Source organism: Novosphingobium sp. 9, assembly GCF_025340265.1.
GTDB lineage: Bacteria > Pseudomonadota > Alphaproteobacteria > Sphingomonadales > Sphingomonadaceae > Novosphingobium.
The window spans coordinates 2,498,231-2,555,080 of sequence record NZ_CP022707.1 but is presented as its reverse complement, the minus strand read 5'-3'; the positions used below and the strand labels follow the sequence as shown (position 1 = coordinate 2,555,080).

At 63.7% G+C, this 56,850-nt stretch carries 50 protein-coding genes, 5 pseudogenes and 1 other annotated feature (3 of these 56 cut by a window edge); of the genes and pseudogenes, 27 read left to right on the top strand and 28 right to left on the bottom strand.

From position 1 onward, the window contains the following. Nucleotides 1–607, bottom strand: partial view of a tryptophan synthase subunit beta gene (gene trpB / locus CI805_RS12505; protein ID WP_260927968.1) — the 5' end (the start) only. The gene continues 635 nt to the left of window position 1, outside the view; 607 of the gene's 1,242 nt are visible here — the first part of the coding sequence; its start codon is at nt 605–607; its stop codon lies off the left edge, out of view. A gap of 251 nt (nt 608–858) precedes the next feature. Between trpB and CI805_RS12500 the strand changes: the two genes are divergently transcribed. Beyond that, nucleotides 859–1,329 (top strand): outer membrane protein, encoded by a 471-nt coding sequence (locus CI805_RS12500; RefSeq protein WP_260923779.1) that lies wholly within the window; start codon nt 859–861, stop codon nt 1,327–1,329. Nucleotides 1,330–1,459: 130 nt separating this feature from the next. Here CI805_RS12500 and CI805_RS12495 read toward each other — a convergent pair whose 3' ends face one another. Further along, nucleotides 1,460–2,104, bottom strand: a complete 645-nt coding sequence (locus CI805_RS12495; RefSeq protein WP_260923778.1) for a phosphoribosylanthranilate isomerase — start codon at nt 2,102–2,104, stop codon at nt 1,460–1,462. Nucleotides 2,105–2,181: 77 nt separating this feature from the next. Between CI805_RS12495 and CI805_RS12490 the strand changes: the two genes are divergently transcribed. Next, nucleotides 2,182–2,658: a DUF4019 domain-containing protein gene (locus CI805_RS12490; protein ID WP_260923774.1), complete on the top strand. Its 477-nt coding sequence runs from the start codon at nt 2,182–2,184 to the stop codon at nt 2,656–2,658. Between the two features lie 83 nt (nt 2,659–2,741). Here CI805_RS12490 and CI805_RS12485 read toward each other — a convergent pair whose 3' ends face one another. The 5 genes from CI805_RS12485 to CI805_RS12465 form a co-directional block, all read right to left on the bottom strand. Continuing rightward, the gene (locus CI805_RS12485; RefSeq protein WP_260923772.1) at nt 2,742–3,518 is read right to left on the bottom strand and encodes an SIMPL domain-containing protein; all 777 of its coding nucleotides are present in this window, start codon (nt 3,516–3,518) and stop codon (nt 2,742–2,744) included. A gap of 151 nt (nt 3,519–3,669) precedes the next feature. Continuing rightward, complete coding sequence (gene pyrF / locus CI805_RS12480) at nt 3,670–4,359, bottom strand: orotidine-5'-phosphate decarboxylase (protein ID WP_260923771.1); 690 nt, start codon at nt 4,357–4,359, stop codon at nt 3,670–3,672. Then, entirely contained in the window at nt 4,356–4,739 is a 384-nt protein-coding gene (locus CI805_RS12475) for a LapA family protein (protein WP_260923769.1), read from the bottom strand. The genes pyrF and CI805_RS12475 overlap by 4 nt, the downstream gene beginning before the upstream one ends. A 170-nt stretch (nt 4,740–4,909) precedes the next feature. After that, nucleotides 4,910–6,223 carry an adenylosuccinate lyase gene (gene purB / locus CI805_RS12470; RefSeq protein WP_260923767.1) on the bottom strand — a complete coding sequence of 438 codons (1,314 nt, stop codon included), beginning with the start codon at nt 6,221–6,223 and terminating at the stop codon, nt 4,910–4,912. Nucleotides 6,224–6,473: 250 nt separating this feature from the next. Next, the gene (locus CI805_RS12465) at nt 6,474–6,944 is read right to left on the bottom strand and encodes an Lrp/AsnC family transcriptional regulator (RefSeq protein ID WP_260923765.1); all 471 of its coding nucleotides are present in this window, start codon (nt 6,942–6,944) and stop codon (nt 6,474–6,476) included. 100 nt (nt 6,945–7,044) lie between these two features. Between CI805_RS12465 and putA the strand changes: the two genes are divergently transcribed. From putA to paoC, 4 genes are all read left to right on the top strand, one after another. Further along, nucleotides 7,045–10,653, top strand: coding sequence for a trifunctional transcriptional regulator/proline dehydrogenase/L-glutamate gamma-semialdehyde dehydrogenase (putA, locus tag CI805_RS12460; RefSeq protein WP_260923763.1), 3,609 nt, complete (start codon nt 7,045–7,047; stop codon nt 10,651–10,653). A 228-nt stretch (nt 10,654–10,881) separates the two neighbouring features. Further along, the gene (gene paoA, locus CI805_RS12455; protein WP_409934895.1) at nt 10,882–11,499 is read left to right on the top strand and encodes an aldehyde dehydrogenase iron-sulfur subunit PaoA; all 618 of its coding nucleotides are present in this window, start codon (nt 10,882–10,884) and stop codon (nt 11,497–11,499) included. Continuing rightward, nucleotides 11,496–12,461 carry an FAD binding domain-containing protein gene (locus tag CI805_RS12450; RefSeq protein WP_260923754.1) on the top strand — a complete coding sequence of 322 codons (966 nt, stop codon included), beginning with the start codon at nt 11,496–11,498 and terminating at the stop codon, nt 12,459–12,461. The genes paoA and CI805_RS12450 overlap by 4 nt, the downstream gene beginning before the upstream one ends. Beyond that, nucleotides 12,458–14,653, top strand: coding sequence for an aldehyde oxidoreductase molybdenum-binding subunit PaoC (gene paoC / locus CI805_RS12445; RefSeq protein ID WP_260923752.1), 2,196 nt, complete (start codon nt 12,458–12,460; stop codon nt 14,651–14,653). Before CI805_RS12450 ends, paoC begins: the two co-directional genes overlap by 4 nt. 93 nt (nt 14,654–14,746) lie before the next feature. On the opposite strand, the pseudogene CI805_RS12440 reads toward paoC, so the two are convergent. The 6 genes and pseudogenes from CI805_RS12440 to cobA form a co-directional block, all read right to left on the bottom strand. Then, nucleotides 14,747–15,957 (bottom strand): annotated as a pseudogene (locus tag CI805_RS12440) (MFS transporter). Nucleotides 15,958–16,152: 195 nt separating this feature from the next. Then, nucleotides 16,153–17,064 (bottom strand): phosphoadenylyl-sulfate reductase, encoded by a 912-nt coding sequence (locus CI805_RS12435; protein WP_260923750.1) that lies wholly within the window; start codon nt 17,062–17,064, stop codon nt 16,153–16,155. A gap of 61 nt (nt 17,065–17,125) precedes the next feature. Continuing rightward, nucleotides 17,126–17,557 (bottom strand): DUF934 domain-containing protein, encoded by a 432-nt coding sequence (locus CI805_RS12430; protein WP_260923748.1) that lies wholly within the window; start codon nt 17,555–17,557, stop codon nt 17,126–17,128. Continuing rightward, the gene (locus CI805_RS12425) at nt 17,550–19,184 is read right to left on the bottom strand and encodes a nitrite/sulfite reductase (protein ID WP_260923746.1); all 1,635 of its coding nucleotides are present in this window, start codon (nt 19,182–19,184) and stop codon (nt 17,550–17,552) included. The genes CI805_RS12430 and CI805_RS12425 overlap by 8 nt, the downstream gene beginning before the upstream one ends. Continuing rightward, nucleotides 19,184–19,480, bottom strand: coding sequence for a DUF2849 domain-containing protein (locus CI805_RS12420; RefSeq protein WP_260923744.1), 297 nt, complete (start codon nt 19,478–19,480; stop codon nt 19,184–19,186). The genes CI805_RS12425 and CI805_RS12420 overlap by 1 nt, the downstream gene beginning before the upstream one ends. Continuing rightward, nucleotides 19,477–20,262 (bottom strand): uroporphyrinogen-III C-methyltransferase, encoded by a 786-nt coding sequence (gene cobA, locus CI805_RS12415; protein WP_260923742.1) that lies wholly within the window; start codon nt 20,260–20,262, stop codon nt 19,477–19,479. The genes CI805_RS12420 and cobA overlap by 4 nt, the downstream gene beginning before the upstream one ends. A gap of 146 nt (nt 20,263–20,408) precedes the next feature. Between cobA and CI805_RS12410 the strand changes: the two genes are divergently transcribed. Beyond that, entirely contained in the window at nt 20,409–21,302 is an 894-nt protein-coding gene (locus CI805_RS12410) for a bestrophin family protein (protein ID WP_260923740.1), read from the top strand. Nucleotides 21,303–21,324: 22 nt separating this feature from the next. Here CI805_RS12410 and CI805_RS12405 read toward each other — a convergent pair whose 3' ends face one another. Next, a complete protein-coding gene (locus tag CI805_RS12405; RefSeq protein WP_260923738.1) occupies nt 21,325–24,141 on the bottom strand; it encodes an EAL domain-containing protein in 2,817 nt (938 codons plus the stop codon). Nucleotides 24,142–24,343: 202 nt separating this feature from the next. Here CI805_RS12405 and CI805_RS12400 point away from each other — a divergent pair, with 202 nt between their 5' ends. The 3 genes and pseudogenes from CI805_RS12400 to CI805_RS12390 all read left to right on the top strand — a co-directional run bounded on the left by CI805_RS12400 (nt 24,344) and on the right by CI805_RS12390 (nt 26,029). After that, a complete protein-coding gene (locus tag CI805_RS12400) occupies nt 24,344–25,000 on the top strand; it encodes a helix-turn-helix domain-containing protein (RefSeq protein WP_260923736.1) in 657 nt (218 codons plus the stop codon). 130 nt (nt 25,001–25,130) lie between these two features. Continuing rightward, nucleotides 25,131–25,466, top strand: a pseudogene (locus tag CI805_RS21120) (PAS domain-containing protein); the annotation flags it as partial. A gap of 123 nt (nt 25,467–25,589) precedes the next feature. Beyond that, nucleotides 25,590–26,029, top strand: a pseudogene (locus CI805_RS12390) (GGDEF domain-containing protein). A 6-nt stretch (nt 26,030–26,035) separates the two neighbouring features. Here CI805_RS12390 and CI805_RS12385 read toward each other — a convergent pair. From CI805_RS12385 to CI805_RS12370, 4 genes are read right to left on the bottom strand one after another with little or no spacing between them, the layout of a single operon-like run. Continuing rightward, nucleotides 26,036–26,416, bottom strand: a complete 381-nt coding sequence (locus CI805_RS12385) for a VOC family protein (protein ID WP_260923730.1) — start codon at nt 26,414–26,416, stop codon at nt 26,036–26,038. Continuing rightward, the gene (locus CI805_RS12380; RefSeq protein ID WP_260923728.1) at nt 26,413–27,459 is read right to left on the bottom strand and encodes a mechanosensitive ion channel family protein; all 1,047 of its coding nucleotides are present in this window, start codon (nt 27,457–27,459) and stop codon (nt 26,413–26,415) included. Before CI805_RS12380 ends, CI805_RS12385 begins: the two co-directional genes overlap by 4 nt. A gap of 26 nt (nt 27,460–27,485) precedes the next feature. Then, entirely contained in the window at nt 27,486–28,712 is a 1,227-nt protein-coding gene (gene metC, locus CI805_RS12375) for a cystathionine beta-lyase (protein WP_260923726.1), read from the bottom strand. A 26-nt stretch (nt 28,713–28,738) separates the two neighbouring features. Beyond that, complete coding sequence (locus CI805_RS12370; protein ID WP_260923724.1) at nt 28,739–29,515, bottom strand: hypothetical protein; 777 nt, start codon at nt 29,513–29,515, stop codon at nt 28,739–28,741. A 150-nt stretch (nt 29,516–29,665) separates the two neighbouring features. Here CI805_RS12370 and CI805_RS12365 point away from each other — a divergent pair, with 150 nt between their 5' ends. Both CI805_RS12365 and queF read left to right on the top strand, forming a co-directional pair. Further along, nucleotides 29,666–30,124, top strand: a complete 459-nt coding sequence (locus CI805_RS12365) for a hypothetical protein (protein ID WP_260923723.1) — start codon at nt 29,666–29,668, stop codon at nt 30,122–30,124. A 106-nt stretch (nt 30,125–30,230) separates the two neighbouring features. Next, on the top strand, nt 30,231–30,719 hold the full coding sequence (gene queF, locus CI805_RS12360; RefSeq protein ID WP_260923721.1) for a preQ(1) synthase: 489 nt from the start codon (nt 30,231–30,233) through the stop codon (nt 30,717–30,719). 6 nt (nt 30,720–30,725) lie between these two features. Here the strand turns inward: queF and CI805_RS12355 are convergent, their stop codons facing one another. Continuing rightward, nucleotides 30,726–30,995 carry a hypothetical protein gene (locus CI805_RS12355; RefSeq protein ID WP_260923716.1) on the bottom strand — a complete coding sequence of 90 codons (270 nt, stop codon included), beginning with the start codon at nt 30,993–30,995 and terminating at the stop codon, nt 30,726–30,728. A 152-nt stretch (nt 30,996–31,147) separates the two neighbouring features. Between CI805_RS12355 and CI805_RS12350 the strand changes: the two genes are divergently transcribed. Both CI805_RS12350 and CI805_RS12345 read left to right on the top strand, forming a co-directional pair. Beyond that, nucleotides 31,148–32,743 carry a carbon-nitrogen hydrolase family protein gene (locus CI805_RS12350; protein ID WP_260923715.1) on the top strand — a complete coding sequence of 532 codons (1,596 nt, stop codon included), beginning with the start codon at nt 31,148–31,150 and terminating at the stop codon, nt 32,741–32,743. Nucleotides 32,744–32,819: 76 nt separating this feature from the next. Next, nucleotides 32,820–33,980: an acyl-CoA dehydrogenase family protein gene (locus tag CI805_RS12345; RefSeq protein WP_260923714.1), complete on the top strand. Its 1,161-nt coding sequence runs from the start codon at nt 32,820–32,822 to the stop codon at nt 33,978–33,980. 7 nt (nt 33,981–33,987) lie between these two features. Here the strand turns inward: CI805_RS12345 and CI805_RS12340 are convergent, their stop codons facing one another. Then, the gene (locus tag CI805_RS12340) at nt 33,988–35,643 is read right to left on the bottom strand and encodes an alpha-amylase family glycosyl hydrolase (protein WP_260923713.1); all 1,656 of its coding nucleotides are present in this window, start codon (nt 35,641–35,643) and stop codon (nt 33,988–33,990) included. A 215-nt stretch (nt 35,644–35,858) separates the two neighbouring features. Here CI805_RS12340 and CI805_RS12335 point away from each other — a divergent pair. The 5 genes and pseudogenes from CI805_RS12335 (at nt 35,859) to glgX (ending at nt 45,098) form a co-directional block, all read left to right on the top strand. Further along, nucleotides 35,859–38,298, top strand: a pseudogene (locus CI805_RS12335) (glycogen/starch/alpha-glucan phosphorylase). Continuing rightward, a complete protein-coding gene (gene glgB, locus CI805_RS12330; RefSeq protein ID WP_260923711.1) occupies nt 38,295–40,469 on the top strand; it encodes a 1,4-alpha-glucan branching protein GlgB in 2,175 nt (724 codons plus the stop codon). Before CI805_RS12335 ends, glgB begins: the two are co-directional and overlap by 4 nt. A 17-nt stretch (nt 40,470–40,486) precedes the next feature. Then, nucleotides 40,487–41,749: a glucose-1-phosphate adenylyltransferase gene (gene glgC, locus CI805_RS12325; RefSeq protein WP_260923709.1), complete on the top strand. Its 1,263-nt coding sequence runs from the start codon at nt 40,487–40,489 to the stop codon at nt 41,747–41,749. 29 nt (nt 41,750–41,778) lie between these two features. After that, nucleotides 41,779–43,263: a glycogen synthase GlgA gene (glgA, locus tag CI805_RS12320; protein ID WP_260923707.1), complete on the top strand. Its 1,485-nt coding sequence runs from the start codon at nt 41,779–41,781 to the stop codon at nt 43,261–43,263. Then, nucleotides 43,260–45,098, top strand: coding sequence for a glycogen debranching protein GlgX (gene glgX, locus CI805_RS12315; RefSeq protein ID WP_409934894.1), 1,839 nt, complete (start codon nt 43,260–43,262; stop codon nt 45,096–45,098). Before glgA ends, glgX begins: the two co-directional genes overlap by 4 nt. A 14-nt stretch (nt 45,099–45,112) precedes the next feature. Here glgX and CI805_RS12310 read toward each other — a convergent pair whose 3' ends face one another. From CI805_RS12310 to CI805_RS12300, 3 genes are all read right to left on the bottom strand, one after another. Beyond that, nucleotides 45,113–45,841: a hypothetical protein gene (locus CI805_RS12310; protein ID WP_260923705.1), complete on the bottom strand. Its 729-nt coding sequence runs from the start codon at nt 45,839–45,841 to the stop codon at nt 45,113–45,115. Nucleotides 45,842–45,936: 95 nt separating this feature from the next. After that, a complete protein-coding gene (locus CI805_RS12305; RefSeq protein ID WP_260923703.1) occupies nt 45,937–46,455 on the bottom strand; it encodes a YceD family protein in 519 nt (172 codons plus the stop codon). Further along, nucleotides 46,452–46,967 (bottom strand): ubiquinol-cytochrome C chaperone family protein, encoded by a 516-nt coding sequence (locus CI805_RS12300; RefSeq protein WP_260923702.1) that lies wholly within the window; start codon nt 46,965–46,967, stop codon nt 46,452–46,454. The genes CI805_RS12305 and CI805_RS12300 overlap by 4 nt, the downstream gene beginning before the upstream one ends. A 172-nt stretch (nt 46,968–47,139) precedes the next feature. Here CI805_RS12300 and CI805_RS12295 point away from each other — a divergent pair, with 172 nt between their 5' ends. The 5 genes and pseudogenes from CI805_RS12295 to CI805_RS12275 all read left to right on the top strand — a co-directional run bounded on the left by CI805_RS12295 (nt 47,140) and on the right by CI805_RS12275 (nt 50,527). Continuing rightward, nucleotides 47,140–47,658, top strand: a complete 519-nt coding sequence (locus CI805_RS12295) for an outer membrane protein assembly factor BamE (protein WP_260923700.1) — start codon at nt 47,140–47,142, stop codon at nt 47,656–47,658. A 68-nt stretch (nt 47,659–47,726) separates the two neighbouring features. Beyond that, nucleotides 47,727–48,299: an ATP-dependent protease subunit HslV gene (gene hslV, locus CI805_RS12290; RefSeq protein WP_313958498.1), complete on the top strand. Its 573-nt coding sequence runs from the start codon at nt 47,727–47,729 to the stop codon at nt 48,297–48,299. 14 nt (nt 48,300–48,313) lie between these two features. Beyond that, nucleotides 48,314–49,614 (top strand): annotated as a pseudogene (gene hslU / locus CI805_RS12285) (ATP-dependent protease ATPase subunit HslU). Beyond that, complete coding sequence (locus CI805_RS12280) at nt 49,611–50,306, top strand: phytanoyl-CoA dioxygenase family protein (protein ID WP_260923691.1); 696 nt, start codon at nt 49,611–49,613, stop codon at nt 50,304–50,306. The pseudogene hslU and the gene CI805_RS12280 overlap by 4 nt, the downstream one beginning before the upstream one ends. Before the next feature lie 20 nt (nt 50,307–50,326). Beyond that, nucleotides 50,327–50,527: a DUF1737 domain-containing protein gene (locus CI805_RS12275; protein WP_260923684.1), complete on the top strand. Its 201-nt coding sequence runs from the start codon at nt 50,327–50,329 to the stop codon at nt 50,525–50,527. A gap of 29 nt (nt 50,528–50,556) precedes the next feature. On the opposite strand, the gene CI805_RS12270 is transcribed toward CI805_RS12275, so the two are convergent. Then, nucleotides 50,557–52,041, bottom strand: coding sequence for a SulP family inorganic anion transporter (locus CI805_RS12270; RefSeq protein WP_260923682.1), 1,485 nt, complete (start codon nt 52,039–52,041; stop codon nt 50,557–50,559). A gap of 76 nt (nt 52,042–52,117) precedes the next feature. Then, nucleotides 52,118–52,173 (bottom strand) — a sequence feature (sul1 is cis-regulatory element that is thought to sense ions involved in sulfur or methionine metabolism; They are found in Alphaproteobacteria). 195 nt (nt 52,174–52,368) lie between these two features. Between CI805_RS12270 and CI805_RS12265 the strand changes: the two genes are divergently transcribed. The 3 genes from CI805_RS12265 to CI805_RS12255 are packed head-to-tail and all read left to right on the top strand — an operon-like array spanning nt 52,369 to nt 54,736. Beyond that, on the top strand, nt 52,369–53,481 hold the full coding sequence (locus CI805_RS12265) for an S-(hydroxymethyl)glutathione dehydrogenase/class III alcohol dehydrogenase (RefSeq protein ID WP_260923681.1): 1,113 nt from the start codon (nt 52,369–52,371) through the stop codon (nt 53,479–53,481). Then, nucleotides 53,481–54,314 carry an S-formylglutathione hydrolase gene (gene fghA, locus CI805_RS12260; RefSeq protein ID WP_260923679.1) on the top strand — a complete coding sequence of 278 codons (834 nt, stop codon included), beginning with the start codon at nt 53,481–53,483 and terminating at the stop codon, nt 54,312–54,314. The genes CI805_RS12265 and fghA overlap by 1 nt, the downstream gene beginning before the upstream one ends. Before the next feature lie 8 nt (nt 54,315–54,322). Next, nucleotides 54,323–54,736: a ketosteroid isomerase-related protein gene (locus CI805_RS12255; protein WP_260923672.1), complete on the top strand. Its 414-nt coding sequence runs from the start codon at nt 54,323–54,325 to the stop codon at nt 54,734–54,736. Between the two features lie 160 nt (nt 54,737–54,896). Here CI805_RS12255 and CI805_RS12250 read toward each other — a convergent pair whose 3' ends face one another. Beyond that, nucleotides 54,897–55,412, bottom strand: a complete 516-nt coding sequence (locus CI805_RS12250) for a GNAT family N-acetyltransferase (RefSeq protein WP_260923670.1) — start codon at nt 55,410–55,412, stop codon at nt 54,897–54,899. A gap of 63 nt (nt 55,413–55,475) precedes the next feature. After that, on the bottom strand, nt 55,476–56,039 hold the full coding sequence (locus CI805_RS12245; RefSeq protein ID WP_260923669.1) for a helix-turn-helix domain-containing protein: 564 nt from the start codon (nt 56,037–56,039) through the stop codon (nt 55,476–55,478). A 198-nt stretch (nt 56,040–56,237) separates the two neighbouring features. After that, nucleotides 56,238–56,850 carry the 3' portion of an ATP-binding cassette domain-containing protein gene (locus CI805_RS12240; protein ID WP_260923668.1) on the bottom strand. The gene runs 8 nt beyond the window's last position, so only the last 613 of its 621 coding nucleotides appear in the window; the start codon falls outside the window, past its right edge; its stop codon occupies nt 56,238–56,240. Continuing rightward, nucleotides 56,848–56,850, bottom strand: partial view of a molybdate ABC transporter permease subunit gene (gene modB / locus CI805_RS12235; RefSeq protein ID WP_260923667.1) — the end only. It continues 726 nt past the right edge of the window; the window shows 3 of its 729 coding nt (coding positions 727–729); the start codon falls outside the window, past its right edge; it ends in the stop codon at nt 56,848–56,850. The genes CI805_RS12240 and modB overlap by 11 nt, the downstream gene beginning before the upstream one ends.

Genomic DNA, 56,850 nt, shown 5'->3' with positions numbered 1-56,850 from the left:
TGTCATGCACGTTCGCGACCCAGTAGCGCAGCGCGTCGTTCATCGAGTCCTTGAGCGACTGAGAGCCGCTTTCGCAGCTGATCACTTCGGCGCCGAGCAGCTTCATGCGGAAGACGTTGGGCTTCTGGCGCTCGATATCCTTGGCGCCCATGAAGATCTTGCAGGGCAGGCCGAAGCGCGCGGCGACGGTGGCCGTGGCGACGCCGTGCTGGCCGGCGCCGGTTTCGGCGATGATCTTCGTCTTGCCCATGCGGATCGCCAGCAGGATCTGGCCGATGCAGTTGTTGATCTTGTGCGCGCCGGTGTGGTTCAGCTCTTCGCGCTTGAAGTAGATTTTCGGGCCTTTTCCGGCCGGTGCCTGCGCGCGGAAATGGTCCGTCATGCGCGGGGCGTAATAGAGCGGGCTCGGGCGGCCGACGAAGTCCTTCATCAGCGCATCGAATTCCGCCCAGAACGCCGGGTCTGCCTGTGCCTTGCGGTATTCCTTTTCGAGATCGAGGATCAGCGGCATCAGCGTTTCGGCGACGTAGCGCCCGCCGAACTGGCCGAAGTGGCCATGCTCGTCAGGCTGGTTGCGGAAACTGTTCACAGGCGTTTGCGCGGTCATGAAGGGCGATTGGCAGAGCATCGCGGGCAAGTCCAGCGCCTTCACGCGGTGGGGCGGCCTAGCCTCTTTCAAGTGCGCAAAACGCAACCGCAGTGCAGGACATGACAACATAGTGTCTGTAAGCGGCAGTTTTGTGACGGTTTGCGGTACTATCCGAAAAGGCTGTTCATTTTCGCGAAAGGTGAGGGGGAGCAACGGGCCCTTCCCCGGTGAGGGCCGGGGGAAAAACAATAATTCTCAGGAGTTACCCCATGCGTATTGCACTCGTTTCGCTCGCTGCCGTGGCAGCTGTTGCCGCCGCCACCCCCGCTTTCGCTGACGAAGCCCGCATCGGCGCCACCACCGGCGTGATCTGGGACGCGCACAACAGCGACGCGACCGCAGGTGTCGAAGCCGGCTACGACTACGACCTCGGCAACACCGGCGCGTTCATCGGCGTCGAAGGCAGCGCGACCAAGGTTCTCGCCAGCAACAACCGCGTTTCGTGGGGCGCCGGCGGCCGTATCGGTTTCAAGGTTCTGCCGCAGAGCAAGCTCTACGCCATGAGCGAGTGGCAGTCGAAGAACTGCAAGTACTGCAACAGCGCGGTTGCCGTGGGCGCCGGCTGGCAGCAGAACTTCACCAACCGCTACTACGGCAAGGTTGAGTACCAGCACCTGCTGATCGGCGACAACACCCCCGACGCAGACGTCGGCCTGGTTGGCGTTGGCGTTAAGTTCTGATTTTCGGAACCGAGTACCTGAGGGGCTTTCGAGCCTCTCAGGCTGAAGGGGCGGCCTGCAAGGGCTGCCCCTTTTGCGTTGGGGGTTCTGGCAAGACCGAAGACAAGCTCACACCCGCCCCCGACCAATCTCACCCCGCGCTGCGTACTGCGTGGCAGAAGGCCGCGATCTTGCCTTCGTCTTTCACGCCCGGTGCGCTTTCGACGCCGGAGGAGGTATCCACCAGCGGCGTGCCGGTCAGCCGGATCGCCTCGGCGACGTTTTCCGGCGCAAGGCCACCGGCGAGCCCCCAGGCGACCGGGCCCTTCCAGTGGGCGACGAGGCTCCAGTCGAAGCTGAGGCCCATGCCGCCCGGCAGCGTGCCCTTGGGCGTCTTGGCATCGAACAGCACCAGATCGACCGCACCGGCATAAGCGGCGGCACGCGCGACGTCTTCGGAGCCCGCAACGCTCAGTGCCTTCCACACCGGCACGCCGAAGCGGGCGCGAAGCTGGCCCGCACGCTCGGGCGTTTCGCTGCCATGGAGTTGCAGGGCATCCAGCCGCGCAGCGGCGAGCGCTTCGGCAATCGCCTCGTCGCTGGCATCGACGAACAGGCCGACGCGACCGATCCGTCCCTCGGCGCGGGCAGAGAGAGCGGCAGCCTCGGCAGGCGTCACGTGGCGCGGGCTTTTCGGGAAGAACACGAAGCCTGCATGGTCCGCCCTTGCGCGAATCGCGGCATCGAGCGCGGCGCCCTCGCGAATTCCACAGATCTTGATCGCGGCAGTAGGCATCACACGGGCGTCCCGGCTATGACCGGTGCAAGGCGGGCACGAGCCTGCCGACCGGTCGAGGAAAAGGGATACGGCTCATGAACCGTCTGGCGCGCTATGTACTGCCGATTACGGCGCTCGCAATGGCTGGCGCAACACTGAGCGGCTGCAACGTCAAGCAGTCGATCGCCAGCGCCGACAGCGAAGTGGCGCAGTTCCATCGCCAGTTGGATGCCGGACAATGGCAGGCGATCTGGGCCGGAGGTGGCCCTAAACTGCATTCGGGCACCAGCGAGGCGGCTTTCGGCAAGCTGCTGACGGCGGTGCATACCAAGCTGGGCGCGGTGAAGAGCACGAAGCAGGTCGGCTGGAACGTCAATGCCGGAACCGGCGGCTCGACCGTGACGGTGACGATGCAGACCAGCTTCGCGAAGGGCACCGGAACCGAGCAGTTCGTGTTTGCCAAGGTCGATGGCGCCAAGAGCGATTCGCCCGAACAGGGTGGAAAGGGCGGTCAGGACAAGCTGGTGCTGGCCAGCTACGGCATCGAATCGCAGGACATGATGTTGAACTGAGAGCCGTCGCAGATTGTCGGCATGAAAAAGGGCGCGCCTCGGGTTATCCGAAGCGCGCCCTTTTCGGTCAGGTCAGGCCCGGATCACGGGGCCAGTTCGTACTGCACGGTCACGTTGACGCGCGTTTCCAGCTCGCCTGCCGCTACCGGCGTGGAAGGCGCCGCATCCATCGCCGCCTTGCGCACGAACATCATCGGCGCCACCGGGCTGCCGCCACCGCTTTCCGAGATCGAGATGACCCGCACGACATGCAGCCCTGCTGCACCGGCATAGAGCTTGGCGCGCGCTGCCGCCGCCTTCATCGCGTCGAGACGCGCCTCGTCCTGCGCCGCGTCGGGCTCGGACAGCTGGAAATTCGGGCCGTCGATCTGGTTCGCGCCCGCCGTGACCAGCGCGTCGATCACCTTGCCCATCGCGGCAAGGTCACGCTGGCGCACCGAGACGGTATTGGTCGCCTCGTAGCCCACGATGGTCCGCTCGTTCGCCTGATAGCTGCCATCGGCATTGCGCGCAGGCTGCGAGTAGACCGGGCTGAGGTTGAGATTGCTGGTCTGCACGTCGCGGTCGGCGACACCGGCCCGCTTGAGCGCCGCGATTACCTGCGACATCTTGCGGGCGTTGGCGGTGAGCGCTTCCGAAGCGGTCTTGCCCTGCGTGGTCACGCCGGACGAGAAGCTCGCCATGTCGGGTGTGCGCGTGCTTGATCCTTCGGCATTGATGGTCAGCATGGTGTGCCCGGCGGCGATGGTGGAGCCATCGGTCGCGCTTTGCGCCTGCGCGGCGAAGGGCAGGGCCGCCGCCAGCAGCCCGGCGCTCGCCAGCGCAAATGTCTTGATGCGGGCTGTGGTCGATAGATTCATGGGTCGCACTCCATCCTCTCTCTCTTGGATATCGGGCCAACGATCTGGCCGAGAGGAGGTTGCGACGGGCTGAACCGTGATCGTGGCTCAGGTTCAGTTTAGGAAGGGGATTTGGAAAGGGCGGCCCATTGGGCCGCCCTTTCGATAAATCCTAAAGCGTCGCCTCGATCGCGCGGGCGGCGGCGAGGGGGTCTTCGGCGCGGCTGATCGGGCGACCGATGACCAGCACGCTGGCACCGGCATCGCGGGCCTCGCGCGGGGTCATCGTGCGCTTCTGGTCGCCATGGCTGGCGTTGGTGCCGGGAAGGGCCGGGCGCAGGCCGGGGACGACGTGATAGCCGTCCTTCCACTGGCGATGTACCGCGCCGACCTCATGACCCGAGCAGACGATGCCGTCGAGGCCCGCCGAGTGCGCCAGTTCGGCAAGGCGCAGCGCCTGATCGGTGGCGGCACACGAGATACCGGTGGCGGTCAGGTCGTTGGCATCGAGGCTGGTCAGCACGGTGACGGCCACGACCTTGCAGTTGTCTCCCGCCGCGGCCTTGGCATCCTCCATCATCGCGCGTCCGCCTGCGGCATGGACGGTGACGATTGCAGGCTCCAGCACGTGGATCGACTGCATGGCCGAGGCGACGGTGTTGGGGATGTCGTGCAGCTTGAGATCGAGGAAGATCGGCAGGCCCAGCTTGTGGATCTCGTGTACGCCGTGATGGCCGTGGGCATAGAAGAACTCCATGCCCAGCTTGATCCCGCCGACATGGCCGGCAACCTTGCGCGCCAGCGCCTCGGCCGCATCGAGGCGCGGCAGGTCGAGGGCGAGATAGACGGGGTTGTTGCTCATGGCTGGGTGTCCGGTCGGGTTTCGAAGCCGGGCGCAATCGGCTCGGCAGGGGTGGTGAGGGGCGCGGGCTCGGCGGCGACCTGTGCCGTAGCGACCGGCGCAGCGGCGACGGGTTCGGAGGGCGTCAGCGCGCGCACGGTGTTTTCGAGGCTGGCGATACGGCGGGTGAGCTTCCACTTCATCCCGCGATAGTACAGCCACATGGGCACGAACCCCACGGCGACGAACAGGATGATGAAATAGCCCATCCGCGAGACGACGTTGACGTAGCCGTTCCCCAGTGGCCAGAGATTGATGACCACCTTGGTCCAGTTCATGGCGACGAAGGCCACCAGAATGATGGTCAGCACGATCCAGGCGATGGTGCGGATGATCTGCATGGTTTCTCCTGCCCTTGGTGCCGTTCGGCATTAGCCTGTGCGGCGTAAGCCTGCGACCCGTTACGCTACGGGCCTTATGCTAGGCGCGATTGAGCGGTGTGAAAAGCCCGGCGCCGGGGGCGGTTCCCTCAAGGATCGAGAGAAGCCCTCCGGCGACAGGATAGAAGCGATCAGTCGGCGAAGACGCGCGCGAAGATCGTGTCGACGTGCTTGAAGTGATAGTCGAGGTTGAACTTGTCCTCGATCTCCTGCGCGCTGAGGGCGGCAGTCACTTCCTCGTCGGCCTTGAGCAGTTCGAGCAGCGAGAGCTGGCCGTCCGATTCCCACACCTTCATCGCATTGCGCTGGACCAGACGGTACGACTGGTCGCGCGACAGGCCTGCCTGCGTCAGCGCCAGCAGCACGCGCTGCGAGTGGACGAGGCCACCCATGCGGTCGAGGTTCTTCTGCATGCGCTCGGGGTAGATCAGCAACTTGTCGATCACGCCGGTCAGGCGCGCCAGCGCGAAGTCGAGGGTGATCGTCGCGTCGGGACCGATGAAGCGCTCGACCGAGGAGTGCGAGATATCGCGCTCATGCCACAGCGCCACGTTCTCCATCGCCGGGGTGACGGAGGAGCGGACCACGCGGGCAAGGCCGGTGAGGTTTTCGGTCAGCACCGGGTTGCGCTTGTGCGGCATGGCCGACGAGCCTTTCTGGCCGGGCGAGAAATATTCTTCGGCTTCCAGAACTTCGGTGCGCTGGAGGTGGCGAACCTCGATGGCGAGGCGCTCGATCGAGCTGGCGATGACGCCCAGCACGGCGAAGAACATCGCGTGGCGGTCACGCGGGATGACCTGCGTGGAAACCGGCTCGATTTCGAGGCCGAGCTTTTCGGCGACGTAGAGTTCGACCGCCGGATCGGTGTTGGCGAAGGTGCCCACGGCGCCCGAGATCGCACAGGTGGCGACTTCCTCGCGCGCGGCGATGAGGCGCTTCTTGCAGCGGCTGAACTCGGCATAGGCTTCGGCGAGCTTGAGGCCGAAGGTCACCGGCTCGGCGTGGATGCCGTGGCTGCGACCGATGGTGGGGGTGTACTTGTGCTCCTCGGCGCGGCGCTTGATCGCGGCGAGCAGGGCGTCGAGGTCGACCCGCAGGATGTCGGCGGCCTTGACCAGCTGCACGTTCAGCGTGGTGTCGAGCACGTCCGAGCTGGTCATGCCCTGATGCATGAAGCGCGCCTCGGGGCCGACCTGCTGCGCTACCCAGTCGAGGAACGCGATGACGTCATGCTTGGTGACGGCCTCGATCGCGTCGATCGCGGCGACGTCGATGGTCGGGTTGGTCGCCCACCAGTCCCACAGGGCCTTGCCGGCAGAGGCAGGCACGGTGCCCATCTCGCCCATCTTGACGGCGGCGTGGGCCTCGATCTCGAACCAGATGCGGTAGCGGGCTTCGGGCTCCCAGATCGCGGTCATCGCGGGGCGGGAATAGCGTGGGACCATGAACGTATCTCCTGTGGCGAACGCGAGGAGCCGCTACGGGCAGGGAGGCCGAAAGGCAAGGGGGCAAGGGTAGGCAGCCTTTGAGAATCGCGCGGTGGCGACACGCAAACAGGCCTGAAGCAGTGAGACGCTATGGGCAGGGTCGAAGAGGATCCTGCCGCGTTTACAGGTGACTGGGGGGATTTTGCTGCGCAGGCACCAAGATTGCCATGCTCGAAAATGGTGACAGATAAAGTCCATGGTCAGGACTCTACCGCACCAGATCCTTCACCGTTTCCATTGCCACCAGTGTCGAGGTGCTGGCGACGTGGGGGAGGGTGGAGATCTTCTCGCCCAGCACTTCACGGTAGCGGTGGATGCTGGCGGTGCGCACTTTCAGCAGATAGTCGAAGGCGCTGGCGAGCATATGGCATTCCTCCACTTCGGGAATGCGGCGCACCGCCTTGTTGAATTCTCCCAGCGCGGCCTCGCGGGTGTCGGACAGCTTGACCTCGACGAAGGCGATCTGCGCGATGCCGAGGCGGGCAGGGTCCACCACCGCGCGAAAGCCCTGGATCACGCCGGAATCGAGCAGGCGCTTCAAACGGACCTGACAGGGCGTTTTCGACATGCCGACCTGACGCGCGAGTTCGGTCACGCTCATGCGGCCATCTTCGCGCAGTGCCGCGACGATCTTGCGGTCGAGGATATCCAGATCGACCGGAGTGACGGGTTTTGCCATGCAGTATGGCTAAAACAGGCCGCTAAATAAGTCAATTTGGCCTGTCAGTTGCCGATAATCGGTGCAGATCGCCGAAAGGCCTCTCGCTATTATCGCGGCCATGACCAAGCCCGCACCCTTCGCCGCTTTCGCCCCCGCCATCGCGCCTGCCACGCCGCTGCGCGCGGCGATCACTGCCGCCTATCGCCGCGACGAGGCCGAATGCCTCGCGCCGCTGCTCGATGCGGCGACGCTGGATGCGGACACGAAGGCGCGTGTTGCGGAGACTGCCGCGTCGCTCGTCACGCGGCTGCGCGCCAAGCACAAGGGAACCGGCGTCGAAGGGCTGGTACAGGAGTATTCGCTCTCCAGTCAGGAAGGCGTTGCGCTGATGTGCCTGGCCGAAGCGCTGCTGCGGATCCCCGACAACGCCACCCGCGATGCGCTGATCCGCGACAAGATCTCGGACGGTGACTGGAGCGGGCATCTGGGCGGCGGCAAGTCGCTGTTCGTCAACGCGGCCACGTGGGGCCTTGTCGTCACCGGCAAGCTGGTCGGCTCGGTCGATGACAAGGGGCTTTCCGCCGCGCTGACCCGTCTGGTCGCGCGCGCCGGGGAACCGGTGATCCGCAAGGGCGTGGACCTTGCCATGCGCATGATGGGCGAGCAGTTCGTCACCGGCGAGACCATCGACGAGGCGGTGAAGCGCGCCCGCGAGCTGGAAGCCAAAGGCTTCCGCTACAGCTACGACATGCTGGGCGAGGCGGCGACCACGGCGGCTGACGCGGTGCGCTATTATCGTGACTACGAAGTGGCGATCCACGCCATCGGCAAGGCTTCGAACGGCAAGGGTGTCTATGAAGGCCCCGGCATCTCGATCAAGCTTTCGGCGCTGCACCCGCGCTATGTCCGCGCGCAGAGCGCCCGCGTCATGGACGAACTGCTGGACAGCGTGCGCCGTCTGGCGCTGATCGCCAAGAGCTATGACATCGGCCTGAACATCGACGCCGAAGAGGCGGACCGGCTGGAGCTGTCGCTCGACCTGCTCGAAGCGCTGGCGCTCGATCCGCAACTGGCGGGCTGGGACGGCCTTGGCTTCGTGGTGCAGGGCTATGGCAAGCGCTGCCCCTTCGTGATCGACTGGATCGTCGATCTGGCGCGCCGCTCGGGCCGCCGGATGATGGTGCGTCTGGTCAAGGGCGCCTACTGGGACGCCGAGATCAAGCGCGCGCAGGTGGACGGGCTGGCCGACTTCCCGGTCTATACCCGCAAGGTCCACACCGATGTCGCTTACGTGGCCTGTGCGAAGAAGCTGCTGGCCGCGCCCGACGCCGTGTTCCCGCAGTTCGCGACGCACAACGCACAGACGCTGGCGACGATCTACGAACTGGCAGGCCCCGATTTCGCGACCGGTCGCTACGAGTTCCAGTGCCTGCACGGCATGGGCGAGGCGCTCTATTCCGAGGTCGTTGGCAAGGACAACCTCGACCGTCCGTGCCGCATCTATGCGCCGGTCGGCACGCACGAGACGCTGCTGGCCTATCTGGTCCGCCGCCTGCTGGAAAACGGCGCGAACTCCTCGTTCGTGAACCGCATTGCCGATCCGGCGGTGGCGATTGCCGATCTCGTGGCCGATCCGGTGGACGTGGTGCGCGCGATGCCGCAGCCGGGCGCCCGCCATGACGGGATCGCGCTGGCCTCGGGTCTCTACGAAGGGCGTCTGAACTCGGCGGGCATCGACCTGTCGGACGAGACGGCGCTGGCGGCGCTGTCGCAGGCGCTGGTGGCCTCGGCGCAGCGCGAATGGCGCGCGGCGGCAGAGGGTGGCGAAGGTTCGGCGCGTCCGGTGCTCAATCCCGCCGATCACCGCGATGTGGTGGGTGAAGTGGTCGAGGCCAGTGCCGAATACGCCGCCGCCGCCGTGATCCGCGCGGCTGCCAGCACCTGGGGGCAGGTGCCCATCGAGCGCCGCGCGGCCATGCTCGATACCGCCGCCGATGCCATGCAGGCGCAGATCGGCGAACTGATGGGCCTCGTCATGCGCGAGGCGGGCAAGTCGGCGCCCAACGCGATTGCCGAAGTGCGCGAGGCGATCGACTTCCTGCGCTATTACGCCAAGCAGTCGCGCATCCGTCTGGGCGCGGCGCAGCTGCCGCTGGGGCCGGTGGTGTGCATCAGCCCGTGGAACTTCCCGCTGGCGATCTTTGCGGGGCAGATGGCTGCGGCGCTCGTCGCGGGGAACCCGGTGCTCGCCAAGCCTGCCGAGGAAACGCCGCTGATCGCTGCCGAGGCTGTGCGTCTTCTCCATGCGGCGGGCGTTCCGGCCGATGCGCTGCAACTGGTGCCGGGTGACGGCGCGGTCGGCGCCGCGCTGGTCGCCGCGCCCGAGGTGGCAGCGGTGATGTTCACCGGCTCCACCGAAGTCGCGCGCCTGATCCAGCGCCAGCTGGCGGATCGCCTGTCGAGCGCGGGCAAGCCGATCCCGCTGATCGCCGAAACCGGCGGCCAGAACGCGATGATCGTTGATAGCTCGGCGCTGGCCGAGCAGGTGGTGGCAGACGTCATCGCCTCGGCCTTCGACAGCGCGGGCCAGCGCTGTTCGGCGCTGCGGGTGCTGTGCCTGCAGGAGGACGTGGCCGACCGCACGCTGACCATGCTGAAGGGCGCGCTGGCGGAGCTGGCCATCGGCAATACCGAGCGCCTGTCGAACGACATCGGCCCGGTCATCACCGCAGAGGCCAAGGCAAACATCGAGGCGCATATCGCCGCGATGCGCGCGAAGGGCTGCGCGGTCGAGCAGGTCGCGCTGCCCGAGGGTTGCGCGGCAGGTACGTTCGTGGCGCCGACGATCATCGAGATCGGCTCTATCGACCAGCTGGGGCGCGAGGTCTTCGGCCCGGTGCTGCATGTCGTGCGCTGGAAGCGCAAGGAACTGGATGCCCTGATCGGTGCGATCAACGCGACCGGCTATGGCCTGACGTTCGGTCTGCACACCCGCCTCGACGGTACGGTGGCGGACGTGAGCGCGCGGGTGAAGGCGGGCAACCTCTATATCAACCGCAACGTCATCGGCGCCATCGTCGGCGTGCAGCCGTTCGGCGGCCGCGGGCTTTCGGGTACGGGTCCCAAGGCGGGCGGGCCGCTCTATCTGGGCCGTCTGGTGAGCGAGGCACCTGCGGTACTGCCCGCGACGGGCCTGCAGGATGCGGCGTTCGCGGCCTACCTCGGCTGGCTGGAAGCGCAGGGCGAGACCTCGGCACTGGCCGCCGCGCGCGCCATCGCTGCGCAGTCCCCGCTGGGTTTCGAGGTCGAACTGGCCGGGCCGGTGGGCGAGCGCAACCTCTACGCGATCCATCCGCGCGGGCGGATTCTGGCGCGGGCTTCCACGTGCGAGGGCCTGCTGGCGCTGATCGCGGCGGTGCTCGCGACGGGCAATACTGCGCGAACCGAAGGCGTGGCGCTGCCGGAAGGTCTGCCTGCTGCCGTGCTCGACCGTCTGCGTCCCGATACCGGTGAGGCTATCGCCGCCGCTCTGGTCGAGGGCAGCGGCGAGGATGCCCGTGCCGTTGCCCTGACTGTGGCGGAATGGGCAGGGGCCATCGTCCCTGTGCATTGTGCGCCCGGCGATCTGTGCGGTGTCTGGCCGATGGCGGGGCTTGTCGAGGAAGTATCGACCTCGATCAACACGACGGCAGCAGGCGGGAACGCCAGTCTAATGATGCTCGGCTGAATATAGCTAAAATAACGATAGGGTCCGGGATGGAGCGAAATCGCCCTCCCGGACCGGAAATGCTTGCGCTCGCAAGGTCGTTCGCTTCATAAATGGCGGAACGAACGGGACGTGGCCTGCGTTGTCGCCGGGTACACTGCTCCCATAAAGGCCGGACCACCGGCTTCAACCATGACGAGAGCAACCATGACCCACGACTGGCAACCGCCGGCCCTATCGAGGCGCACTATGCTCAAGACCACTGCCGCCGGCGCTGCCGTTGCCGGCACGATCGGCCCCGTCGCGGCGGCAAGCCCCGCACCTGTCGATGAAACGCCGCGCATGGACGTGTCGCTGACGGTGAACGAGCGCAAGCAGACGCTCTCGCTCGATCCGCGCACCACGTTGCTCGATGCCTTGCGCGAACATCTTCACCTGACCGGCACCAAGAAGGGCTGCGATCACGGCCAGTGCGGGGCCTGCACGGTGATCGTCAACGGACGGCGGATCAATTCCTGCCTGACGCTGGCGGTGATGCATGAAGGCGATCACGTCACGACCATCGAGGGGCTCGGCTCGCCGGACAACCTCCACCCGATGCAAGCGGCTTTCGTGAAGCATGACGGTTTCCAGTGCGGCTATTGCACGCCGGGCCAGATCTGCTCGGCGGTGTCGGTGCTCAGGGAAATCGAGGCAGGCGTGCCCAGCCATGTCACGGTGGATGTGGCGAAGGCATCGCCGCTGACCGCGCTGGAAATGCGCGAGCGGATGAGCGGCAACATCTGCCGCTGCGGGGCCTACTCCAACATTTCCGAAGCCATGCTGGAAGTCGCCGGGCTTGAAGCCGCCGGGGAGGCGCAGGCATGAAGCCGTTCACCTACGAGCGCGCGCATTCGGCGAAAGACGCTGCTGCCAAGGCCGCTGCTACCCCCGGTGCGAAGTTCATCGCCGGGGGAACCAACCTTCTCGATCTGATGAAACTGGAGATCGAGGCGCCCTCGCATCTCATCGACGTGAACGGGCTGGGTTTCGACAGCATCGAGCCCACGAAGGATGGCGGCCTGCGGATCGGCGCGCTGGTGCGCAACACCGATCTTGCCGCGCATGAGACGGTGCGGCGCGATTATGGCGTGCTGACCCGCGCGCTGGTGGCAGGCGCCTCGGGACAGTTGCGCAACAAGGCGACGACGGCGGGCAACCTGCTCCAGCGCACGCGCTGCCCCTATTTCTACGATCCCAACATGCCCTGCAACAAGCGCAGGCCGGGCTCGGGATGCGGGGCGATCGGCGGCTATTCGCGCCAGCTTGGCGTGATCGGCACCTCCGATGCCTGCATCGCCACGCACCCCAGCGACATGGCCGTGGCCATGCGCGCGCTCGATGCGGTGGTGGAAACGGTCAAGGCCGACGGCTCGGCACGGACGATCCCCATCGCCGATTTTCACCGCCTGCCAGGCGATACGCCGCACATCGAAACGGCGCTGGAGAAGGGCGAACTGATCACCGCGGTCACGCTGCCCAAGGCACCGGGAGGGGCGCACTTCTATCGCAAGGTGCGGGATCGTTCGTCCTATGCTTTCGCGCTGGTCTCGGTCGCGGCGGTGCTGCACGAGGACGGCACCGGGTGTATCGCCCTTGGCGGCGTTGCGCCCAAACCGTGGCGCCGAAGCGAGGCGGACGCACAACTTCGAAACGGCGCGAAGGCCGTTTCCGATGTGCTGATGGCAGGCGCGAAAGCGAGAGCAGACAATGCCTTCAAGGTGACGCTGGCCGAGCGCACGATCGGCTCGGTCATGGCCGAAGCCAGACTGGCGGAGAAGAGCGCATGAAGTTCGAAACGCCCGCAGGCGCAAATCCCATCGATCGCATGGAAGTGGTGGGCAAGGCGCATGATCGTATCGACGGTCCGCTCAAGACCACCGGCCGCGCGCCTTATGCCTATGAGCATCGCGAGATCCCGGCCAATCCCGCCTATGGCGTGATTCTGGGCGCGGGCATCGCCAGGGGACGGCTCAAGTCCCTCGATACCAGCGCTGCCGAGCGCGCGCCCGGCGTGCTGGTCGTGGTGACGGCAGCGAATGCCGGGCCGCTCGGCCAGTCCGGGATGAACACCGCGCCCTTGCTGGGCGGGCCGGAGATCGTTCACTACCATCAGGCGATCGCGCTGGTGGTTGCCCGCACGTTCGAGGAGGCGACGGCGGCTGCGGCGCTGCTGCGCCCGGACTATGCGCCCGAGGCAGGGCGGTTCGATCTGGCGGTCGCCAGCCGCGATCCGGCGCTGCCGCCGGGGCAGGGCGCCGAACAGGCGGGCTCCAGTTTCGGAGACTTCGATGCCGCCTTCGCCGCGGCGCCGGTCAAGGTCGATCAGACGTATGCCACGCCGCCCGAGGCCCATGCGATGATGGAACCGCACGCCTCCATCGCCTGGTGGGAGGGAGAGAGGCTGACCGCGTGGACGTCCAACCAGATGATCGCCTGGGGGCGGAAATCTGTGGCCGAAACGCTGAAGATCGCGCCCGAGAATGTGCGGATCATGTCACCCTATATCGGCGGCGGGTTCGGCGGAAAGCTGTTCCTGCGGACCGACATGGTCATGGCTGCGCTGGGCGCAAGGGCGGCGAAGTGCCCGGTCAAGGTCGTGCTCCAGCGTCCGCTGATGTTCAACAATACCACGCATCGCCCGGCGACGATCCAGCGCCTGCGCCTCGGCGCGGAGCATGACGGTACGATCACCGCCATCGCGCACGAGAACGTCTATGCCAATATGGTCGACGGCAGCGATGACAGCTCCACCAACCAGACGCAGTTCCTTTATGCGGGCGCCAACCGTCTGACGAAGACGCGGCAGGCGGTGGTCGACTGGCCCGAAGGCAACGCGATGCGCGCGCCGGGCGAGGCGACCGGGTTGATGGCGCTCGAAGTGGCGATGGACGAACTGGCGGAAGGGCTCGGCATGTGTCCGGTCAAGCTGCGCATCCACAACGATACGCAGGTCGCGCCGGAAAATCCGTCGAAAGCGTTCAGCCAGCGCCATCTGGTGGCCTGCCTCCAGCAGGGGGCGGAGCGCTTCGGCTGGGACAGGCGCAGCAAGGCGGGCACCCGGCGCGAGGGCGACCTGCTGATCGGCATGGGCGTGGCTGCGGCCTATCGCGGCAATATCAACATGACCTCTGCGGCGCGGGTGAAGCTGGACGGCAAGGGCCATGCCACGGTCGAAACCGACATGACCGACATCGGCACCGGCAGCTACACGATCCTCGCGCAGACGGCTGCCGAGATGCTGGGGCTGCCGATGAGCGCTGTCACCGTGACGCTGGGTGATTCCAGCTTCCCGGTGTCGGCAGGCTCGGGCGGGCAGTGGGGGGCGAACAGCTCCACCTCCGGTCTCTACGCGGCCTGCGTGAAGCTGCGCGGGCAGGTCTGTGCGAAACTGGGCCTCGATCCTGCCGAGGCGACTTTCGCCAAGGGGCAGGTCACGGCGGGCAACCGCAGTTTCGCGCTGTCCGATGCCGGCGCGATGGTGGCCGAGGACACCATGCAGTGGGGCCAGATCGCCAAGGACTATGTGCAGGCGACGTTCGGCGCGCACTTCGTCGAAGTCTCGGTCGATGCCTGGACCGGCGAGATCCGCGTGCGGCGGATGCTGGCGGTCTGCGATGCGGGCCGTATCCTCAACCCCAAGACCGCGCGCAGTCAGATGATCGGGGCGATGACGATGGGGGTGGGCGGTGCGCTGATGGAGGAACTCGCCGTCGATACCCGCTTCGGCCACTTCGTGAACCACGATCTGGCCGGATACGAAGTGCCGGTACACCTCGACATTCCGCATCAGGAGGTGATCTTCCTCGACACCCCGGACGACAAGGTCTCGCCGATGAAGGCCAAGGGCGTGGGCGAACTGGGCCTGTGCGGCGTGGCGGCGGCGCTCGCCAATGCGGTCTACAATGCCACCGGGGTGCGCGTGCGCGAATACCCGGTGACGCTGGACAAGTTGCTGGATAAGTTGCCGCAGCCGGTGTGACGCCTTGCGCGCAGGACACGAAAAAAGGGCGGAGCGCTTGTGGCGCTCCGCCCTTTTTTCGTGTCGGCCCCGTTTTGTTTAGGACAGAGCCGCTTACTCTGCCGGAGCAGCTTCGAAGCGGGCCTGTTCGCGGCCGTGGAGGTTGAGCGTCAACAGGAAAAGCGCAAGACCCGCCAGCGATAGCGCCACGCCAATCCAGCCGGTCGAGGTCAGGCCATAGCCCGCGGTGATCGCCAGGCCCCCCAGCCACGGACCCAGTGCATTGGCGGTGTTGAAGGCGCTGTGGTGCGCAGCGGCGGCCAGCGCCTGCGCGTCTCCCGCCACGTCCATCAGGCGCGTCTGCATCACGGTGCCAAGGCCGCCGCCGAAGCCGATCAGCAGGATCGCGCCGCTCAGCGCCCAGATGTTGTGCGCAGCCAGCGGGAACAGCGCCAGCGATCCGGCCAGCCACAGGAACGAGAGGATCGCCGCCTTGTTGAGCGCGCGGTCGGCCAGCCAGGCCCAGGCGAAGTTGCCCGCCGTCATGCCCACGCCGAACACGGCGAGGACCAGCGGCACGGCGGCATCGCCCGCCTTGGTCACGTCGATGATGGTCGAGGCGACATAGGTGTAGACGGCGAAGAGACCGCCGAAGCCGACCGCCTCGGTCAGCAGCGTCAGCACCACCTGCGGACGGCGCAGCGCGCCAAGCTCGCGCAAGGGGCTGGCTTCCGGATCGGCGGGCGCACGCGGGCGAACATGGCGACGAGCGTCATCGAGATCACCGCGAGCACCGCGACCACGCCGAAGCCCCAGCGCCAGCCGAGCGCCTGCCCCAGCCAGTTCGCCATCGGCACGCCGATGATCGTTGCGACGGTGAGCCCGGTCATGACGTTGGCGACCGACTGCGCGCGCTTGTTGGGCGGCACCAGCGAGGCGGCGACGAGCGCGGCAAGGCCGAAGTAGGCGCCATGCGGCAATCCGCTGATGAAGCGGCACAGCAGCAGCACGTGGTAGTTGCCCGCCAGTGCCGACAGGCCGTTGCCGACCGCGAACAGCGCCATCAGGCCGACCAGCAACTGGCGGCGCGGCAGCTTGGCGGCAAGCACGGCGATGGTCGGGGCTCCGACGACGACGCCCAGCGCATACATGCTGATGGCATGGCCGGCTTCGGCTTCCGACAGGTGCAGGTCGGAGGCGAAGAAGGGGACGAGGCTCATCGCCGCGAATTCGGTGGTGCCGATCGCGAAGGCGCCCATGGCCAGGGCCAGGGTGACAAGCAGGGGATGAACCGCATGGTCCTGCGGCGCGCGGGAAACGCTCATGACAAACTCGATTGTTGGGGTGTACCCGGCATTGTAACGGACGATGGCGTGCGTTCTAAGACGCTCTTGCGTGCGTTTAATGCATGTTGCGATGCGGCATCTGCAATGCGATGCAAGCTGCGAAGGTTACAAGGCGCAGCACGATCCCGTCACGCTGCGCCTTGTGAGAACCTGATAAAGCCGCGCCGCCCGGTATCAGAAGACCGGATCGTAGCCCGGCGGCAGATCGGTGCTCTTGCCGTCACCGGTGCCCGGTACGGGGCTGGCGGCGTCGCTGGTCTCCCCGGCGACGTGAATGCCGCATTCGGTCTTGTCCCAGCCCTTCCAGCGCCCCGAGCGCGGGTCTTCGCCCGGCGCGACCTTGCTGGTGCAGGGCATGCAGCCGATCGAGGGATAGCCCTGCGCCACCAGCGGATGCGGGGGCAGGTCATGCTCGGCGATATAGGCGGCGAGGCGCTCGGCGCTCCAGTCGATCAGCGGATTGATCTTGAGGCGCCCGGCGGCATCGGTCGTATCGATCTCGAAACGCGGCAGGTTGGCGCGGGTCTTGGCCTGGAACGACTTGCGGCCCGAGAACGAGGCATCGTAGTTCGCCAGCGCTTTCGCCAGCGGCTTCACCTTGCGGATTTCGCAGCAGCCGTCCGGGTCCCACGACCAGCGCAGGCCGTTCTCGTCCTTCGCCGCCAGTTCCGCCTCGTCAGGCGTCAGGTTGACGAGCTGGGTGAGGCCAAGCTGTGCCGCCAGCGTATCGCGATAGGCCAGCGTCTCGGGGAAGTGCTTGCCCGTTTCGAGGAACAGCACCGGTACCGAAGGATCGACGCTGGCGACCAGATGCAGCAGCACCGCGCTGTCCGCGCCGAAGCTGGAGACCGCCGTGACCCGCCCGACAAGACCTTCCGCCAGCACCGTGCGCAGCATCTCCAGCGTATCGACACCGGCAAAGCGCGCGTTCAGCGCCTCGGCATCCGCCGCCGTGAAACGGGGCGAGGTGTCGAGCCGGTCAACGGCGCGCAGACGGTCGCGACCGGGGTTTTCCCGGCTCGTTTCCCACCCGGATCCTTGAGCGTCGGGTGCGAGCGAGTCCTGTGCAAGCTGAGGTTGGGCCATGGGCGGAAAGTCCTTTGTGCGGCCTCACCGATGTTCGGTGTCGGCCTTCATACGGGGCGTGTCAGGCGTGGCGTTTCGCCCAGATGGCCTGACGTCCGTCGACGTTGGTCGCCTGATAGACGTTCTCCCAGCGGGTGAACGCGTTATCGGCGTCGGTGGGGTTGAGCGGCTTGTCGGGCGCGAAGGCATCCACGCCGCAGCGGCGCAGATGGCTGAGCATGTCGATCACCAGATCGCCGACCGCGCGCAGCTCGCCCCGATAGCCCGCTTCGCGCAGGATACGGGCCGAGGAATAGCCGCGCCCGTCGGTCCAGCTGGGGAAGCTGACTTCGACCAGTGCGAGGCGGTCCAGATGCGGCAGCAGGTCGCGGGCATCGTCGCCCGGCTCCACGCGCACGGCGCTGGCGTTGGTCTGTTCGGTGAAGGCGTCGACCGTCACGGCGGGGTCGTTGACGGCCTCGTCGTCACGGAAGCGGAACTGCACGTCAACCATAGATCACTTCCTTGAACGGGCCCATGCCCAGGCGGCGGTAGGTGTCGAGGAAGCGCTCGCCGTCCTCGCGCTGGGCCAGATAGAGGTCGGTTACGCGCTCGATCGCATCGACCACGCCGTCCTCGTCGAAGCCGGGGCCGGTGATCTTGCCGAGCGAGGTATCCGCGCCCTCGCTGCCGCCGAGCAGCAGCTGGTAGTTCTCGGTGCCCTTGCGGTCGACGCCTAGAATGCCGATGTGCCCGGCGTGGTGGTGGCCGCAGGCGTTGATGCAGCCCGAGATCTTGAGCTTGAGCTCACCGATTTCCGCCTGCTTCTCGGCCGAGCCGAAGCGCTCCGAGATCTTCTGCGCCACCGGGATCGAGCGGGCGTTCGCGAGCGCGCAGTAGTCGAGACCGGGGCAGGCGATGATATCGCCGATGGTGTCGAGGTTGGCGGTGGAAAGACCGTTCGCGTCGAGTGCCTGCCACACGGTGTAGAGATCGGCCTTGCGCACATGCGGCAGCACGATGTTCTGCGCATGCGTGGCGCGCAGTTCGTCAAGGCTGTAGTCCTTGGCAAGCTTTGCCATCAGGCGGATCTGGTCGGCGCTGGCATCGCCCGGAATCCCGCCGATCGGCTTGAGGCTGATCGTCGCGATCGTGTAGCCCTTCTGCTTGTGGGGGTGGCAGTTACGCTCAACCCACAGGCGGAAATCGGGATCGGACAGGTCCAGATCGTCGCTGGCGTCCGCATCGTAGGCGGGATCGGCGAAGTGCGCCTTGATCCGCTCCAGCTCGGCCAGGGGCGGCTCGATGCCCTGCGTCAGCAGGTGCGCGAACTCTTCCTCGACCTGACGCAGATACTCGTCCTTGCCGATCTCGTGGACCAGGATCTTGATGCGCGCCTTGTACTTGTTGTCGCGGCGGCCATAGCGGTTGTAGACGCGCAGGCACGCCTCGGCATAGGTGATCAGCTGGTCGAGCGGCACGAATTCGCGGATCATCGAGGCGATCATCGGGGTGCGGCCCATGCCGCCGCCGACGTGGAACTCGGCGCCGACTTCGCCCGCATCGTTCTTGACCATGCGGATGCCGATATCGTGCAGGCGCATCGCCGCACGGTCGACCTCGCTGGCGATCACCGCGATCTTGAACTTGCGCGGCAGGACGAGGAATTCCGGGTGGAAGCTGGACCACTGGCGCAGCAGCTCGGCGTAAGGACGCGGATCGACCACTTCGTCGGCATCGGCCCCTGCGTACTGGTCGGCGCTGATGTTGCGGATGCAGTTGCCGCTGGTCTGGATGGCATGCATCTCCACCTTCGCCAGATCGGCGAGGATGTCGGGCGTGTCCTCCAGCTTGATCCAGTTGTACTGGATGTTCTGGCGGGTGGTGAAGTGACCATAGCCGCGGTCGTACTTGTCGGCGATGTCGCCCAGCAGATGCATCTGCTGCGAGTTCAGCGTGCCATAGGGCACCGCGACGCGCAGCATGTAGGCGTGCAGCTGGAGGTACAGGCCGTTCTGCAGGCGCAGCGGCTTGAACTGGTCCTCGGTCAGGTCACCGGCAAGGCGGCGGCGCACCTGATCGCGGAATTCCTCGACGCGGGTATCGACCATCTGCTGGTCATAGGTATCGTACTTGTACATCAGATCACCCAGTTCACGGCTTGGGGGTCGGCAGGCTTGAGCGTCAGGTCGGTGCGGACCGTGGGGCCAAGCGCGCGGATGCGGTCCTTGATATGCGCGGGACGCACGCCTTCTGCGGTCTTCTCGCCATCGATTTCGTAGGCGCCGACGACGTTGCGGGCGGCTTCCTCGCGCGCGACGATCGCGGCGCCATGTTCGCCCGCATCGGCGCTGTCGTTCACGTCGAGCGACCAGCCCACGCCGGTCCACCAGATGACGGCGCCGCTCTTCAGGTCGTTGCCGGTCACGATCTTCACTTGCCTGCCTCCAGCGCCAGAGCGCGAATGGTATGATCGGCAAGGTCGCCGCGCGCGCGGGCAACATCGCCGATGACGATGAGCGCCGGGCTCTTCACCCGGTGCGAGGAAACGAGGGCCTCAAGGCCTGCGAGCGGACTGCGCAGCACGCGCATCTGCGCGCGGGTGGCGTTCTCGATCACGGCGACGGGCACATCGGGGGCAAGACCGTCGGCCATCAGCTTCTCGCTGATCTGCGCGGCGGTGGCGAGGCCCATGAAGATCACGAGCGTGCGGCCCTTGCCGGCAAGGCCGGACCAGTCCTGCTCGGTCAGGCCCTTGCACTGGCCCGCCACGAACGAGACGATCGAGGCGTGATCGCGGTGGGTCAGCGGAATTTGCGCGGCAGCCGAAGCGCCCAGCGCGGAGGAGATGCCGGGGACGACCTCAACCTCGATACCGGCGGCGCGGCAGGCCTCGGCCTCTTCGCCGCCGCGTCCGAATACGAAGGGATCGCCGCCCTTGAGGCGTACCACGTCGCGGCCCGCAAGGGCTTCGCGCACGAGCAGGGCGTTGATGTCCTCCTGCTGCATCGTGTGGCGCGAGCGCGCCTTGGCGACCGAGATCCGCTCTGCCGCCGGGTTCACCATGGCAAGGATCGCGGTGTCGACGAGGCCATCGTGCACCACCAGCGAGGCGCCTTCCAGCAGCCGCGCGGCGCGCAGCGTCAGCAGGTCGGGATCGCCCGGACCGGCGCCGACGAGATGGACTCGGCCTTTGGGGGTTGCAGGTGTCATGGTCATGACAGGCGAGATGCGCCCGAACGTCTGGCCTTTCCAGCCACAAAGGCTAATGGGGCGGGTAGCACAGCTTTAGACCGTCGCTTTCGATGCGGACTGCGCCCTTTTTGCACCGCGTCATGGCGAGGGTTCCATACCGGAGCCTCCAGATGATCGTCCGCCCGCAGCCTGGCCTTGTCGACATTCTCTTTCACCTGCGCGGATCGGTGGTGCCGCGCATCTGGAAGCGGCTGGCGTTCATGATGATGGTCTCGGTGATCGCGGTCGCGCTGATGGACCACGGCATGGCATCGGGCGCGCATCTGGCGGCAGCGCCGTTCGCGGTGATCGGGCTGGCGCTGTCGATTTTCATGAGCTTCCGCAACAACGCCTGCTACGACCGCTGGTGGGAAGGGCGCAAGCAATGGGGGCAGCTGATCATCTCCTCGCGCGCCTTCGCCCGCCAGATCGCGACGATCGACCCGGCGCAGCGCGAAGTGCTGGCGCTGGGCGTGATCGGCTTCACCAAGGGCCTTGCCGCCAAGCTGCGCGGGCTGGACGAGGAGCAGGCCATCGCCCCGTTCGTGCCAGACCTCGCGCCGGGCACACCCAATCCCACGGACGCAGCGCTGCGCAGCGTGGGCATCGCAGCGGCCCGGCTGATGCGCGAAGGCGCGATCGAGCCGATGCACTATTCGGTGCTGGAAACGCAGCTTGCGGCGCTGTCGGGGGTGCAGGGCGCCTGCGAGCGGATCAAGGCGACGCCGCTGCCTTATGCCTTCACGCTGCTGCTGCACCGCACGGCCTACGGCTTCTGCCTGCTGCTGCCCTTCGCGCTGGTTTCCGCGCTGGGCTGGTGGACGCCGCTGCCGGTGCTGCTGGTGAGCTATGCCTTCTTCGGCCTCGATTCGCTGGGCGACGAGATGGAAGACCCGTTCGGCACCGAGACCAACGATCTCCCGCTCGATGCCATGGCCCGCACGGTGGAGCGCGAGATGCTCGCGATGCTGGGCCATACGGACCTGCCGCCCGCGCTCCTGCCGCAGGACGACCTGCTGCTCTGAAGCAAGTCCCTCGCGCGCGGGATCAGTCGTTCACGGCTGTCCGCGCATCGGCCTGCGCCTTGCGAAAGATGTCGTTCGCCGCGACGAGGCTGGGCGGCGCGGCGGGACGGCCAAGGTAATAGCCCTGCGCTTCCTCGCAGCCTTCGGCGATCAGCAACTCGTACTGCACGCCCGTCTCTACACCTTCGGCCAGAACCGGGATGTTGAGCGACTGGCCCAGCGCCAGCACCGCGCGAATGATCGCCAGCGCCTGATTGTTCGTGTCCGATTCGATCAGGAACGACTTGTCGATCTTGATCTTGTCGAACGGGAAGGCGTGCAGGGTATCGAGCGAGGAATAGCCGGTGCCGAAATCGTCCATCGCGATGGCAACGCCCAGTTCCTTGATCTGGCGCAGGTTCGCCAGCGCGCGCGCCTTGTCCGAGATGATCGCGGTCTCGGTGATCTCCAGCTCCAGCCGATGAGCCGGGAGCCCGGTTTCCCGAAGAATGCGCGTCACCACGTCGACAAGGCCGGGCTGCACCAGCTGGACGGGGGAAAGGTTCACCGCCACGCGTTCCTCGGTGGGCCACAGGCAGGCTTCGCGGCAGGCCTGTCGCATGACCCATTCGCCGATGGGGATGATCAGCCCGGTTTCCTCGGCGATGGGAATGAAGTCCATCGGCGATACCATCCCGCGCGAGGGATGATGCCAGCGCAGCAGGGCTTCGTAGCCTGACAGCGCGCCCGTGCGCAGGTTGTGCTGCGGCTGGTAGAGCAGCGCGAGTTCGCGCCGGTCGACCGCGTGGCGCAGGTCGTTGGCGATCTGGCGACGCTCGCGCGCGCTTTCGTCCATGCTCGGCTCGTAATAGCACAGCTGCTCGATCAGCTGCGACTTGGCGCGATACATGGCCAGATCGGCATTGTTCAGCAGCGCCTCTCGGTCGCCGCCATCCTGCGGGAATACCGCTACGCCGACGCTGCCGCCGATCGGCAGTTCCTGTTCCTCATGGACGATCGGCTGCGACAGGGCACCTGTCACCCGACGCAGGAATTCGGCGAGGTCCGCCTGATTGGAATATTCCTTGGCCAGCGCGAACTCGTCGCCGCCCAGACGCGCGACGATCTCGTCTTCCTGAAGGTCCAGACCGAGGCGACGCGCGAATTCGACGAGCACGACATCGCCCCAGGAGTGCCCCCAGGTGTCGTTGATTTCCTTGAACCGGTCGAGGTCGAGCATGACGAGGGCCAGCTTGCGGCCAGCGCGCTCCGCCTCGGGAAGATGCTCGTCCAGCCACAGTTCGAAACGGGTGCGGTTGGGCAGGCCGGTCAGGCCGTCATGCAGCGCCATATGCTCGATACGCGCTTCGGACTGGCGCTGTGCGGTCACGTCGTCGAAGGTCGTCACCCATCCGCCGTCGTCCATGCGGCGGCTGACGATGGAGACGGACAGGGCGCCGTACTCGAACACTTCTGCTGGATAATCCGGCGTGTTGACGGCGCGGTGGATGGCATCGTTGGAAAGGGCCAGTCGCTCCGCGCTGGGGCGATCGCCGAGGCGCGCGGTCAGCGCTTCCAGAATGGCCTCGTCCAGCGAGGTGCCGGGCGGGCAGGCATCCGCAGGCAGATTGTACATTTCAAGGAAACGACGATTGCGCAGTACGATGCGTTCGTCCGCATCGAACAGGCACAGCCCCTGGTGCATGTGGGCAAGCGCGGTGTCGAGCTGGCGCGAGGTGTTTTCGAGCCGGTCGTTGTGTTCCTTGAAGCGGGTCATGTCGCGGGTGATCTTGGCAAAGCCGATATGCACACCGTCATGATTGCGAAACGGCTCGATAGTGACGTGAGCCCAGAACCGGGTGCCGTCGCGGCGCATGCGCCAGCCCTCTGCCGTGAACTTGCCTTCGGCCAGAGCCGTGGCGATCGCGCGCTCCGGCAATCCGCTTTCGCGATCCTCCGGCGTGTAGAAAGCGGCCAGCGGCATGCCGATAGCCTCGATGGCGCTATAGCCTTTCAGTCGCTGCGCACCGGCGTTCCAGTTGGCGACATGGGCCTCGGTATCGAGCATGTAGATCGCGCAATCGGAAATACCGCGTACCAGAAACGAGAACTGACGCTCGCTGGCATGGATGGCCTCGCGGGTGCGGCGATGGATGATCAGGGCTGTGATCAGCAGCGCCAGCAGGCTCAGCGAGATGGCGGTGATGACCGAAGCCATGATGTGCGGCGCGATGATCAGGCCGTAGGGATCGAGGCGGTTCGGCGTCAGGTGCAGCCCGGCCATGCTCGTGAAGTGCAGCAGCACGACGGCAAGCGTCAGGCTGAGGGTTGCCGAAAGGATCGAGGTCAGGCGGCAGCCGTGCAGCGCCCAGTACATCGCGAAAGGGGTGGGCACGATCGCCAGCACGACCGAAGCAACGACGTGGCCCGGTTCCCAGTGCAGCGTGGCGGGAAGCGTCATCGCTTCCATGCCGGTGTAATGCATGGCGGCAAAGCCCGCGCCCGTGGCAAGGCTGCCGATCAGCAGCCCGGCGCGTGAACGATGGTCGAGCGCGATCGAGAAACCGAAGCAGGTGGTGACGATCGGCAGGGCCAGCGAGATGACGGTCAGCAGGGTGTCGTAGCCGATCACTACGCCCGGCGTGTATCCGAGCATCGCCACGAAGTGGGTTGCCCAGACGCCGAAGCCGCCGCCTATCCCCGCAAGATAGCGCCAGCGCAGGCGCTCGTCCTTGGCGCCAAGGCGGGCCTGGCGCAGCAGCAGCACGGCTGCCAGCGAGGAGAGGAAGCAGATCGCAGCAGCGAGGGCGACGAGTCGCACATCGTGCTCGTCACGAATGCAGGTCAGAATGTCGAACACGGTGCGTCCCGTTATACTTGTACGGATTTCCTAGGGGTATGTTCGTAAACACCGGGTAAATGATACGGAAAATCACGTAATTTCCGTAGTTTGTGTGGCGTGGAAAATTGCGAAATCCGATTCGCGATTCGTTAGTCGGCACCTAACCGAATCTTAAGGTCGGTCTGCCAGGGTCTCTGTTCAGCGAACCTGGAGCGCAGACGTGGCCATCGATGCCCATTTTGAGGAGACACCCGGAGCGGCCCGCGCGCCACGCCGTCGGTTGCTGCTCGAAACCACGGGCGCAGCGGGGAGTACGGGCGCGCTGGTGCGTGTGCTCAACATTTCCGAAACCGGGGCTCTGCTGCAGACGGACACGATACTCGCGCCGGGCGAGACGATCGATGTGGATCTGCCGGAGGCAGGCTCCGTCGGTGCGCATGTCGTCTGGTCGGTGGATGATCTGTTCGGCTGCGCGTTCGCCCAAAGCTTGCCGCCCCATGTCCTGAGTGCGGTTCGCCTGCGCGCGCGGGCCGAGAGTGTCGGCTTGCCGGCAGGTTCGCAGACGGAAGGCGGTTTTGCCGAGCGCCTTTATCGCTTGCGTAAGGCGCGCGGATTGACGCAGGCGCAACTGGCTGCCGCGCTGGGCGTCAGCAAGCCGACCGTCTGGGCCTGGGAGCAGGGGCGGGCGAAGCCGGTGGCCGAAAGACTCGAAGGACTGGCCGCGGCGCTTGGCGTGACAACGGCGGATCTTCGACCCCGCCGCTCGATCTCCGGGATCGGTTCGGGCGTGGGCGAGGCGGTGGCGAAAGCCCGTGAAGATATCGCGCTCGCACTGGGCATTTCGCCCGAGCGGGTGCGCGTGATGATCGACCTGTAAAGTGCCTGACTTTCGCAAGGTGCCACGAAGTGGTATTATAAGCTATTGTTTCCAGTGCGTTAAATAACCCGATTAACACGTATTTTACGCCGTTATCTAACGTTTTGAGACTTTGACGGAAAAACCGCCCATGCCGATAACCATCACCGATCAGGAGACTTCGGCGCTCTACGGCATGCTGGCCGAGGGCGGGCCGGACATCATCCTCAAGATCGATGCGAGCGGCCATATCGTCGAGAGTTCGCCGGCGCTGGCGCGGCTGGTCGGCCAGTCGGGCGCCGCGAACGGGATCGAGACGTTGCCGGATCTCGTCGAACCCTCGCACCTTGCCCGCGTGGCTACCGCACTGGCCGAGGCGATTGCCGGGCGCGAGAGCGGCTGGGTCGAATTTCCCGCCGTCACCACCGATGCGCGCGAAAGCTGGTTCGAGATCCGCTGCCGCGCGCTCCACCGCAACGACGGCAAGGCCTGGGGCGCACTGGCGATCCTGCGCTCGGTGGACGAGCGCCGCGCGCTGCGCGACCAGCTGTTCGCCGCCACCTACAGCGATGCGCTGACCGGGCTCAGCAACCGCCGGGCCTTCGTCTCGATGCTGGAGCACATGCTCACGCGCGGGATCGAGGGCTGCGTTGCGCTGTTCGGGATCGATTTCTTCAAGGCGATCAACATGCGCTACGGGCAGGCGCGGGGGACGATGTGCTCTGCACGTTCGCCGATCTCCTGCGCGAGACCCTGCGCGAGGAAGACGTGATCTCGCGCATCGGCTCTGAGCGTTTCGCCGTGCTGCTTCCGCGCACCACGCCCGAAGCCGCGCGTGCGATCTGCGCCCGCGTGGTCTCGACGCTTTCGGAGCGGCACGAGGTGCTGGGCAACGATGGCCTGCGCCTGACCGCCAGCGGCGGCGTCGTGCGTATTGCCCAGAGCCTCGACAGCACGCTGGAGCGCGCCGAGATGGCGCTGTTCAGCGCCCGCGCCAAGGGCCGCAACCGGCTGGAGCCGGAGCGCGAGCTGCACCGCCAGACCAACTGAGCGCCCTTATTCTGGCGGCTGCCACAGCTCCAGCGCATGGCCTTCCGGGTCATGGATGCGCGCAAAGCGGCCCATCTCGGGCGAATCCCATTCCGGGTTGGTCGCCACGGCAATCCCGTCCGCCTGTAATTTCGCGATCAGCGCGTCGAGATCGGCGACCCGCAGGTTGAGCATCCACTGCCGCTCGGCAGGCCAGTAATCGGTATCGGCGGGGAAGGGCATGAACACCGTCGGCCCGGCTTGCTGCGCCCAGGGCTCGTAGCCGTCGCCTTCGGTATTGGGGCCGATGCCGAGATACTGGTGATACCACGCCGCCAGCGCCTCGGGATCGCGGGCGCGGAAGAACAGTCCGCCGATGCCAGTCACACCGATGCCGGTTACACTCATGATGCATCCTCTCCTGTGTCGCCCACGCCTTTACCCAGCCGCGCCAGCGCCTCCCGCACGATTGCGGTATCGCGCAAGTTGATGTCGCGCTGGGGCAGGGGCAGTTCGATGCCGTTCTCACGGAACAGCCGCCACAGCGTCTTGAGCGCGTCCGAGCGGACATTGCCCACGCCTTCCTCGGGATCGGTGATCCAGCAGTTGATGACGAAGCTGACGCCGTTGTCCACGAAACTGTCGAGCCACACCGTGGGGGGCGGGGTGACGAGCACGCGCTTCACCGATCGCGCCGCCTCCAGCATCAGGTCTTCGGCCTGCTGGATATCGGTGGTGTAGGAGACGACGACGGGGATCTGGATGCGCACGTTGCGGCTGGAATAGGACCAGTTCTCCACCTGATTGATCATCAGGTTTTCGTTGGGGATCAGGTATTCCTTCTGGTCGCGCGTGGTGAGCGAGACGGCGCGGATGCCGATACGGCGGATCTGCCCGAAGGTCAGCTTGCCGCCCTGATCGGTGATGCCGATGACGTCGCCCGGCTTGATGGACTTGTCCATCAGCAGGATGATCCCGGCGATCAGATTGCCGAAAGTCTTTTGCAGGCCGAAACCGATGGCAAGGCCGAACGCGCCGGAGAACACCGCGAAGGCGGTCAGATCGATCCCTGCCGCATCGACGCCGACAAGGATGGCGATGCTCCAGATCAGCAGGCTGACCAGCTTGTGCGCGAGCAGGCGCTGGCTGGCATCGAAGCGGGTCGCGCGTTCGATCAGGCGCTGCGAAACGCGGCTGGCGCTCCATGCCACCACGATCACCATGACCACGACGAAGATCACGACCGCCAGATCCCACACCGAGACGCGGCTGTGGCCGACCTGCACGGCGAGCGAATCGAGCGTATCGACCACGCCGCCGATGGCATGGCTCTTGGCCGAGACGGCATCGCGCAGGCCTTCGGCACCGCTGACCGAGGGGCCTGCGGCTTGGGAGATTGGCGCGCCGGTCGCGGCGGCGGCGGGCACCGCCGCAGGGGAGGTAACGGCCATGGGAAGTACCGTTACCCCCGCCACGATCAGGCCTGCTGCCAGGCGGTGAGCGCCTGTTCGATATCGGCGATCAGGTCCGCCGGGTCTTCAAGGCCGATGGTGAGGCGCACGCCGTGGCGCGCCTCGGCCAGATCGCTGCCGTCAACCGGCGGCCAGGTCATCACGCTGCGATAGCCCGCCGGATCGATGGGAATGGCCAGGCTCTCGAACCCGCCCCACGAATAGCCGATGCCGAAGAGGCCGAGCGCATCAATGAAGCGGTTGCGGTCCGCCATTGTCCCGCCCTTGAAGACGAAGCTGAACAGGCCGCAGCCGCCGATGAAATCGCGCTTCCACACATCGTGTCCGGGGGCGCCGGGCAGCATCGGGCAGAGCACTTGCGCCACTTCGGGGCGCTGCGCGAGCCATTCGGCAATCTTCAGCGCGCTGGCGGTTTCCTGCCGCAGCCGCACATCGAGCGTGCGCAGACCGCGCAGGGCGAGGGCGGCATCGTCGGGCGAGACCACGTTGCCCAGTTGCTGGGCACGGGCGCGCAGCTTGGCGTAAAGGTCCGCTCCGGCGCTGGCGCTGCCCATCATCAGGTCCGAATGGCCGCCGACATGCTTGGTCAGCGCCATCAGCGTGATGTCGATCCCGCGTTCGAGCGCGGGGAAGCCGAGCGAACTGGCCCAGGTGTTGTCGAGTACCGAGATCGCGCCCTTGTCGCGCGCGATCTTCGCCAGCAGCGGCAGGTCGCACATCTCCATCGAGAGGCTGCCGGGCGCTTCGAGCAGCACTGCGCGGGTGCGTTCGCAGAACAGGGCTTCGTAGCCTGCCACATCGAGCGGATCGAAATAGCGCGGCTCGATGCCGAAGTCGGTCAGCAGGCCCTTGCCCATCGCGCGGCTGGGATCGTAGGCGTTGTCGGTGATGAGCACGACGTCACCGGGCTTGAGGATCGTCAGCATCACGCCCGCGATGGCGGCAACGCCCGAGGGGTAGAGCACGGTGCCCGCGGCGCCCGGTTCCAGCGCGGTCAGCGCTTCGGCCAGTGCCCACTGCGTCGGCGCGCCGCGGCGGCCATAGAAGAAACGGCCATCCTCGTTATGGCGCGGCCCTTCGGCGAGCGCTGCGGTGTTTTCGTAAAGGTGCGTGCTGGCACGCCAGACCGGGGGATTGACCACCGGGCCGGTCCATTCCTTGCGTCGCCCGGCGTTGACGACTTTCGTTGCCGGACCGGCGCCTTCCAAACTCTTCGTATCGCTCAAGATCATCTCCGCTGTGTCGCGCGGAATTGAGCCTACCCGGTGGCGCGCACCGGGTCGAGGGGCATATGGCGGCTCGATTCCACCACTCTGGCGCCAAGCTGGCCGAAAGTCTGCGATCCGGTGTCGAGCCGCAGCGGGGCAACGCCGCTTTCGCTCTCGGTGCCCACGGTCAGCACCAGCCGCTGCCAGGTGCCGTCCGCCGCCACGTGGGCAAGGCGCAGCAGGGGCACGAGGAAGCGCGCCTGTCCGCGTTCGAGCGGGATCACGCGGTTGAGCGGCAACTGCACTTCGCAGCGCAGTTCGGCGGTTTCTCCCGGTGCGATGGCAGGCACGCTCCGGATCGCGAAAAGCTGCGCGGGGACGGGTGCCAGTTGCTGCTCGCGCCCCAGCGAGGCGTGGGCGGAGATCAGATCGCCCACCAGTTGCGAGGGCGCCATGTCCGCATCGGTCGGATTGCTGACCACCAGCCGGAACGAGAGCGTGGCATAGACGAGCGAGAGACGCAGCGAGAGCGGCTCGAACTCGAAGCGCGCGCCGCCCTCCTGCGCGATGGGCGTGGTGGCAGGCGGCGGGGGGCGACAGGTACGGGTGCGGGGGCTGCGACCGGGCGAGGGGGTGAGGCGGGCTCGGGAGCTGGCGCCGGGCGCGAAGGTGCGATGGGGGCAAGAGGAGGTGTTGGAACAGGCGACGGCGCGGGTTCCACGAAGGTCTCGGCGGGCTCGTCGTAGGTCACTTCGACGCGGCTGCGTCGACGCCAGATCAGTGCGCCGGCGATCGCCAGCACCGCGCCTGCGCCGACGAGCGGCCACAGCCAGGGTGTGGCGCTGCCAGTGGTCGGTGTGGAGGCGGTAGAAGGCGCTTGGGCCGGGTTAGACCCCGTTAGGGTCGGGTTAGACCCCGTTTGGGGCGGTTTAGCCTCGTCTTGAGAAATCGGGCTCGGAACGGGTTCCGGCGTGGGTGTGACCGAAGGTGAAGGTGTTGATGTTGTGGCACTTTCCGGCGCCGCAGTCGCCGTTGGACGCGGCGTGGGCGCCGGTTTTGGCGTCCGAGGCGCTGTTTCGGTTGGACGCGATGTAGCAACCGGCTTGGGCGGCGAAATGACCGTCGGTTTGGGGGTGGCAGCCGCGCTCGGAACGACCACTGGCGTTGCCGTTGAAGTGGGATCAACCTTTGGGCGAACAACCGGATTTTGGGCGTCCACCGGGCCTGATGCCTGCGGCGTCGCGCTGGTCTGCGGCGAGGGTTGCAGCGACCAGACCTGCGGATCGGAAGACTGCGCGAGTGCCGCCTGTCCGCTCACCACGCAAAGCGCTGTTCCGCAAAGAAAAACAGCACAACCCTGCGCAAAAAACCTGTCGCGACCCGAAACCATCACACCCCTCATTGCTCTCTTTTTAACCCCACCCATACCAGCCTGAACCGCCCGTGAATCCCGCATTGCCGCCATTTTTGAACACGACGGAATGGCAAGGAGCCGCGATTGACCGCTTGCCGCCGCGCGCCATTGCAGGCATGGCCTTAGGCATGGACGAGACAACCGACAAGACCGCACAGAACCCCGCCTCCGGCATGCCGCTGCATCTCGGGCAGCAGAGCGCACTTCCTGCCTCTCCCGAAGCGGCAGTGCTCGATTATGTGCCCAATCCGCGCGTGGGATCGCTCTACATGGTGCGCTTCGCCGCGCCGGAATTTACGTCGCTGTGCCCCGTCACCGGCCAACCCGATTTCGCGCATCTGGTGCTCGATTACGCACCTGGTGAGACCATCGTGGAATCGAAGTCTCTCAAGCTCTTCCTTGGCTCATTCCGCAATCACTGCGGTTTTCACGAGGATGTGACGGTAGGTATCGGGCAGCGCCTGTTCGACGAGATGAAGCCCAGGTGGCTGCGCATCGGAGGATACTGGTATCCGCGCGGGGGCATCCCCATCGACGTGTTCTGGCAGTCCGGCCCGGTGCCGGAAGGCTTGTGGGCACCCGATCAGGGCGTCGCCGGATATCGCGGTCGCGGCTGAGCGGGATCAATCGGCCGACGCGAAGCGGACGCCGTTCATCTTGTTGAGATCGACGGTGTTTTTGCCGATGGCGGCAAGCTGTTGGGCACTGAGGCACTGGGCATAGACGGTCGGATAGTCGGCCTTCAGCGCAGCCTCTGTCTCCAGCGCCGCATCGGTTTTGGCCGCGCAGGCCTCGCGGTTCTGGTAAGTCTCCGCCGCCATATTCAATCGCTGGCACGTTGTGCCGTCGTCCGAGCATCCGAACAGGGCCAGGGCGAAAAGGGTTGCACTCACTGTGTTTCTCCTTTCACCAAGGACAACGGAGGCAGAGGCCGGAAATATCCCGGTTTTCGCAGAAATTTTCAGCGGGCTTCCTATATCCGCCGGATATGACGTGAACCCGTGGCGCCGGGAACCTGCGCGCTGCCCGTGAGTATCAGGAACCCATGGACCAGACCAAAGCCAAGCTCATCATCCGCCCCGCCACTGTCTCTGACGTCGCCGCTATCGCGCGCCTGTCGGTGAAGGTGTATGGCAAGGCGGACGCCTTCACCCGCGCCGAATTGCGTGGCCAGATCATCAACTTTCCCGAAGGCCAGTTCGTGGCCGAATACGAAGGCAAGGTCGTGGGCCATTGCGCGACGATGATCGTCACGGCCGATCTCGCTTTCAAGCCGCACACCTGGGAGGAAATCTCCAACGGCGGCTATGGCCGGATTCCCGATCCCGAAGGCGATGTGCTCTATGGTTTCGAGGTCTGCGTGGACCCGGACTATCGCCGCCTGCGGATTGGTCAGCGCCTCTATCGCAAGCGCCGCGAGGTCTGTCAGTACTTCGAATTGAAGGGCATCGCCTTCGCGGGGCGCATGCCGGGCTATGCCCGCCGCCGCCGCCAGTATCCTACAGCAGCCGAATATCTTCAGGCGGTGAAGGACAAGAAGGTCCGCGATCAGGTCATCAATTTTCAGATGAACGAGGGATACGAACCGCGCGGTATCCTGCCCGACTATATCCCGGCTGACCGCGACAGTGGTGGCAATGCCGTGCTGATGTATTGGGCCAATCCGCTCGCCCCGCGCGACACCGGCAAGGCCGTTCCGGGCCTCAAGGAGCGGGTGCCTTCCAGCGTTCGCGTCGCAACCGTACAGTTCCAGATGCGCAAGATCGAGACGATCGACCAGTTCGAGGCGCAGGTCGAATACTGGATCGACGTAGCGGCGGACTATGAAAGCGACTTCGTGGTCTTCCCCGAGTTGTTCACGCTCGAACTGCTCTCGATCGAGGAAAGCAAGCTGGAGCCCGCCGCAGCCATCGAGAAGATCGCCGATTACACCGAGCGCTTTACAGAGTTCATGCAGCGCATGGCGGTGAGCTATAACATCAATATCATCGGTGGCTCGCACCCGACCCGCGTCAAGACCGGCAAGGGCAAGTCCGAGATCCGCAACATCGCCTATACCTTCCTGCGCGACGGTTCGGTCCACGAAACGCAGAAGCTTCACCCCACGCCGTCCGAGCGCAAGTGGTGGAACGTGCGCGGCGGCTACGGTGCGAACGTGATCCCGACCGACTGCGGGCCGATCGGCGTGATGATCTGTTATGACAGCGAATTCCCCGAACTGGCCCGTCACCTTGTCAATCAGGGGGCGCTGATGCTGTTCGTGCCGTTCTGCACGGACGAGCGTCGGGGCTATCTGCGGGTACGGTACTGCTGCCAGGCAAGGGCCGTGGAAAACCAGTGCTACGTCGTGACGTCGGGCGTCGTGGGCAATCTGCCGAACGTCGAGAACATGGATGTCCACTATGCCGAAAGCGCGATCCTGACGCCTTCGGATTTCCCGTTCGCGCGCGATGGCGTGGCGGCGGATACCGCTCCGAATACCGAGACGATCGCGATTGCCGATCTCAGCCTCGACGCGCTGTTGACCGCGCGGCAGTCGGGCGCTGTGCAGAACCTCAAGGATCGCCGCTTCGACCTCTATCGTATCGAATGGACGCAGCAGCAGGGTGATGCCGGATTGATCCCTTTGCCTTCGCAATAATCGTTCGCTCGCCAATGCATCCTTTGCGCCTGTGGGCAATCTTGTTAGATTGCCTCTAACGGAGAGGATAAAAGACATGACTGCTACGCCCGAGTTCGACTTCGCGCTCGGCGAGGCGGCGACGATGATCCGTGAGACCGTCGCCCGTTTCGCTGCCGACCGCATCGCGCCGATTGCTGCTGCCATTGATGCGGAAGATCGTTTTCCGCGAGAACTCTGGCCCGCGATGGGCGATCTCGGCCTGCACGGTATTACCGTGGAAGAGGAATGGGGTGGCGTCGGGCTCGGCTACCTTGAGCATGTCGTGGCGGTAGAAGAAGTCTCTCGTGCGTCGGCCTCGGTGGGCCTGTCCTACGGGGCGCATTCAAATCTGTGCGTCAACCAGATCCGCCGCTGGGCGAATGCCGATCAGAAAGCCAGGTATTTGCCCAAACTGATTTCCGGTGAGCATCTCGGCAGTCTGGCCATGTCGGAGGTCGGAGCGGGTTCGGACGTCGTAGGCATGAAGCTGCGGGCAGAGGCCGTCACAGGGGGCTTCCGGCTCAACGGCAGCAAGTTCTGGATCACCAACGGGACTTATGCCGATGTGCTGGTGGTCTATGCCGTGACCGATCCGGCTGCGGGCTCAAGAGGGATTACGGCGTTCCTGATCGAGAAAGGAATGGCCGGGTTTTCGGTCGGACAGACGATCGACAAGCTGGGGATGCGCGGCTCACCCACCTGCGAACTTGTGTTTCAGGACTGTTTCGTGCCGGAAGGGCAGATCATGGGCACGCTCCATGGCGGGGTGAAAGTGCTGATGAGCGGGCTCGATTATGAACGCGTTGTGCTGGCAGGCCTGCAGATCGGCATCATGCAGGCCTGCCTCGACACGGTGATCCCCTATGTGCGCGAGCGGCGGCAGTTCGGGCAGGCGATCGGTGCATTCCAGCTTATGCAGGCGAAAGTTGCGGACATGTACGTCGCGCTGCAATCGGCGCGGGCCTATGTCTATGCGGTCGCGCGGGCTTGCGATGCCGGGCGGACCACCCGCTTCGATGCGGCAGGCGCGATCCTGCTGGCAAGCGAGAATGCCTTTCGCGTTGCCGGAGAGGCCGTGCAGGCCCTTGGCGGCGCGGGGTACACGAAGGACTGGCCGGTCGAACGTTACCTGCGCGATGCCAAGCTGCTCGACATTGGCGCAGGAACGAACGAAATCCGTCGCATGCTGATCGGCCGCGAACTGATCGGGGCTTGAGCAGCGGCTACTTCACCTCAAGGTAGATCGCACCGTAGGGAGGGAGGGCGCGCCGATGTGCGCCGTTCACGGCGAACAGGACTTCGCCCTCGGGCAGTTCCGGTGACTGCTCGGCAGAGCCAAGGTTGAACACGCAAAGCACGCGGCGTGCGACGCCATTTTCGTGCCAGGCACGTTCGAAACGAAGAATGTCGCCCTCTGCCACGCAATGCTCGATCCGACCGAGCCGCAAGGCCGGGGTGGCTTTTCTCAAGGCCAGCAGCGCGCGGGTGAAGTGCAGCATCGAGCCGGGATCGCGTTCCTGCACCTCCACCGCGCGCCCGAGGTTCCCTGTCGAAAGGGGAAGCCATGGCGTGCCGGTAGTGAAGCCGCCGCGCGGTTCTTCGCGCCAGGGCATCGGGGTGCGGGCTCCGTCGCGCGAAAGCGTGAGCGGCCAGTTGGCGATGGCCTCGGGATCGCGAAGCTGTTCGAAAGGAATTTCGTCCTGTTCGAGTGCAAGCTCCTCACCCTGATAGAGGATGGCGTTGCCTCGAAGGGCAAGCAGAAGCGCCATTTTCAGCCGGGCGAAGGCGTGGCGGTCTGTGGCGGTGGCCCAGCGCGAAATGGCGCGGGGGGCATCGTGGTTCTCGAAGGCAAAGCTCGGCCAGCCTCCCACGGCGCCGGTTGTCGGATCGCTTACGTCCTGCCAGCGGGCAATGGCATCGGCTACGTAAGCGGCTGTCAGTTCGGGTAAGTACAGGAAATCGAAGCCGTAAGCGCTGTTCAGGCGGTGCGATCCGGCGGTGTAGAGACGACGGTCTCGTTGCGGATCGTCGCCGCCGATCTCTGCGACCGTATGAATGGCGCCGAACTCGTCGCAGACGCGGCGCAGGCGTTCCACGAAATAGACCATATCAGGGTGTGACTGGCTGAAGGTCTTGAGCTGAAAGTCGGCCGAGCGCGTTCGGGGGCGGCCATCGTCAGGTGCTGGCGGATTGTCGCGCAACTGGGGGTCGTGCATCGCGTGGTTCAGCGCATCGAGCCGGAACCCGTCGACCCCGCGCGCGAGCCAGAAGCGGGCGACCTCCAGTACCGCGTCTTGCACTGCCGGATTGTGCATGTTGAGCTGCGGCTGCTCCTTCAGGAACGTATGCATGTAATACTGGCGGCGTCGCGCATCCCAGGTCCAGGCAGGCCCGCCAAACACCGACTGCCAGTTGCAGGGTGGCGTGCCATCCGGCTTGGGATCTTCCCAGACGTACCATTCGGCGCGGGGATTGGCGCGCGAGCTGCGACTTTCCGCAAACCAGGGGTGCAGATCCGATGTATGGGCATAGACCTGATCGACAATCACCTTGAGCCCGAGGTCATGGGCGCGAGCAATCAGGGCATCGAAATCCGCAAGCGTCCCGAAGATCGGATCGATGTCGCAGTAGTCCGAGACATCATAGCCGAAATCCCGCATCGGCGAGGTGAAGAACGGAGAAATCCAGATGGCATCCGCGCCCAGATTTGCAACGTGCTCCAGCGCTTGCGTGATGCCCGCAAGGTCGCCCACGCCATCGTCATTGGTGTCGAGGAAACTGCGCGGATAGATCTGATAGATGACCGCACCGCGCCACCAAGGCGCCTGCGTATCGATCGCGAACGAGGTGTCGAGCGGGGCAGGATGGTTATCGGCCATATTCGCCTTTCGCATGAGGGGCGGTCACGGTGTCAGCCGGTGGTATCACACGGTTGCTGCGCGTGAATGAAATTCTTGCGGCAATGCACAATCCCGCTTGCCGCGACGCAGCGCTGTGATAGCCATGGGGACAGGACCGGAGCGTCGGTTTCCGTAGGGCTTTTCAAGGCCCTCGGCAGGGCTCTCGCGGCTTCGTGACAGATCAGGAGTGGACCTTGGCAAGCAAGCCTGAAACCGAGCCTGCACCCGCGGCAAAGGCCGTGTCCCCCGAAGAGTTCGATGCCCATATCGTGGATGTCTTGCGGCATCGTGTCGGCAAGGACGAACGCGCGGCACGCCAGCATGATTGGTATACCGCCTCGATCCTGACCGTGCGTGACGCGATCATCGATCGCTGGTTCGAATCGACGCGGCGCACCTACGATGCACGGGGCAAGCGGGTCTACTATCTCTCGATGGAGTTCCTGATCGGGCGCCTTCTGCGCGATGCGCTGGCCAATATGGGTATGACGCGCGACATGGAGACGGCCCTGCGCAGTCATGGTCTGGATCTTGCCGCGCTGGAAGAGATCGAGCCCGATGCAGCGCTGGGCAACGGCGGCCTCGGACGTCTGGCCGCCTGCTTCATGGAGAGCCTCGCCAGTCTCGACATTCCGGCTTACGGCTATGGCATTCGTTATGTGAATGGCATGTTCCGCCAGCGCATCGACGATGGCTGGCAGGTGGAATTGCCCGAAACCTGGCTCGCGCACGGCAACCCGTGGGAGTTCGATCGCCTCGAAAGCGCCTATCGGATCGGCTTCGGGGTGAGGTCGTTTCCGACGGCGAGGGCGTGGTCTGGCATCCGGCAGAGGAGGTCGAGGCCAGCGCGGTCGATACGCCGGTCGTCGGCTGGCGTGGCAAGCGCGTCAATACGCTGCGGCTGTGGACTGCGGCGCCGCTTGATCCGTTGCGCCTCGATGCCTTCAACGCGGGCGATCACTTTGGCGCGCTGGCCGAGCAGGTGCGCGCCGACAGTCTCGTGCGCGTGCTCTACCCGGCGGACTCCAGCGCGGCAGGGCAGGAACTTCGCCTGCGGCAGGAGTATTTCTTCACGGCTGCGTCGGTTCAGGATATCGTGCGTCGCCACGTCCAGTACGAAGGCGATATCCGCACGCTGCCGGAAAAGGCGGCGATCCAGCTTAATGACACGCACCCCTCCGTGGCGGTCGCCGAACTGATGCGCCTGCTGGTCGATGCCCATGGGCTGGAGTTCAACGAGGCGTGGGATATCTGCCGCGCCACCGTATCCTACACCAATCATACGCTGCTGCCCGAAGCGCTCGAATCCTGGCCATTGCCGCTGTTTGAGCGATTGCTGCCGCGTCACATGCAGATCATTTACGCGATCAACAGCCGTGTCCTGCGTGAGGCGCGCAAGGCGGGGTGTGACGATGCCCGGATCGCTGCGATCTCGCTGATCGATGAGGCAGGTGAACGGCGTGTGCGCATGGCCAATCTGGCTTTCGTTGGGGCGCATTCGGTGAACGGCGTTGCAGCGCTGCACACCGAACTGATGAAGGAGACGGTCTTCGCCGATCTCCATGCCCTGTATCCGGACCGTATCAACAACAAGACGAACGGCGTCACTCCGCGCCGCTGGTTGCAGCAGTGCAATCCGGGGCTGACGAAGGTGATCCGCGAGGCGATCGGTGATGGCTTTCTCGACGATGCCTCGAAGCTCTCGGACCTGAATGCCTTTGCCGGGGACGTTCAGTTCGGTGAGCGGGTCGCTGAGGTGAAGCGAGCCAACAAGGTGGCGCTGGCCGATCACATCAAGCGGACGATGGGCATCCGCCTCGATCCAGATGCGTTGTTCGACGTACAGATCAAGCGCATTCACGAATACAAGCGGCAACTGCTGAACCTGATCGAGACCGTCGCGCTCTACGACCAGATCCGCAGCCACCCCGAGCGCGACTGGGTGCCGCGCGTAAAGATCTTCGCTGGCAAGGCTGCACCGAGCTATCATAACGCCAAGCTGGTCATCAAACTGACCAACGACATCGCACGGCGTATCAACTCTGATCCCTCGGTCGGCGGATTGCTGAAAGTCGTGTTCGTTCCGAACTATAACGTCAGCCTTGCCGAACGGATCATTCCGGCGGCTGACCTTTCGGAGCAGATTTCGACGGCGGGTATGGAAGCCTCGGGCACCGGCAACATGAAGTTCGCGCTCAACGGGGCGCTGACCATCGGCACGCTCGACGGAGCCAATGTCGAGATCAAGGATCACGTGGGTGACGAGAATATCGTGATCTTCGGGCTTACCGCAGAGGAAGTCGCTGCCAAGCGCGCAGATGGCTATAACCCGCGGGAAGTGATAGAGAATTCGCGCGAACTGGCACAGGCGCTTGCCGCCATTTCATCCGGAGTGTTTTCCCATGACGATCCCGGTCGTTATGCGGGCCTGATGGGGGCATCTATGACCATGACTGGTTCATGTGTGCCGCTGACTTTGATGCTTATGCTGCTGCGCAGCGCCGCGTTGATGCCTGGTGGGACGATCGTGCAGCCTGGCGTTCTGCGGCGATCAGGAACATTGCGAATGTCGGATGGTTCTCGTCAGACCGCACCATCGCGGAATACGCGAGAGACATCTGGAAGGTCCTTTGAAGCCCCCTGTGAATGCTCTTGATGCGTTGCTGGCCGGGCAGAACGCGGATCCCTTTGCCTTGCTCGGATTGCATGAGGGGCCGGAGGGAACGTTTGCACGGGCTATTCTGCCCGGTGCCGAAAGGGCGGAGGCGTTCTCGCTCGACGGGCGCTGGATCGGCACGCTGGGCCTCATTGATGGCAAAGGGCTATTTGAAGGGCGGCTGATGTGCAAGCCGCAGCCGATCCGCTATCGTTGTAGTGCGCAAGGGCACGAATGGCTTGTGACGGACCCCTATACCTTCGGCCCGGTTCTGGGACCGATGGACGACCTACTGATCGCGCAGGGCACGCACTTTCGGTTGTACGACAAGCTTGGCGCGCACCTGATCGAGCACGAAGGCGCACATGGCGTGCATTTCGCGGTATGGGCGCCCAATGCCCGACTTGTCGGTGTGGTTGGTGATTTCAATGACTGGAATCCTGGTCGCCACGTCATGCGATTGCGCAAGGATATTGGAGTTTGGGAAATCTTCCTGCCCGATATCGCCGATTACCGGGCGTACAAGTATCACATCGTTAGCGAAGACGGGGTCGTACAGCCGCTCAAGGCGGACCCGTTCGCATTCCGCGCAGAAATTCGGCCCGCCAATGCCTCGCTTACGGCGCGCCCTGCCGAGCTCGACTGGGGAGATGAGGCGCATCTCTCACACTGGGCCTCCACGGACCCACGGTGTGCTCCCGTTTCTATCTATGAGGTTCATGCCGGATCATGGCAGCGTGACAGGTGGAACTGGTTTCTGACCTGGGACGAACTGGCCGAGCAGTTGATACCCTACGTCGTCGAGATGGGGTTTACGCATATCGAGTTCTTGCCGATCTCGGAGCATCCCTACGACCCTTCATGGGGCTATCAGACGACAGGCCTGTTCGCACCGAGTTCGCGCTTTGGCGAACCGGCCGGATTTGCTCGGTTCGTCGATGGTGCCCATCGTGCAGGGATTGGCGTAATTCTTGACTGGGTTCCTGCCCATTTCCCTACCGATGAGCATGGCCTTGTGCGGTTCGACGGCACCGCGCTTTACGAGCATGAAGACCCCAAACAGGGCTATCATCCTGACTGGAACACACTGATCTACAATTTCGGACGGCGTGAAGTGGCGAGTTTTCTCGTCAACAATGCGTTGTTCTGGGCAGAGCGCTATCATGTGGATGGCCTGCGCGTCGATGCGGTCGCCTCGATGCTTTATCGCGATTATTCGCGAAAGGACGGCGAGTGGATACCCAACGAGCAGGGTGGTCGTGAGAATTGGGAGGCGGTGGATTTCCTGCGCGCGGTCAACAAGGAACTCTACGCCCAGAATCCTGGTTTCATGACCATCGCCGAGGAATCGACTGCGTGGCCGGGCGTTACCCAGCCTGCGTATGATGCGCAGGAAGGCAAGCGGCCAACGGCCCTCGGCTTCGGATTCAAGTGGAACATGGGCTTCATGCATGACACGTTGCGCTACATGGGGCGTGACGCGGTGCACCGTCGCTTTCATCACGAGGACATCACGTTCGGGCTGACCTATGCATTCTCGGAAAACTATGTTCTCGCCCTGAGCCATGATGAAGTGGTCCACGGCAAAGGCTCGCTGCTCTCCAAGATGAGCGGGGATGACTGGCAGAAGTTCGCAAACCTGCGGGCCTACTATGCGCTGATGTGGGGGTATCCCGGCAAGAAGTTGCTGTTCATGGGGCAGGAATTCGCGCAGCGCCGGGAATGGAGCGAAGATCGCGCACTGGATTGGGAACTGCGTGCGGCGCCTGCCCACGAAGGGGTGCGCAATCTGGTGCGCGATCTCAACCGGGTCTACCGTAGCAAGCCTGCGCTGCACGGGGCGGATTGTGAAGGTGAGGGCTTCGAGTGGCTGATCGTCGATGACAGCGACAACTCGGTCTTTGCCTGGCTGCGCAAGGCGCCAGCGGCGAAGCCGATTGCGGTGATCTCGAATATGACGCCAGCGACGCGCACCGGCTATCGTATCCCGTTGCCGTTTGCTGGCAAATGGAATGAAATACTTAACTCCGACTCACCGTATTACGGTGGATCGGGGAAGGGCAATCTCGGTCAGGTGAAGGCCGAGGACGGATTTGCGATAATAACCTTGCCACCGCTATCGACGCTGATGTTCGAATATGCGGGATAACCGGAGAGAAAAAGAGGATGCGCACTCCCACTGGCCAGCCGCTTGCCCGCGATGCCATGGCCTATGTCCTTGCCGGAGGGCGCGGTAGTCGTCTCAAGGAGTTGACCGATAACCGCGCAAAACCGGCGGTCTATTTTGGCGGGGTCAGCCGCATCATCGATTTCGCGCTTTCGAATGCGATCAATTCCGGCATCCGCCGGATCGGCGTCGCCACGCAATACAAGGCGCATAGCCTGATCCGGCATATGAACCGCGCGTGGAACTTCATGCGCCCCGAACGCAACGAGAGCTTTGATATCCTTCCAGCCAGCCAGCGTATCTCTGAATTGCTGTGGTATGAGGGGACAGCCGATGCAGTATACCAGAACATCGATATCATCGCTGTACATGCCCCCAAGTACATGGTGATCCTTGCAGGTGATCACATCTACAAGATGGATTATGAGTTGATGCTGCAGCAGCACGTCAATTCGGGCGCGGATGTAACCGTCGGGTGCCTTGTCGTGCCGCGTGAGGATGCGACGGCATTCGGGGTGATGCACGTCGACGAAAACGACGTGATAACCTCGTTCCTCGAAAAGCCTGCCGATCCCCCCGCGATTCCGGGGGATACCGATCATGCTTTGGCGTCCATGGGTATCTATGTGTTCGAGACCGAGTTTCTGTTCGAGCAGTTGCGCCGAGATGCAGCAGATCCAGACAGCAGGCGAGACTTTGGCGGTGACGTGATCCCTTACATCGTCAAGCACGGGAAGGCGGTAGCACATCGCTTCACCAATTCCTGCATCCGTGCCTCGGACGAGATTGAGGAATACTGGCGGGACGTCGGTACTGTGGATGCTTATTTCGAGGCGAACATCGATCTCACTGATACCGTCCCCAAGCTCAACATGTACGATCGCGACTGGCCAATTTGGACGGACACGGTCGTGGCGGCACCTGCCAAATTCGTGCATGACGAGGACGGGCGGCGTGGCCAGGCAATCTCCTCGCTCATCAGCCAGGACTGCATTGTATCGGGTGCAATGGCCCGTCGATCGCTGCTGTTTACTGGTGTGAAGATGGGGTCATGGTCGGAAGTAAGTGAGGCAGTGATTCTGCCGTACTGTAACATCGGTCGCCATGCTCGGCTCAGTAGAGTTATTATCGACTCTGGCGTCCGTATTCCCGAAGGTCTGATTGTGGGCGAAGACCCCGAACTTGACGCAAGGCGTTTCCGACGTACCGACAACGGCGTCTGCCTTATCACCAAGCAGATGATCGCGCGCCTCGAAGCCTGACGACGGCGCACGCTGAAGGGAATGTGTCGATGCCGCTCAAGGTTCTCTCGGTCGCTTCCGAGGCAGTTCCAATCGTCAAGACAGGTGGGTTGGCCGATGTTGTGGGGGCTTTGCCGCAGGCCTTGATGCCGCATGGCGTTGAGGTGACGACGTTGATGCCCGGTTATCCTGCCGTCCTTGCCTCACTCGGCCGCAGCAAGACCGTGCATGTGTGGGACTCCTTGCTGGGAACTCCGGCGCGTCTCCTGTCGGCAAAGGTTGACGGGCACGCTCTATTGGTTCTCGACGCGCCGGGTCTGTATGTACGGGAAGGCAAACCGTATTCCGATTCGGCCGGGCATGACTGGAGCGATAACTGGCAGCGCTTTGCCGCGCTCGGGAGGGCCGCAGCAGACATCGCGGGTGGGGCGATCCAGCGGCGTGGCAAAACAGCGGTGTTCGATCTCGTCCATGCGCACGATTGGCAAGGGGCGATGGCGTGTGCATACCTTCGTTGGGCGCCGTTCATCGATGGGCAGAGAATTCCTTCGATCGTCACGATCCACAACATCGCCTTTCAGGGCTGGTTCGGTGCCGAGGTCTTTCCACGATTGGGACTGCCGGAGACTGCGTGGTCCATTGACGGCATCGAATATCATGGCGGTATCAGCCTGCTGAAGGCTGGGCTCGTTACCGCTGATGCGATCACCACTGTCAGCCCGACGTATGCACGCGAGATAGAGAGTCCCGAGTTCGGCATGGGTCTGGAAGGGGTGGTTCGCGCGCGCCGGGGGGACGTCAGCGGTATTCTCAACGGGATCGATGCAGCCGTATGGGGGCCAGAACACGACCCTAACCTCAAGCATGCTTTCAGTGCTCGCTCGCTTGCAAAACGAGTGGAAAACAAACGTGCGTTGGAAATCGAGTTTGGGTTGGATGCGGGCGAGGGCGCGCGCGCGGGAGGCCCTATATTCATCGTCGTGAGCCGGCTTACCTGGCAGAAAGGCATGGATGTACTGGTTGAAGTGATCGACCATCTGGTCGGCATGGGAGCGCGGCTTGCCGTGCTGGGGTCTGGCGATGCAGGTTACGAAATGGCTCTCCAGCAGGCGGCAGAGCGTCACCCCGGCCGGGTCGGCATTCGGATAGGGTATAATGAGGCTTTGTCTCATCGCATGCAGGGCGGCGGTGATGCGATACTCTTGCCGTCACGTTTCGAGCCTTGCGGTCTGACACAACTGTACGGCCTGGCTTATGGCTGCGTTCCTGTGGTTGCACGTACCGGCGGTCTTGCCGATACGGTGATTGATGCTAACCCTGCCGCGCTTGCTGCCGGTGTCGCGACCGGCATCCAGCACGATGGGGTCAATTATTATGCGCTGGCAGCGGCTGTTACCCGTGCCAGCGAACTCTATAACGACGAAGAACAGTGGGGACGGATGCAGCGTAATGGCATGAAGGCGGACTTTTCCTGGGCGTCGAGCGGCAGTGCTTACGCTGATCTGTATCGCCGGCTGGTCGCGAGCGTAGCGTGACGTTGCGATTGGGGGGCCATATCGAGGGCGATCGAACACACTTTGCCGTGCGTTCCCCACTTGCGAAACAGGTATGGCTGTGCCTCTTCGATAAGGAGGGCATGGAAACGCGCTACCCGATGGTGCGGGCGGACGATAACTGGAGCCTTGAACTGCCTGGCAGGCTTGACGGCCAGCATTATGGTTATCGCGCGGATGGGGAATGGAATCCCCAAGCAGGGCGGTGGTTCGATGCCGCGAAGCTTCTGGTGGACCCGTATGCTCGGGAACTCGATCGTCGATTTGAACAGAATGCCCGTCTCGGGTGGTTCGGTGAAGAGACGGCGGATATTGTACCTCGTGCGATCGTTCGCGCACCCGTCGACCAGCAGCCAGCACAGAAGCCAATTTTCTCGGTCGGCGGGCTGATCTACGAGGTCAACGTCCGCGGCTTCACGATCCAGCACCCGGAAGTTCCTGAAGCGATTCGGGGTACTGTTGCGGCACTTGCAACCCCGCCAGTGATCGAACATCTCAAGCGCTTGCATGTGACTGCGGTCGAATTGATGCCTATCGTGGCGTGGATCGACGAGCGGCATTTGCCACCGCTCGGCCTGCGCAACGGCTGGGGGTACAATCCTGTCGCGCCAATGGCCTTGGATCCGGGGCTGTGTCCTGGCGGCGTACAGGAACTGCGGGAAACCGTCGCCGCGCTGCATGAGGCTGGAATCGGCGTGTTGCTTGACCTGGTGTTTAACCACACAGGGGAGAGCGATGTGTTCGGCGGGACCATCTGCCTCCGAGGACTGGATGCGGCCGCTTATGCGGCGGCACCCGACGGGATGCTTCTCAACGACACAGGCTGCGGCAACACTCTGGATTTCGCTCGGCCGTCTGTTCGCCAATTGACGCTCGACAGTTTACGTCACTTTGTGACCGCATGCGGTGTCGATGGTTTCCGCTTTGATCTTGCTCCCGTTCTGGCGCGTGGACCTGGCTTTGCTGTGAATGCACCGATCTTTGCGGACATAGCAAACGATGTGATCTTGGCAGACCGCGTGATGATCGCCGAGCCCTGGGACATCGGACCGGGCGGCTATCAGCTAGGCAATTTCCCGTCGCACTGGCTCGAATGGAACGACAGATTTCGGGATGATGTGCGCCGTTTCTGGCGAGGTGACGAAGGTATCGGTGTGCTGGCTACGCGCCTTGCCGGTTCGTCAGATGTATTCGGCCCCAGTGCACCTGGAAAACCCTGCCGCTCGGTTAATTTCCTTGCTGCACATGATGGTTTTACGCTGGCAGATTGCGTCGCTTATGCCTCTCGTCACAACGAGTTGAATGGTGAGAGTAACCTTGACGGGCATCGCGAGAACTATAGCTGGAACAATGGTGTTGAAGGCGTCAGCGCTGATTTGCAGGTGCTTGAGGCTCGTCAGGCAGATCTAAAGGCATTGTTGGCAACGCTTTTCGGGTCTGTGGGGACGATTATGCTTACAGCAGGAGACGAGTTCGGGCGTACTCAGGAAGGTAATAACAACGCCTACTGCCAGGATAATCCGATTGGTTGGGTCGATTGGCATGGCCGTGACAGGGGCCTTGAGGGGTGGGTTTTTGATCTTGCCGCCCGGCGAGCGGGTAGCCTGGAGGGCTTTGTCTCGTTACCCTATTCGGTCTCATGGCTGCGTCCGGAAGGTGCGGTTATGTTGATGTCCGACTGGGAGGATGCGACCGCAGATGGAGTTCGTTTCGAGCGTCAGTTCGCAGATGAAAAGTCCGGCAAGGAGCGCAGGATAACTATCGCAGTCCGGCGCCAGCAGCGCTATGCCGACATGGATATTCGTGACTTGAATTGACGGTTAGGGCTGGTTCAGGAGCGCCAGCCCATCGTTCGTGCGGATTGCTCTTGCTGCTGATCCATCGCATCGCCCAGTGACATGCGCTGGGCCGCCGCTGCCAACGCTTCGCCTTCCGGCGAAGTATCGGTAAGCTCGTTGGGCAATATGCGATCGCTTGAAATCGTTTGGGGCAGTATCCACCCCGCTTCATTCTTGCAGGCAATCCCGGCGAGATGCGGGCTGGAAAAAAGCCGACAGAAGGTTCCACCCGCTCGCCGAAAACTGGCCAGAATGTGGTATGGCGTACTGTCTACGCGTGAGGGAATGGTTCCCGATAGCTGCGTTTCAAGCACTTGTGCCAATTGAGTTCCGGCCACCAATTCTCCGTCATGCAACGCGATGTCCGGCGGTCCGTAGATATTCATGCCCAGCATCGTTCCTCCACCGAGGCAGGCTATCAGCGCGATGGCAAGGCCTGGGCGTGTAAACACCGGTTGCTTGGCCCGTTTTTTCCGGGCCTTCTCTTCGGCTTTGGCCTGTTTGACTCGGCGGTTACGGGCGGCGGCAAAGTCTAGAACCTGTGCTGGGCGCGTTTGTGCTGTGTGCTCTGCTTCGCTTGATGCCGCCACTGAATCTCTATGTGCGGCAAGTTGCCGGGCCAACTCGGGATCGCTAGCGGCCTCCGCTTCGATGCGTGCTGCTGCTCCGGCATCTAGTCTACCGTTTAGATAGGCGGAAAGTTCGTCTTTCGTCACGCTCATGACGGGTATTCCGGTTTTCTCGCAATTGGCAGGGGTATGCTTGACGTCAGTGTGTGCCTAAACTCATATGCCCGCAATACGCTGCATCGCGGGTGTTACTTTAAGTTCTTTAGGGCTGCAAATGGCCCATGGTCCTGCGGTGTCCCCAGCCCGACAGCGATACGGGCAGCATCTGCTTCGGGTCCCGTAAGAAATGGATCGATCGCGAGTGCAAGGCTCTGTGCAACCGCCTCGCCAAGGTCGAAACGTGAGCCATCGTAAGGAATTTCATCCAGTTCGTGTGCCTCGAGTTCGATCTCCTCGTCTGGCTTGTAGGTGCGCTCTTCTTGCACGAAGCAAAATTCGAGGGGTTCAGCCACGTGGACATCAAGGTCTTCGGCAGATACCGCGCAGGCTTGCACGAAATCCGCGATCAGCGTTCCGCGAACTTCGACTTTGTGCTCCACGCGTGTAAGCGAGACCTCAGCGACAAGATTATTGACCTGTACGAGGTCGAAACGTGCAGCAAGGCCAGCGCATTCGTCGTTGTTGGCTTCGATCCGGACAATTTGCCCTTCGGCCTGACGAATGTCGAAAAAGCGTGAAAATTCCGGGGAGGATGTGTCGTCGGTCATATTTCAATCCTTGCCGAGATAAGGGCATCGTCGGAAGTACGGTCCAGTGTTGTCCACAGTCGCATGATGGCATCTGCCAGCCCAATCAGGTTTTCATCGCTCGATGTCGTCACGTTGCGTCCAAGCAGCGGGACCAGCGCAGGGCTTCCCAGTGGTAGCGCATTTCGCAGTGCGCCTGTGCGTCCGCCAAGTACGCGCATCAGCTCGCCCATGCGCTTGCCGACGACCAGATCTCCGACGCCTGACTGGCGCAACTGGCCATCAATGTCTTCGACAAACAGTTCGGTCAGGTGGACGGAATGGACGATGAGGACAGGATCACGTTCCATCCGCAGCATGACCAGTGCAAGCACGAGCACGAGTGCATCGAAACGGCCTGCCACGCTATCCGCAATGCCATATCGCGAATACCAGTCAGGATTTCGCGCGATCGCGATGATCTCCAGCCAGAGCGGGCGCATCGCTTCGCTGCTGTTTGTCGAGCGGGAAAACAGGCGCTGGATCAGGGACATCGTGGGCTCCGTACCGGCAACAAGCAGATCATTCATGCGCAATTCAATCGCCGCGACGCAACCCCCATTGCGCGCGGCGCTGTGGAGCCCTAAGGCTCTGCTGCGATATATGGACGCGGTCCGCGCTGGCAATGGCCAGTATGTCCGGGCCTCGGGGATTTGGAGTACACGGATGCACACTTTCGGTCGGAACGTCCTGGCGACGGGTCTCGTTCTGGGGCTGGCGACACTCGCTGGCGGGTGCTCCTCGATTCGCGATCACCGCGGCTACATCATTGATCAGACGCTTGTGTCTCAGGTCGAGCCGGGCGTGGACAATCGCCTTTCGGTCGAAAAGACGATGGGTCGCCCCACTTTCGAAAGCCAGTTCGGCCCCAAGGACTGGTACTATGTCTCGCAGGTCGTCTCGACCCCTCCCTTCGGTCGCCCGCGCACCACCCAGGAAACGATTCTTCGGGTTCGTTTCGACCAGCAGGGTAACGTGACCGCAGTCGATCGGAAGGGTATGGAAGATGTCGTACGCCTCAAGCCAGAGGGCGGCGTTACCCCGACACTTGGCCGCCATCGCACGTTCCTGCAGGACCTGTTCGGCAATATCGGTCAGGTCGGTGCGGCAGGCATGAGCGGTTCGCAAGGTACGGATACGACCGGCGGTAGCGGTGGTCCGGGTACTGGTCCGAACGGTAGCTGATTATCTTCGCTGCGTTTGCTGGCTGCGGACGGCTTGAACGTCGTCCGTCGCAGCATATATGCAGCGGCATGGATACTAGCGGGGCGAGCCACGGCCTGATCCAGTGGCACGGTACAACGATCATTGGGGTCCGGAAGAACGGCAAGACAGTGATCGCTGGAGACGGACAGGTCTCCATGGGCAACACAGTGATGAAGCCCAATGCGCGCAAGGTTCGCCGCATCGGCACCGAAGGCAAAGTTATCGCAGGCTTTGCAGGGGCGACTGCTGATGCCTTCACCCTTCTCGAAAGACTTGAGCGTAAGCTTGAAGAGCATCGCGGACAACTGGTGCGCGCGGCGGTGGAACTCGCCAAGGAATGGCGCACGGACAAGTATCTGCGTAATCTCGAAGCCCTCATGATCGTAGCTGATCCGGACTCGCTGCTGGTTCTGACTGGTAATGGCGATGTTTTGGAGCCTGAAGGGGCCAGCGATGCGCAGATCGTTGCGATCGGTTCAGGCGGCAATTACGCGCTGGCGGCAGGGCGAGCGCTTGTCGAATACGAGGACGATGCGGAAAAGATCGCTCGTCGGGCCATGGCCGTCGCGGCTGATATCTGCGTCTTCACTAACGACCGTGTGACGGTCGAGACCATCTGAGCGAGCGCTTTTTCATGAACGATAATCTCACCCCAAAGGCGATCGTGCGCGCGCTTGACGAGCATATCGTCGGTCAGGCCGAGGCCAAGAAAGCTGTCGCGGTCGCGCTGCGCAATCGCTGGCGCAGGCAGCATCTCTCGCTCGATCTGCGTGACGAGGTGACCCCCAAGAATATCCTGATGATCGGGCCGACCGGTTGCGGCAAGACGGAGATCAGCCGTCGCCTGGCAAAGCTGGCCGATGCTCCGTTTGTAAAAGTCGAGGCGACCAAGTTCACCGAAGTCGGCTATGTAGGTCGCGACGTCGAGCAGATTGCACGCGACCTCGTGGAGGAAGCGATCCGGCTGGAAAAGGAACGTCGTCGTGAATCCGTCCGTGAGGCCGCCAGCAAAGCGGCAATGGATAGGTTGCTAAATGCTCTGGTTGGTGAAAATGCCTCAGAGGCGACACGGGCCGCTTTCCATCAGCGTATTACCGAAAACGCAATGAACGAAACGGAGGTCGAGATTGAGGTCGAAGACTCTCCGTCTGCGCCTATGGAGATTCCCGGAATGGGGGGAACATCGGCATGATCAATCTGTCCGATGTCATGGGCAAGGCGTTCGGAGGCCAGAAACTCAAGCGCCGCAAGATGAAGGTGCCGGATGCATGGGATAAACTGGTCGAGGAGGAGTCTGAGAAGCGGCTCGATCAGGATGATGTGGCGCGCACTGCTCTGGCGAATGCAGAGACGAACGGTATCGTCTTCCTCGATGAGATCGACAAGATTGCGGTGTCCGATGTGCGGGGTGGATCGGTTAGTCGCGAAGGTGTGCAGCGCGATCTGCTGCCGCTGATCGAAGGCACGACCGTTGCGACTAAGTATGGGCCGATGAAGACGGACCACGTGCTGTTCATTGCCAGTGGTGCGTTTCATGTTTCCAAGCCGAGTGACATGCTGCCTGAGCTTCAGGGGCGTCTGCCGATCCGTGTAGAGTTGAAGGCTCTGAGCGAGGCGGATTTCGTACGAATTCTGTCAGAGACGCGCGCAAATCTTGTCGCCCAGTACAAGGCGCTGCTGGCGACCGAGCAGGTGACTGTCGATGTGACCGAGGATGCGATCGCTGAAGTTGCCCGGATAGCGGCGCAGGTGAACGAAAGCGTCGAGAACATTGGCGCTCGTCGCCTTCAGACAGTGATGGAAAAGCTGCTGGAGGAACTCAGCTTCGAGGCGGAGGATCGCGTAGGCGAGACCGTTATCGTCGATGCCGTCTATGTGCGCGAGAAGCTGGAAGGCCTCGCGAGTAACGCGGATCTGTCCAAGTATATCTTGTGATCTCGGATGTCGCTCCGTCCACGCTCGATCTAGAGCGGGACGGGGCTTGTCTGGCTGTCGGTGTGGCGGCGGATACTATTGGCGAACTGGAGTCGTTGCTGACGACTGACCAGAAGGGAGAAGCGGGCCTGCGGCTCACCGGGTGTAGCAAGCTGGCGCAATGGGTGGTTGAGCGAAGCGGCGTGCTGCCGCACGTCGGTTCGTATATGGGGATTCACGCAAGGCCGGTCCGGGCGGTGCTCTTCGACAAGAACGACGCGGTGAACTGGACGCTTGGTTGGCATCAGGATCGCACGATCGCGGTCCGTCGCCGTGAGGATGTGCCTGCTTTCGGGCCATGGTCTGTCAAGCAGGGCATCTGTCATGTCGAGCCGCCCTTCGCGGTGATTGAAGCCATGATGACAGTGCGCATCCATCTCGATCCGGTCGATGCCGAAAATGCCCCCTTGCTGATCGCATGCGGTAGCCATGGCTGCGGGCGCGTTGCTGCTCATGAGGCGGAGGCAGTGGCGATGCAGCACCGCGTTCAGGCTTGTCTGGCTGAGCGGGGAGATGCCTGGATGTATCGCACGCCCATCCTGCACGCATCTGGCCGTGTCACGAAAGCGGGGCGTCGCCGCCGGGTTCTGCAGGTGGATTTTTCCGCGACGGAGTTGCCAGCTCCGCTCGAATGGCTAGGACTTGGGCGATAATCGCGAGAGGATATAGGATCTTGTACGAAACCTCTGAAAACCGACCTGTCTATCGACTGCTTACCGGAAAAGACGATCGCGCGTTCTGCGAACGTGTTTCGGAAGCGCTGGAGCAGGGATGGCGGCTTTACGGTTCGCCGACGATCTCGTGGGATACCGAGAACAGCTGCATGAAAGCGGCGCAGGCTGTGGTCTGGCACGAGGCCGACGTCGTCAAATAACGTCGTCGACCTCGCGAAACTGCTGGGCGTCAGTGGGGTGTCACGCCCAGTTCGAAGCCGGTCTTGTCGTGGAGGGCGAACTTGTCGACGATGTCGGCGCTTGCGTGATTGTACCCCACGACTCTGACCTCGGCGCCGTTCCCGGCGAGCGTGCCCACGATCTTGTCAAGCGCGCCGACGGAGGAGATGTCCCACAGATGCGCCTCGCTCATGTCGATCACAACCTTGGAGGCCGTTTCGTTGCCGGTATCCATCTGCTCGATGAAGCGATGGACCGAGGCGAAGAAGATCGCGCCTGAAATGCGGTAGGTGGCCGTATCGCCATCTTGCGTCCGCTCGACGGAAAAGAGACGCTGCACTTTCTGCGCGAAGAACACGCCGGAGAGCAACACGCCCACGATAACACCCTTCGACAGATCGCTGGTGGCCACCACGACGGCGACAGTCGCCAGCATCACCACCGAGCTTTGCCACGGATGGCGGCGCAGGTTCGGGATAGAGTTCCATGAGAACGTGCCGATCGAGACCATGATCATCACCGCAACCAGCGAGGGCATCGGGACCTGGCCCACCCATGGGCCGAGTGCGGCGAGCAGGATGAACAGGAAAACACCGGCCACGAGCGTGGAGAGCCGACCGCGTCCTCCGGAACTGACGTTGATGACCGATTGCCCGATCATTGCGCAGCCGCCCATGCCGCCGAACAGCGCTGCCACGATATTGGCGATGCCCTGGCCCTTGCATTCGACCCGCTTTGCGGAATCGGTGCCGGTCATGTCATCGACGATTTGTGCGGTCAGGAGCGTCTCCAGAAGCCCAACGGCGGCCATCGCCAGCGAGTAAGGAGCGATGATCTGCAGGGTTTCGAGCGTCAGCGGGACGTGCGGCAGGCCAAAGCTCGGCAGCCCGTCAGGCAGGTGCCCCATCTGGCCGACGGTGCGGACCGGAAGATGGAGGCCGATCGACAGGGCTGTCAGGACGAGAATGGCGACCAGCGGCGAGGGGATTGCGGTGGTGAGGCGGGGTAGCAGGTAGATGATCGCAAGGCCGCCCGCGATCATCGCATAAGTATGCCATGTCACATGCACGAGTTGTGGCACTTGCGCCATGAAGATCAGGATCGCCAGCGCGTTGACGAAGCCGGTGATGACCGAGCGCGAGACGAACTGCATCGCCAGGTTCAGGCGCAGGGCACCAGCAACGATCTGGAACAGGCCCATCAGGATGGTTGCGGCGAACAGGTAGTCCACGCCGTGCGCGCGGACGAGTGGGCCGACAAGTACCGCGACAGAGGCGGTTGCCGCCGAGACCATCGCGGGCCGACCGCCAGTAAACGAGATGACGACGGCAATGGCGACGGAGGCCCAAAGGCCAACGGCGGGATCGACGCCCGCGATGATCGAGAAGCCGATCGCTTCGGGGATAAGGGCAAGGCCGACGACGAGGCCGGACAGGACATCGGCGCGCACATTGCTGCGCCATCCCTGACGATAGGGTATGAGAAAGGAGGTCATGAATATTCCATCAGGCACATGAGCGCGGCAGGGCTGCAAGAACAACAGGGCCACGCGAATAAAGGCATGTGTGTGATGTTGCCCGGCGGATCGGCGGCCGGGATAGCCACCCGGAATTTCACCGGGTCCATGCGAGTACTATATCTTTGCCGTCTCATTGCTGTGCTGGCAACCCCAAAGATGGGGACGGCTTCCGGCGGAGTGCGCCGGAATGGAAAGATATCAATCGTCATTATTGCATATATGCAATGATGTTTTCTGGACTTGGTTCTTCGGTCTGTGATGTGCGAGAGCTATGAGGGCCGCCAAATCTGGAGACGTACCCCCATGAAGACTCGTGCCGCCGTCGCATTCGAAGCCAAGAAACCGCTCGAAATCGTTGAACTCGATCTGGAAGGCCCCAAGCCGGGCGAGGTTCTGGTCGAGATCATGGCGACCGGCATTTGCCACACCGATGCCTACACGCTCGACGGTTTCGATAGCGAAGGCATCTTCCCCTCCGTCCTCGGGCACGAAGGCGCAGGGATCGTGCGCGAGGTGGGCGCAGGTGTGACTTCCGTGGTGCCGGGCGATCACGTGATCCCGCTCTACACCCCGGAATGCCGCCAGTGTAAGTCGTGTCTTTCGGGCAAGACCAACCTGTGCACCGCGATCCGCGCGACGCAGGGCAAGGGGCTGATGCCGGACGGCACGACGCGCTTTTCCTATAAGGGGCAGCCGATCTACCACTACATGGGCTGCTCGACGTTCTCGAACTTCACCGTCCTGCCCGAGATCGCCGTCGCCAAGATTCGCGAGGACGCGCCGTTCCAGTCCTCGTGCTACATCGGCTGCGGTGTGACCACGGGCGTTGGCGCGGTCATCAATACGGCCAAGGTGCAAGTGGGTGATAATGTTGTCGTTTTCGGCCTCGGCGGGATCGGCCTGAACGTCATCCAGGGCGCGCGTCTGGCCGGGGCTGGCAAGATCATCGGTGTCGATCTGAACCCCGACCGCGAGGAGTGGGGCCGCCGTTTCGGCATGACCGACTTCCTCAACACCAGCGGGATGAGCCGCGAGGACATCGTCGCGAAGATCGTGCTGATGACCGATGGCGGCGCCGACTATACCTTTGATGCGACAGGGAATACCGAGGTCATGCGCACCGCGCTGGAGGCCTGCCATCGCGGCTGGGGCACCTCGATCATCATCGGTGTGGCCGAGGCGGGCAAGACCATCGAGACGCGTCCTTTCCAGCTCGTCACCGGGCGCAACTGGCGCGGTACGGCGTTCGGCGGCGCCAAGGGCCGCACCGACGTGCCCAAGATCGTCGACATGTACATGACCAGAAAAATCGAGATAGATCCGATGATTACGCACGTCATGGGGCTGGAGGAGATCAACACCGCCTTCGATCTGATGCACGAAGGCAAGTCGATCCGCTCGGTCGTGGTCTTCTGATGGAGGTCGTTTCCCTAAACCGGGTCTACGGCGGGCTACAGGGGGTCTACAGGCACCCTAGCGCACAGACGAAGACGGATATGACCTTCTCCGTCTTCGTGCCGCCCCACGCCGAGGGGGAGCGCCTGCCGGTGCTATGGTATCTCTCCGGGCTCACCTGCACCCATGCCAATGTCACCGAGAAGGGCGAGTACCGCGAGGCCTGCGCCCGGCTCGGCATCGTCTTCATCGCGCCGGACACTTCGCCGCGCGGCGATGACGTGCCCGACGACGAGGGCTACGATTTCGGCAAGGGCGCGGGCTTCTATGTCGATGCGACGCAGGCGCCCTGGGAAACCAACTTCCGCATGCGTTCCTATATCGAGCAGGAACTGCCCGATCTGATCGCGGCGCAGTTCCCGGTCGACATGGCGCGGCAGGGCATCACCGGGCATTCGATGGGCGGCCATGGCGCGCTGACCATCGCGCTGCGCAACCCCGAACGCTTCCGCTCGGTCAGCGCCTTTGCGCCGATCGTCTCGCCGCTGGCTTGCCCGTGGGGTGAAAAGGCGCTCGGCGGCTACCTCGGTCCTAATCGCGACACATGGCGCGAATACGATGCCTGCGCGCTGATCGAAGACGGTGCGCGCCTGCCCGACCTGCTGGTCGATCAGGGCGATGCCGACGGGTTCCTTGCCGACCAGCTCAAGACACCGCTGCTGGTCGGGCTTTGCGAGAAGGCGGGCCAGCGCGCGACCATCCGCATGCAGCCCGGCTACGACCATTCGTACTATTTCATCTCCACCTTCATGGCCGAGCATGTCGAATGGCATGCCGCGCGCCTGAAAGCCTGAGGCGCACCATGTCCCGATCCTCTTCGCTGGCACTGGCCGAGCGTTACTATGCCGCGTTCAACGCCGGTGACAGCGAGGGGATGCTCGCCTGCCTCTCCGACGATGTGGTCCACGACATCAACCAGGGCGGGCGCCAGCAGGGCAAGGAGGCCTTCCGCGCGTTCCTGGCCCATATGGACGCCTGCTATCGCGAGCGCCTGACCGGCATCGTGCTGATGAGCGACGAGGCCGGACACCGCCTCGCCGCCGAGTTCGTGGTCCACGGCGAATACCTCACGACCGACGGCGATCTGCCGCCCGCGAAAGGCCAGCGCTACGAACTGCCCGCAGGCGCTTTCCTGACCGTGCAGGACGGCCAGATCACGCGCGTGGCGGTACACTACAACCTTGCCGACTGGATCGCGCAGGTGGGCGCGGGATAGGCACCTATGGCCGGTAGGCGACTGTCTGGTTTGCAGCGCGATGCGGGAATAGCTGCCGCTAGCGCAGCGTCGGTCGCTGACCAGATGTTGCCGCATTTTTCACGGCTTTAACGCTTCGGTCCGACCGAGGCAGTCATCAGCGCGAAGACGATCCGCTCCCTCAGGCGTCTGGATTAGGTCGGGTATCCAGCGTCAGCGTCAGGAAGGTGAGATCAAGCCATTCGCCGAACTTCATTCCGACCTGCCGCAGCACGCCGGCATTCTCGAACCCTAGCTTCTCATGCAGGCGGATTGAGCCAATGTTCGTCGCCTCGATGCCGGCCACCATGACATGCTTGCCGATCGCCCGTGCACGCTCGATTAGCGTCGCCATCATCAGCCGGCCGATGCCGGTGCCACGCTGGTCGGCGCGGACGTAGACCGAATGCTCGACGGTGTGGCGGTAGCCGTCCCATGCCCGCCAGTCGCCGAATGAGGCGTAGCCCATAACCGATTCGGCATCATCGACCGCGACAAGAACGGGATAACCTTGCTTTTCACGATCGGCGAGCCATGCGCGCCGGTTGGCGGGTTCTATAAGCGTGTCGTTCCAGATTGCCGTCGTGTTGGTGACAGCATCGTTATAAATGGCGGTGATAGCCTCGGCATCGGCCGGGACCGCATCGCGAATCTTCATGCTGGGCCTCGTCTAGTATCATGACGATTTCCGTCTACTATGGTGGATATTCGAATGCAACGCTCATGCCGTCCTCAGCGCAGTAATGACGTAGCGGCAGTCGACACCCGTTTCGTTGATAAACTCACAATGGATCGGCTGTCCGAGTTCGAGGCAGTCGCCGGCGGCGAGCACATGCCGTGTATTGCCCTCCACGAATACGAGTTCACCTTCCAGCACCCAGATGAGTTGACGCAGGAAGGCGTAAGCGGAAGCGGGCATCGGCACGGACGCGTCAGACGGCAATGTCACCTCGACGAGATCGAGCGGCAGATCGGAGCGGGGTGAAACATGCCGGCGTCGGTAGCCGGTCTCCGGATCGACCCAAACCGACTGGTCGGACTGACGAAGCAGCCGCCCCTGCCCGCTCTCGGCGCGCGCCATGAGCGTCGAGATGCTGAGGCCGAACGCGCCGGAGAGCTTGCCGAGCAGGTTGGCGGTCGGGCTGCTGTCGCCGTTCTCGACCTTATGGATCATTGCACGCGACACGGAGGCGCGTTCTGCCAGCGCATCGAGCGACCAGCCTCGGCTTTTGCGCTCGGTGCGGACGCGGGCGCCGAGGCGCTTGTCGAAGTCAGGATCATTCACAGATATGCTACTATAGTGAAGGTGACGGTTCCGATAGTGCGAATGCCATTTTCCAACTCAACGATCCTTTTTGGAAGAATGGCAGTGGGTGAGGACAAACGGGTGTTTCCCGCGATGGCCGGTTTGGAGTGCGCGCCTATGGCTGTGGAACGACCTATTTGGGCGCTTTCTGACATAGCCCATCGGTTTCCATCACACTCACACCGCCACGATGCGATCGGCCAGCCTTTCCACTTCGGCGCGGTCGTGGCTGACGTAGAGGATCGGCAGCTTCAGATCGTCGCGCAGGCGTTCGATCACGCGCATCACGTCTTCGCGGCGCTCGGCATCGACCGAGGCGAGGGGCTCGTCGAACAGCAGGAAGCGGGGGGCCGAGAGCAAGGCTCTGCCGATGGCGACGCGCTGGGCCTCTCCGCCCGAGAGCGTGCGCGGTCGGCGGTCGAGCAGGTGGGCGATGCCGAGGAAAGCGCAGGCCTCGTCCAGTGTCATCCAGCGCTCGTCGGCAGGGCGGCGGTGGAAGCCGAACAGCAGGTTGTCGCGCACGCTCTTGTGCGGGAACAGCCGCAGGTCCTGAAAGACATAGCCGCAGCGGCGCTGCTCTGGGGGAAGGTCGATCCTGCGCTCGGCATCGAACAGGCGCGTGCCCGCGACGCTGATGTGACCCGAGGTGGGGCGCACGAGCCCGGCGACGGCGTCGAGCAGGCTGGTCTTGCCCGCGCCCGATGCGCCGAACAGCGCGGTCAGGCCGCTTGCCGCCTCGATCCGGTAGTCGAGCACCCGGTTGCCGCGCCTGATGGTGAGGGCGATATCA

Bases quoted from the DNA above. Each gene is read 5' to 3' on its own strand.
- CI805_RS12450 (WP_260923754.1), top strand. From the start codon at position 11,496: ATGAAGCCGTTCACCTACGAGCGCGCGCATTCGGCGAAAGACGCTGCT.
- CI805_RS12475 (WP_260923769.1), bottom strand. From the start codon at position 4,739: ATGCAGATCATCCGCACCATCGCCTGGATCGTGCTGACCATCATTCTG.
- purB (WP_260923767.1), bottom strand. From the start codon at position 6,223: ATGGTCCCACGCTATTCCCGCCCCGCGATGACCGCGATCTGGGAGCCC.
- CI805_RS12350 (WP_260923715.1), top strand. From the start codon at position 31,148: ATGGACCAGACCAAAGCCAAGCTCATCATCCGCCCCGCCACTGTCTCT.
- CI805_RS12410 (WP_260923740.1), top strand. From the start codon at position 20,409: ATGATCGTCCGCCCGCAGCCTGGCCTTGTCGACATTCTCTTTCACCTG.
- CI805_RS12435 (WP_260923750.1), bottom strand. From the start codon at position 17,064: ATGGCCCAACCTCAGCTTGCACAGGACTCGCTCGCACCCGACGCTCAA.
- CI805_RS12270 (WP_260923682.1), bottom strand. From the start codon at position 52,041: ATGACCTCCTTTCTCATACCCTATCGTCAGGGATGGCGCAGCAATGTG.
- putA (WP_260923763.1), top strand. From the start codon at position 7,045: ATGACCAAGCCCGCACCCTTCGCCGCTTTCGCCCCCGCCATCGCGCCT.
- CI805_RS12385 (WP_260923730.1), bottom strand. From the start codon at position 26,416: ATGAGTGTAACCGGCATCGGTGTGACTGGCATCGGCGGACTGTTCTTC.
- CI805_RS12295 (WP_260923700.1), top strand. From the start codon at position 47,140: ATGCACACTTTCGGTCGGAACGTCCTGGCGACGGGTCTCGTTCTGGGG.
- CI805_RS12265 (WP_260923681.1), top strand. From the start codon at position 52,369: ATGAAGACTCGTGCCGCCGTCGCATTCGAAGCCAAGAAACCGCTCGAA.
- CI805_RS12500 (WP_260923779.1), top strand. From the start codon at position 859: ATGCGTATTGCACTCGTTTCGCTCGCTGCCGTGGCAGCTGTTGCCGCC.
- CI805_RS12425 (WP_260923746.1), bottom strand. From the start codon at position 19,184: ATGTACAAGTACGATACCTATGACCAGCAGATGGTCGATACCCGCGTC.
- cobA (WP_260923742.1), bottom strand. From the start codon at position 20,262: ATGACCATGACACCTGCAACCCCCAAAGGCCGAGTCCATCTCGTCGGC.
- pyrF (WP_260923771.1), bottom strand. From the start codon at position 4,359: ATGAGCAACAACCCCGTCTATCTCGCCCTCGACCTGCCGCGCCTCGAT.
- CI805_RS12380 (WP_260923728.1), bottom strand. From the start codon at position 27,459: ATGGCCGTTACCTCCCCTGCGGCGGTGCCCGCCGCCGCCGCGACCGGC.
- queF (WP_260923721.1), top strand. From the start codon at position 30,231: ATGGACGAGACAACCGACAAGACCGCACAGAACCCCGCCTCCGGCATG.
- fghA (WP_260923679.1), top strand. From the start codon at position 53,481: ATGGAGGTCGTTTCCCTAAACCGGGTCTACGGCGGGCTACAGGGGGTC.
- CI805_RS12250 (WP_260923670.1), bottom strand. From the start codon at position 55,412: ATGAAGATTCGCGATGCGGTCCCGGCCGATGCCGAGGCTATCACCGCC.
- CI805_RS12340 (WP_260923713.1), bottom strand. From the start codon at position 35,643: ATGGCCGATAACCATCCTGCCCCGCTCGACACCTCGTTCGCGATCGAT.
- CI805_RS12495 (WP_260923778.1), bottom strand. From the start codon at position 2,104: ATGCCTACTGCCGCGATCAAGATCTGTGGAATTCGCGAGGGCGCCGCG.
- CI805_RS12430 (WP_260923748.1), bottom strand. From the start codon at position 17,557: ATGGTTGACGTGCAGTTCCGCTTCCGTGACGACGAGGCCGTCAACGAC.
- CI805_RS12305 (WP_260923703.1), bottom strand. From the start codon at position 46,455: ATGACCGACGACACATCCTCCCCGGAATTTTCACGCTTTTTCGACATT.
- CI805_RS12255 (WP_260923672.1), top strand. From the start codon at position 54,323: ATGTCCCGATCCTCTTCGCTGGCACTGGCCGAGCGTTACTATGCCGCG.
- paoC (WP_260923752.1), top strand. From the start codon at position 12,458: ATGAAGTTCGAAACGCCCGCAGGCGCAAATCCCATCGATCGCATGGAA.
- glgA (WP_260923707.1), top strand. From the start codon at position 41,779: ATGCCGCTCAAGGTTCTCTCGGTCGCTTCCGAGGCAGTTCCAATCGTC.
- CI805_RS12310 (WP_260923705.1), bottom strand. From the start codon at position 45,841: ATGAGCGTGACGAAAGACGAACTTTCCGCCTATCTAAACGGTAGACTA.
- CI805_RS12345 (WP_260923714.1), top strand. From the start codon at position 32,820: ATGACTGCTACGCCCGAGTTCGACTTCGCGCTCGGCGAGGCGGCGACG.
- hslV (WP_313958498.1), top strand. From the start codon at position 47,727: ATGGATACTAGCGGGGCGAGCCACGGCCTGATCCAGTGGCACGGTACA.
- CI805_RS12490 (WP_260923774.1), top strand. From the start codon at position 2,182: ATGAACCGTCTGGCGCGCTATGTACTGCCGATTACGGCGCTCGCAATG.
- CI805_RS12485 (WP_260923772.1), bottom strand. From the start codon at position 3,518: ATGAATCTATCGACCACAGCCCGCATCAAGACATTTGCGCTGGCGAGC.
- metC (WP_260923726.1), bottom strand. From the start codon at position 28,712: ATGATCTTGAGCGATACGAAGAGTTTGGAAGGCGCCGGTCCGGCAACG.
- CI805_RS12300 (WP_260923702.1), bottom strand. From the start codon at position 46,967: ATGTCCCTGATCCAGCGCCTGTTTTCCCGCTCGACAAACAGCAGCGAA.
- paoA (WP_409934895.1), top strand. From the start codon at position 10,882: ATGCTCAAGACCACTGCCGCCGGCGCTGCCGTTGCCGGCACGATCGGC.
- CI805_RS12465 (WP_260923765.1), bottom strand. From the start codon at position 6,944: ATGGCAAAACCCGTCACTCCGGTCGATCTGGATATCCTCGACCGCAAG.
- glgC (WP_260923709.1), top strand. From the start codon at position 40,487: ATGCGCACTCCCACTGGCCAGCCGCTTGCCCGCGATGCCATGGCCTAT.